General features: G+C 42.4%; 59 protein-coding genes (2 of these 59 only partly in view). 10 read left to right on the top strand and 49 right to left on the bottom strand.

The features are described 5' to 3' along the window. A protein-coding gene (locus NSQ26_RS13365; RefSeq protein ID WP_499718521.1) for a GAF domain-containing sensor histidine kinase crosses the window boundary here: on the top strand, positions 1-59 show its 3' portion. The gene continues 1,081 nt to the left of window position 1, outside the view; only the last 59 of its 1,140 coding nucleotides appear in the window; the start codon falls outside the window, past its left edge; its stop codon occupies positions 57-59. Further along, positions 40-687 (top strand): response regulator, encoded by a 648-nt coding sequence (locus NSQ26_RS13360; RefSeq protein WP_499718520.1) that lies wholly within the window; start codon positions 40-42, stop codon positions 685-687. Before NSQ26_RS13365 ends, NSQ26_RS13360 begins: the two co-directional genes overlap by 20 nt. Here the strand turns inward: NSQ26_RS13360 and NSQ26_RS13355 are convergent. Genes NSQ26_RS13355 through NSQ26_RS13345 form a run of 3 tightly spaced genes read right to left on the bottom strand, consistent with a single transcriptional unit; the run spans position 684 to position 2,764 of the window. After that, on the bottom strand, positions 684-1,037 hold the full coding sequence (locus NSQ26_RS13355) for a hypothetical protein (protein WP_499718519.1): 354 nt from the start codon (positions 1,035-1,037) through the stop codon (positions 684-686). The two genes, NSQ26_RS13360 and NSQ26_RS13355, sit on opposite strands and share 4 nt — an antisense overlap. A gap of 3 nt (positions 1,038-1,040) precedes the next feature. Next, the gene (locus NSQ26_RS13350) at positions 1,041-2,036 is read right to left on the bottom strand and encodes an S-adenosylmethionine:tRNA ribosyltransferase-isomerase (RefSeq protein ID WP_499718518.1); all 996 of its coding nucleotides are present in this window, start codon (positions 2,034-2,036) and stop codon (positions 1,041-1,043) included. Continuing rightward, the gene (locus NSQ26_RS13345) at positions 2,033-2,764 is read right to left on the bottom strand and encodes an SDR family NAD(P)-dependent oxidoreductase (protein ID WP_499718517.1); all 732 of its coding nucleotides are present in this window, start codon (positions 2,762-2,764) and stop codon (positions 2,033-2,035) included. Before NSQ26_RS13345 ends, NSQ26_RS13350 begins: the two co-directional genes overlap by 4 nt. Before the next feature lie 283 nt (positions 2,765-3,047). Between NSQ26_RS13345 and NSQ26_RS13340 the strand changes: the two genes are divergently transcribed. The 4 genes from NSQ26_RS13340 (at position 3,048) to NSQ26_RS13325 (ending at position 7,637) form a co-directional block, all read left to right on the top strand. Next, a complete protein-coding gene (locus NSQ26_RS13340) occupies positions 3,048-4,313 on the top strand; it encodes a sugar ABC transporter substrate-binding protein (RefSeq protein ID WP_499718516.1) in 1,266 nt (421 codons plus the stop codon). Positions 4,314-4,407: 94 nt separating this feature from the next. Beyond that, positions 4,408-5,703 carry a carbohydrate ABC transporter permease gene (locus tag NSQ26_RS13335; protein WP_090774761.1) on the top strand — a complete coding sequence of 432 codons (1,296 nt, stop codon included), beginning with the start codon at positions 4,408-4,410 and terminating at the stop codon, positions 5,701-5,703. Beyond that, the gene (locus NSQ26_RS13330) at positions 5,703-6,545 is read left to right on the top strand and encodes a sugar ABC transporter permease (RefSeq protein WP_499718515.1); all 843 of its coding nucleotides are present in this window, start codon (positions 5,703-5,705) and stop codon (positions 6,543-6,545) included. The genes NSQ26_RS13335 and NSQ26_RS13330 overlap by 1 nt, the downstream gene beginning before the upstream one ends. Positions 6,546-6,593: 48 nt before the next feature. Beyond that, positions 6,594-7,637 carry a LacI family DNA-binding transcriptional regulator gene (locus NSQ26_RS13325; protein ID WP_499718514.1) on the top strand — a complete coding sequence of 348 codons (1,044 nt, stop codon included), beginning with the start codon at positions 6,594-6,596 and terminating at the stop codon, positions 7,635-7,637. Positions 7,638-7,679: 42 nt separating this feature from the next. On the opposite strand, the gene NSQ26_RS13320 is transcribed toward NSQ26_RS13325, so the two are convergent. After that, on the bottom strand, positions 7,680-8,168 hold the full coding sequence (locus tag NSQ26_RS13320) for a GNAT family N-acetyltransferase (protein WP_499718513.1): 489 nt from the start codon (positions 8,166-8,168) through the stop codon (positions 7,680-7,682). Between the two features lie 116 nt (positions 8,169-8,284). On the opposite strand from NSQ26_RS13320, the gene NSQ26_RS13315 reads away from it, so the two are divergent. Next, positions 8,285-8,614, top strand: coding sequence for an SCP2 sterol-binding domain-containing protein (locus tag NSQ26_RS13315; RefSeq protein ID WP_499718512.1), 330 nt, complete (start codon positions 8,285-8,287; stop codon positions 8,612-8,614). Positions 8,615-9,173: 559 nt separating this feature from the next. On the opposite strand, the gene NSQ26_RS13310 is transcribed toward NSQ26_RS13315, so the two are convergent. From NSQ26_RS13310 to NSQ26_RS13295, 4 genes are all read right to left on the bottom strand, one after another. Continuing rightward, entirely contained in the window at positions 9,174-9,686 is a 513-nt protein-coding gene (locus NSQ26_RS13310; RefSeq protein ID WP_090774755.1) for a hypothetical protein, read from the bottom strand. Between the two features lie 96 nt (positions 9,687-9,782). Beyond that, positions 9,783-10,577 carry an alpha-helical endospore appendage domain-containing protein gene (locus NSQ26_RS13305; protein WP_176763763.1) on the bottom strand — a complete coding sequence of 265 codons (795 nt, stop codon included), beginning with the start codon at positions 10,575-10,577 and terminating at the stop codon, positions 9,783-9,785. A gap of 348 nt (positions 10,578-10,925) precedes the next feature. Continuing rightward, positions 10,926-11,744: a DUF8832 domain-containing protein gene (locus NSQ26_RS13300; RefSeq protein ID WP_499718511.1), complete on the bottom strand. Its 819-nt coding sequence runs from the start codon at positions 11,742-11,744 to the stop codon at positions 10,926-10,928. 20 nt (positions 11,745-11,764) lie between these two features. Next, positions 11,765-14,188 carry a heavy metal translocating P-type ATPase gene (locus tag NSQ26_RS13295; RefSeq protein WP_499718510.1) on the bottom strand — a complete coding sequence of 808 codons (2,424 nt, stop codon included), beginning with the start codon at positions 14,186-14,188 and terminating at the stop codon, positions 11,765-11,767. A 162-nt stretch (positions 14,189-14,350) separates the two neighbouring features. Here NSQ26_RS13295 and NSQ26_RS13290 point away from each other — a divergent pair, with 162 nt between their 5' ends. After that, complete coding sequence (locus tag NSQ26_RS13290) at positions 14,351-15,025, top strand: hypothetical protein (RefSeq protein WP_499718509.1); 675 nt, start codon at positions 14,351-14,353, stop codon at positions 15,023-15,025. A gap of 10 nt (positions 15,026-15,035) precedes the next feature. On the opposite strand, the gene rfbD is transcribed toward NSQ26_RS13290, so the two are convergent. Genes rfbD through rfbA form a run of 4 tightly spaced genes read right to left on the bottom strand, consistent with a single transcriptional unit; the run spans position 15,036 to position 18,303 of the window. After that, positions 15,036-15,878, bottom strand: coding sequence for a dTDP-4-dehydrorhamnose reductase (gene rfbD / locus NSQ26_RS13285; RefSeq protein ID WP_499718508.1), 843 nt, complete (start codon positions 15,876-15,878; stop codon positions 15,036-15,038). Next, positions 15,875-16,870, bottom strand: a complete 996-nt coding sequence (gene rfbB, locus NSQ26_RS13280; RefSeq protein WP_499718507.1) for a dTDP-glucose 4,6-dehydratase — start codon at positions 16,868-16,870, stop codon at positions 15,875-15,877. The genes rfbD and rfbB overlap by 4 nt, the downstream gene beginning before the upstream one ends. Beyond that, positions 16,867-17,427 (bottom strand): dTDP-4-dehydrorhamnose 3,5-epimerase, encoded by a 561-nt coding sequence (gene rfbC, locus NSQ26_RS13275; protein WP_499718506.1) that lies wholly within the window; start codon positions 17,425-17,427, stop codon positions 16,867-16,869. The genes rfbB and rfbC overlap by 4 nt, the downstream gene beginning before the upstream one ends. A gap of 3 nt (positions 17,428-17,430) precedes the next feature. Then, entirely contained in the window at positions 17,431-18,303 is an 873-nt protein-coding gene (rfbA, locus tag NSQ26_RS13270) for a glucose-1-phosphate thymidylyltransferase RfbA (RefSeq protein WP_499718505.1), read from the bottom strand. 349 nt (positions 18,304-18,652) lie between these two features. Here rfbA and NSQ26_RS13265 point away from each other — a divergent pair, with 349 nt between their 5' ends. Beyond that, entirely contained in the window at positions 18,653-19,465 is an 813-nt protein-coding gene (locus NSQ26_RS13265) for an ABC transporter permease (protein ID WP_499718504.1), read from the top strand. A gap of 12 nt (positions 19,466-19,477) precedes the next feature. After that, positions 19,478-20,485 carry a teichoic acids export ABC transporter ATP-binding subunit TagH gene (gene tagH / locus NSQ26_RS13260; RefSeq protein ID WP_499718503.1) on the top strand — a complete coding sequence of 336 codons (1,008 nt, stop codon included), beginning with the start codon at positions 19,478-19,480 and terminating at the stop codon, positions 20,483-20,485. A 118-nt stretch (positions 20,486-20,603) separates the two neighbouring features. Here the strand turns inward: tagH and NSQ26_RS13255 are convergent, their stop codons facing one another. From NSQ26_RS13255 to essC (NSQ26_RS13075), 37 genes are all read right to left on the bottom strand, one after another. Then, entirely contained in the window at positions 20,604-22,112 is a 1,509-nt protein-coding gene (locus tag NSQ26_RS13255) for a DUF6612 family protein (RefSeq protein ID WP_499718502.1), read from the bottom strand. Between the two features lie 369 nt (positions 22,113-22,481). Then, on the bottom strand, positions 22,482-23,117 hold the full coding sequence (locus NSQ26_RS13250; protein WP_499718501.1) for a YIP1 family protein: 636 nt from the start codon (positions 23,115-23,117) through the stop codon (positions 22,482-22,484). Positions 23,118-23,258: 141 nt separating this feature from the next. After that, positions 23,259-24,128: a DUF6612 family protein gene (locus NSQ26_RS13245; RefSeq protein ID WP_499718500.1), complete on the bottom strand. Its 870-nt coding sequence runs from the start codon at positions 24,126-24,128 to the stop codon at positions 23,259-23,261. 108 nt (positions 24,129-24,236) lie between these two features. Further along, complete coding sequence (locus NSQ26_RS13240) at positions 24,237-24,911, bottom strand: hypothetical protein (RefSeq protein ID WP_499718499.1); 675 nt, start codon at positions 24,909-24,911, stop codon at positions 24,237-24,239. Between the two features lie 57 nt (positions 24,912-24,968). Then, positions 24,969-25,823 (bottom strand): hypothetical protein, encoded by an 855-nt coding sequence (locus tag NSQ26_RS13235; RefSeq protein WP_499718498.1) that lies wholly within the window; start codon positions 25,821-25,823, stop codon positions 24,969-24,971. Positions 25,824-25,908: 85 nt separating this feature from the next. Next, positions 25,909-26,544: a YIP1 family protein gene (locus tag NSQ26_RS13230; protein WP_499718497.1), complete on the bottom strand. Its 636-nt coding sequence runs from the start codon at positions 26,542-26,544 to the stop codon at positions 25,909-25,911. A gap of 149 nt (positions 26,545-26,693) precedes the next feature. After that, positions 26,694-27,557, bottom strand: coding sequence for a DUF6612 family protein (locus NSQ26_RS13225; RefSeq protein ID WP_499718496.1), 864 nt, complete (start codon positions 27,555-27,557; stop codon positions 26,694-26,696). A gap of 203 nt (positions 27,558-27,760) precedes the next feature. Further along, positions 27,761-28,093 carry a hypothetical protein gene (locus NSQ26_RS13220; protein ID WP_499718495.1) on the bottom strand — a complete coding sequence of 111 codons (333 nt, stop codon included), beginning with the start codon at positions 28,091-28,093 and terminating at the stop codon, positions 27,761-27,763. Positions 28,094-28,300: 207 nt separating this feature from the next. Beyond that, the gene (locus NSQ26_RS13215) at positions 28,301-28,663 is read right to left on the bottom strand and encodes a hypothetical protein (RefSeq protein ID WP_499718494.1); all 363 of its coding nucleotides are present in this window, start codon (positions 28,661-28,663) and stop codon (positions 28,301-28,303) included. A 415-nt stretch (positions 28,664-29,078) separates the two neighbouring features. After that, positions 29,079-29,705 (bottom strand): YIP1 family protein, encoded by a 627-nt coding sequence (locus NSQ26_RS13210; RefSeq protein WP_499718493.1) that lies wholly within the window; start codon positions 29,703-29,705, stop codon positions 29,079-29,081. A gap of 55 nt (positions 29,706-29,760) precedes the next feature. Beyond that, complete coding sequence (locus tag NSQ26_RS13205) at positions 29,761-30,333, bottom strand: hypothetical protein (protein WP_499718492.1); 573 nt, start codon at positions 30,331-30,333, stop codon at positions 29,761-29,763. Between the two features lie 46 nt (positions 30,334-30,379). Continuing rightward, the gene (locus NSQ26_RS13200; RefSeq protein WP_499718491.1) at positions 30,380-30,799 is read right to left on the bottom strand and encodes a hypothetical protein; all 420 of its coding nucleotides are present in this window, start codon (positions 30,797-30,799) and stop codon (positions 30,380-30,382) included. A gap of 103 nt (positions 30,800-30,902) precedes the next feature. Then, positions 30,903-31,463, bottom strand: a complete 561-nt coding sequence (locus tag NSQ26_RS13195; RefSeq protein WP_499718490.1) for an STM3941 family protein — start codon at positions 31,461-31,463, stop codon at positions 30,903-30,905. A gap of 49 nt (positions 31,464-31,512) precedes the next feature. After that, positions 31,513-33,030, bottom strand: a complete 1,518-nt coding sequence (locus tag NSQ26_RS13190; protein ID WP_499718489.1) for a DUF4064 domain-containing protein — start codon at positions 33,028-33,030, stop codon at positions 31,513-31,515. A 127-nt stretch (positions 33,031-33,157) separates the two neighbouring features. Continuing rightward, complete coding sequence (locus NSQ26_RS13185; protein ID WP_499718488.1) at positions 33,158-34,240, bottom strand: hypothetical protein; 1,083 nt, start codon at positions 34,238-34,240, stop codon at positions 33,158-33,160. 41 nt (positions 34,241-34,281) lie between these two features. Beyond that, positions 34,282-35,076, bottom strand: a complete 795-nt coding sequence (locus tag NSQ26_RS13180; RefSeq protein ID WP_499718487.1) for a YfjC family protein — start codon at positions 35,074-35,076, stop codon at positions 34,282-34,284. Positions 35,077-35,082: 6 nt separating this feature from the next. After that, positions 35,083-36,120: a hypothetical protein gene (locus NSQ26_RS13175; RefSeq protein WP_499718486.1), complete on the bottom strand. Its 1,038-nt coding sequence runs from the start codon at positions 36,118-36,120 to the stop codon at positions 35,083-35,085. A 27-nt stretch (positions 36,121-36,147) separates the two neighbouring features. Continuing rightward, complete coding sequence (locus NSQ26_RS13170) at positions 36,148-37,176, bottom strand: hypothetical protein (RefSeq protein ID WP_499718485.1); 1,029 nt, start codon at positions 37,174-37,176, stop codon at positions 36,148-36,150. Positions 37,177-37,260: 84 nt separating this feature from the next. After that, entirely contained in the window at positions 37,261-39,021 is a 1,761-nt protein-coding gene (locus NSQ26_RS13165; protein WP_499718484.1) for a T7SS effector LXG polymorphic toxin, read from the bottom strand. Positions 39,022-39,035: 14 nt separating this feature from the next. Further along, positions 39,036-39,485: a DUF5344 family protein gene (locus NSQ26_RS13160; RefSeq protein ID WP_499718483.1), complete on the bottom strand. Its 450-nt coding sequence runs from the start codon at positions 39,483-39,485 to the stop codon at positions 39,036-39,038. Positions 39,486-39,503: 18 nt separating this feature from the next. Then, positions 39,504-39,911 carry a YwqH-like family protein gene (locus tag NSQ26_RS13155; protein ID WP_499718482.1) on the bottom strand — a complete coding sequence of 136 codons (408 nt, stop codon included), beginning with the start codon at positions 39,909-39,911 and terminating at the stop codon, positions 39,504-39,506. Positions 39,912-40,079: 168 nt separating this feature from the next. After that, the gene (gene essC, locus NSQ26_RS13150; protein ID WP_499718481.1) at positions 40,080-43,307 is read right to left on the bottom strand and encodes a type VII secretion protein EssC; all 3,228 of its coding nucleotides are present in this window, start codon (positions 43,305-43,307) and stop codon (positions 40,080-40,082) included. A 120-nt stretch (positions 43,308-43,427) separates the two neighbouring features. Next, complete coding sequence (locus NSQ26_RS13145; RefSeq protein WP_499718480.1) at positions 43,428-44,234, bottom strand: hypothetical protein; 807 nt, start codon at positions 44,232-44,234, stop codon at positions 43,428-43,430. 36 nt (positions 44,235-44,270) lie between these two features. Continuing rightward, positions 44,271-45,059, bottom strand: coding sequence for a hypothetical protein (locus tag NSQ26_RS13140; protein WP_499718479.1), 789 nt, complete (start codon positions 45,057-45,059; stop codon positions 44,271-44,273). A 71-nt stretch (positions 45,060-45,130) separates the two neighbouring features. Continuing rightward, positions 45,131-45,682, bottom strand: a complete 552-nt coding sequence (locus NSQ26_RS13135; RefSeq protein ID WP_499718478.1) for an STM3941 family protein — start codon at positions 45,680-45,682, stop codon at positions 45,131-45,133. A 55-nt stretch (positions 45,683-45,737) separates the two neighbouring features. Then, the gene (locus NSQ26_RS13130) at positions 45,738-46,841 is read right to left on the bottom strand and encodes a hypothetical protein (RefSeq protein WP_499718477.1); all 1,104 of its coding nucleotides are present in this window, start codon (positions 46,839-46,841) and stop codon (positions 45,738-45,740) included. Positions 46,842-46,877: 36 nt separating this feature from the next. Further along, entirely contained in the window at positions 46,878-47,969 is a 1,092-nt protein-coding gene (locus NSQ26_RS13125) for a hypothetical protein (protein ID WP_499718476.1), read from the bottom strand. Positions 47,970-48,033: 64 nt separating this feature from the next. Further along, positions 48,034-49,776 carry a T7SS effector LXG polymorphic toxin gene (locus NSQ26_RS13120; protein ID WP_499718475.1) on the bottom strand — a complete coding sequence of 581 codons (1,743 nt, stop codon included), beginning with the start codon at positions 49,774-49,776 and terminating at the stop codon, positions 48,034-48,036. Between the two features lie 33 nt (positions 49,777-49,809). Beyond that, complete coding sequence (locus NSQ26_RS13115) at positions 49,810-49,998, bottom strand: hypothetical protein (RefSeq protein ID WP_499718474.1); 189 nt, start codon at positions 49,996-49,998, stop codon at positions 49,810-49,812. A 179-nt stretch (positions 49,999-50,177) separates the two neighbouring features. Beyond that, positions 50,178-50,945, bottom strand: coding sequence for a DUF6612 family protein (locus NSQ26_RS13110; protein WP_499718473.1), 768 nt, complete (start codon positions 50,943-50,945; stop codon positions 50,178-50,180). Between the two features lie 211 nt (positions 50,946-51,156). Continuing rightward, positions 51,157-51,963: a hypothetical protein gene (locus NSQ26_RS13105; protein ID WP_499718472.1), complete on the bottom strand. Its 807-nt coding sequence runs from the start codon at positions 51,961-51,963 to the stop codon at positions 51,157-51,159. Positions 51,964-52,094: 131 nt separating this feature from the next. Continuing rightward, positions 52,095-52,727, bottom strand: a complete 633-nt coding sequence (locus NSQ26_RS13100) for a YIP1 family protein (RefSeq protein ID WP_499718471.1) — start codon at positions 52,725-52,727, stop codon at positions 52,095-52,097. Between the two features lie 56 nt (positions 52,728-52,783). Then, the gene (locus NSQ26_RS13095) at positions 52,784-53,824 is read right to left on the bottom strand and encodes a hypothetical protein (protein ID WP_499718470.1); all 1,041 of its coding nucleotides are present in this window, start codon (positions 53,822-53,824) and stop codon (positions 52,784-52,786) included. 96 nt (positions 53,825-53,920) lie between these two features. Next, positions 53,921-55,492, bottom strand: a complete 1,572-nt coding sequence (locus NSQ26_RS13090) for a T7SS effector LXG polymorphic toxin (protein ID WP_499718469.1) — start codon at positions 55,490-55,492, stop codon at positions 53,921-53,923. A 45-nt stretch (positions 55,493-55,537) separates the two neighbouring features. Further along, complete coding sequence (locus NSQ26_RS13085) at positions 55,538-55,843, bottom strand: DUF5344 family protein (RefSeq protein WP_499718468.1); 306 nt, start codon at positions 55,841-55,843, stop codon at positions 55,538-55,540. Between the two features lie 6 nt (positions 55,844-55,849). Next, the gene (locus NSQ26_RS13080; RefSeq protein ID WP_499718467.1) at positions 55,850-56,266 is read right to left on the bottom strand and encodes a YwqH-like family protein; all 417 of its coding nucleotides are present in this window, start codon (positions 56,264-56,266) and stop codon (positions 55,850-55,852) included. A 168-nt stretch (positions 56,267-56,434) separates the two neighbouring features. After that, a protein-coding gene (gene essC / locus NSQ26_RS13075) for a type VII secretion protein EssC (RefSeq protein WP_499718466.1) crosses the window boundary here: on the bottom strand, positions 56,435-57,671 show its 3' end. The gene runs 3,233 nt beyond the window's last position; the window shows 1,237 of its 4,470 coding nt (coding positions 3,234-4,470); its start codon lies off the right edge, out of view; it ends in the stop codon at positions 56,435-56,437.

The following is a 57,671-nucleotide window of genomic DNA, read 5'->3' as shown; positions in this document are numbered from 1 at the left end:
GTATTTCTTTTCCAAAAGTACAGAGTGAGGTGAAAAATCATGAAGCTCATCTTAGCTGATGACCACCGTGTCGTCCGCCAAGGACTGATCTATTTTTTAGAAGCCCATCCACATATTGAAGTCATCGCTGAAGCAAGTAACGGGCAAGAAGCTGTTGACGCATATATTACACATCGACCTGACATGATCATTATGGACATTGATATGCCCATCCTCGATGGTGTCGCGGCAACAGAAGCGATCCTTGCACACGACCCAAAGGCGCACGTCTTTATTTTAACGAGCTTTTCCGCTAAAGACTTCGTCATCAACGCTTTACGCGCAGGCGCTTGCGGCTACCAATTGAAAGATGTCGAGCCCGATATCTTAGTAGAAACATTAGAGGCAGCGCTACGCGGGGAAGCCCCCCTTCATCCCCGTGTGTTAAAACATGTGCGTGCGCACGTTGCGACACCAGAAAGTGACCACGAGCAAAAGTTAACGCAATTGACACGCCGCGAGCGCGAAGTCTTACAAGAAATTTGTGCCGGCAAAAGCAATAAAGAAATTGCCGCCACGCTCGTTATTTCAGAGCCGACTGTGAAAACGCACGTATCCAATATTTTTGGCAAGCTTGATGTCCAAGACCGGACGCAAGCGGCTTTATTTGCCATTCAAGCAGGACTGGTGGAACCAAACCTTTTTTAACATGTCCCTATAACCACCAACTCCACCTCTAATTCCTCCCCTGAAATAAAATAATACGCTTGCTCCCCTGAGGGCAACATCATCTCATCCGTTTGGACAAAACCCGCATGTTTTAATGCCGCGCTTGTCTCAGTTACTTGCGTCTTGATTCCTACAAACGCTAGATGAAAAGATGCGCCTTGTTCCATTGTTTCCACCAATTCAAGGCGCACCTCCCCTTTTTTCAAACACACACACCTTTCTACTGCTGTTCCAAAAAGCCACTCTAACGTGAATCCCCATGTACACATCCAATCTATTAATACGTCCTCCAAATCATCTACACGAACACCAATATGATGTATATGCATCCTTTAGCGATCCTTCAATAATAAATTCATATCGCCAAATTCATGCCAATGATAATTGTGTGCGATTGCCTCATCATAAACCGCTCGTACGCCTCTATCGCCAATGAATGCCTCTAACAATTGCATATGGCTCGCTTCTCGCTCATGAAATCCTGTCAATAAACCATCTATAACAGTAAACTGTTCTGGACGCTGTACATGTAACGTCGTTTCTCCAGCCCCTGCGCACACACGCCCACGATGCGCAACTGTCTCTAACGTACGCACCACCGTTGTCCCAACAGCAATGATTCGTCCTCCCGCTTCCTTTGCTTTGTTCATGATCGCTGCATTCTTTTTCGTTACCGTATATGACTCTGGATGTAAAGATGGCTGTGGCCACTTGTCATCTTCGTAATAACTTAAACCCGCATGCAGTGTAATTGTCGCAAATGAAACACCGTGCGCGCGCAAAGACGCTAGTAAGCGCCATGTAAAAGCCCGTCCCGCTGACGCCATTTCCACTGAACCTGGCATCGTACCATATACTGTTTGATAATCAGCAAGCGGCCACGGTTCTTTCACATATTCATAACGAATGACTTCACCATATTTATACAGATAATCGACCACCTCAAGCGCCGATGCATGGAATTTTAGCTGCTTGAGCGGTCGCTCACTCCCTTCACCTAGAAGCGTTGCTGTCAGGCTTCCTACAAATGTGAGCATCTTCCCTACCGCAGCACTTTCATCTTCCATAATTAATACATCCCACACCTGCTCGCTTACGTGACGGGAAAGGCGGACTTCTCCGCCTCCTTGCAACCGTAACCGTGCCGGGATCGTGCGACTATTATTGAACACGAGTACATCATCAGGGCGTAGAAATTGCGGCAGTGAGGTAAACGAATCGTGCCACATGTTATTTGTGTTCGCTCCATACACGAGCATGCGCACGGCATCGCGCGTCTTTCCGAGACGTTCTACGGGTGTCGTCGCTGCAATAACTGTTGCTGTCATAAACCTACACCCCACTCATGCAAGCCGTCTCGAAACGCCGCTGCTTCAAATCTTGTACCTGTAGGCGCTTCTCCCGTTGCTAAATAGTGAAAAATCGGCAGGCGTTCCTCTGGCTCAGCCAGTGGATAATCGCAATCTGGCACCGCAACCGCATGCATATCCGTATTCATTTCCCCAGGATCAACTAAATACATTTGTATACCTGTGCCATCCAGTTCATCGGCCCACGTCTCGATCATCCCTTCAACCGCAAACTTTGAAATGCCATACGCACCCCACTCCGCAAATCCCGTTTTCCCGGCTTCTGATGTTAACGTGATCACAACACCACGCTTGTTCTCTAGCATCGCGGGCAACACTTTTTTCGTGACTAAGAAAGGTAGCATCGTGTTCATGTGCATGACACGTGTCATCTCTTCTTGTGCGTAATCAAGCAACAGCGTTGGTCCTGGTCCAAAAATCGACGCATTATTAATAAGTACATCAATTCTCCCAAACTGAGCAAGTGCGAGTGACACAAACCGTTCAACATCTTCTTCCTTAGACAAATCACCGGGCATAACCAAAGTGGTTGCCCCCTCCTTTTTCAGTTCTCTTTCCAACTGATACAATTGATCTGCGCCCCGTGCAGCCAGTACAAGCGCATACCCTTTCTTCGCAAAATCCAACGCTAATGCTCTCCCTAATCCTTTTGACGCACCACTAATCATGACAACTTTTTGACTCATTTTCTCTCCCCCTCATTAGATTAAAGCTACTACTAGCATAAGCAAGAACATGAGAAGGGGCATCGCTCAAAAGGTTGTTCTTCGTTTCACCTCTTTGGATGACGCCATGCTCATTCAAAAGTTGTAGTCCATAAATAGCGCAAACGATTTCACTAACCGATATTTTCCTCTTGCCAAATAACGACAAGCATAATATACTAATAGAGAAATAGACAAGTGATATGTTTGCGCATATTAGTGCAAACGTTTGCTTTTACACATAGTGACTAGGAGGAATCATCCCATGAAAAAACATACCTTTCTTTTATGCACCTCGGTGGCAGCGCTTTCACTTGTGTTAAGTGCATGTGGACCAGATCGCGATGAAGCAACCACAAGCAAAGAAACGAATAAAGGCGACGCCACAAAACCAGACAGCTTAACGATTTGGGTCGACGACGAAGAATCTCAACTGAAAGCATACAAAGAAATTACGGAACGGTTCACTGACGAAACAGGCATTGACATCAAGATCACGCCATTTGAAATGCTTGAACAAGTCGATGCGCTCTCGCTTGATGCGCCTGCTGGAAATGGTCCCGACTTATTCTTCTTACCTAACGACCGTACAGGCGATGTCTCTTTACAAGGGCTTGCAAAAGAACTTACATTGACAGATGAACAACAGAAAGCACTTGAAGATTATCATGAGGGTGCTGTCACTGCGCTGAACTACGAAGGCACACAACTCGGGATTCCAGTCGCTTCAGAGACATACGCGCTCTACTATAATAAAGCGATGATTGCTGATGCACCTAAAACACTTGAAGACTTAAATACAGTGATCGAAAAACATACAGATACGGCAGCTGACACGTACGGCTTCTTAATGGAAGCGACAAACTTTTATTATCTTTACCCATTGTTGGCCGCTGATGGCGGTTACGTCTTTAACCAAGACGATACGGGATTATATGATACAGATGACATTGGCTTAAACAATGAGGGTGCGGTGAAAGGGGCAACCATTGTATATGATTGGTTTAATGATGGCGCCATTCCGCGCAGCATTAACGAAGATGTCATGAAAGGACTCTTTAACGATGGCAAAGTTTCCAGCATCATTTCTGGTCCGTGGAACCTCGGAGAATTTTCTGATGCACTTGGTGACGATCTTGGTGTCGCACCATTACCGACCATTGATGGCAATCCGCTCTCTTCCTTCTCTAGTGTCAAAGGCTGGTTTGTCAGCGAGTACAGCGAGCACGCTGATTGGGCAACGGAATTAGCATTCTTCTTAACGAATGAAGAAAATGCCAATCACTTCTTTGACGTCACAAAGCAATCACCTGCTCGCCCAGATGTTGACGTCAATGACGCCCATCAAGCAAGCTTTGCGGAGCAAGCAGCCCATGCCGTACCAATGCCTAACATTCCAGAAATGAGCCGCGTATGGGAACCAATGGAGAACGCTTTTAAGTTTATCGCCGAAGGAACAGAACCAAAAGAAGCGCTTGATGATGCTGTTGGGCAAATCAAAAAAGAAATCGAATTAAGTCGCGGACAATAAAAATAACCTTGAGATCATCGGCTAGAAACAAGTCTCGTTTCTAGTCGATGACATGCTATCTGTATGTTGGAAATTAGAAAGGAGTGAACCGCTCATGGGTACTGCCCAAGATCAGGCTCACACACAAAAACACCGTCCACGACTCGCTTGTGCGCTGTCGCTCATTCCCGGGCTAGGACAACTATACAATCGTCATTGGCTGAAGGGGAGCCTTTTTCTCTTGTTTGCCGCTGCCTTTGTCGTTGTTTTTTATGACTTTTTAAACATTGGTTTCTGGGGGCTTTTTACACTCGGAACGATGCCACGGATTGATGACTCCCGTGTGTTGCTTGGACAAGGCATGATGGCTGTCCTCCTACTCACATTCGCTCTTGCTTTTTACTGGGTCAACTTACGTGATGCATACAAAAGTGCCGAAGCCATTCGCGCTGGTGCATCACGTCTTACATTACGAGAAGGCTTTTGGCATGCGTGGGATAAAGGGTTCCCATATATCCTCGTCGGACCTGGGTTTTTCCTACTTGTATTTACGGTTGTGTTCCCACTTCTTTTTATGGTGGGGCTGTCATTTACAAATTATAGTTTACACAATGCACCACCACGCGCACTTCTTGACTGGATTGGATTCGAAAACCTGAAAAACTTATTCACCGTGCCAATTTGGCGCGAAACGTTTGTTTCGGTCTTTTCATGGACCCTTATTTGGACCTTAGTAGCAACGACATTACAAATTGCACTCGCATTGCTTCTTGCGCTACTTGTCAATGATAAACGGATTAAATTTAAGCGCACCATTCGCACGATCTTAATTTTGCCTTGGGCCGTGCCGGCTTTTGTAACGATCCTGATTTTCGTGGCGTTATTCAACAACGAATTCGGAGCAATCAATCGCGATATCATCTATCCACTGTTTGGCACAAACATCCCGTGGCTAAGTGATGTCCTCTGGTCTCGTTTTGCTTTGGTCATCATTCAAGTATGGCTTGGCTTTCCATTCGTATTCGCATTGTTCACCGGTGTGTTGCAAAGCATTTCGTCTGACTGGTACGAAGCAGCCGATATTGATGGCGCCAGCCGGTTTCAAAAATTGCGTTTCATTACATTGCCTCATATTTTATTTGCGACTGCACCACTACTCATTATGCAGTACGCCGCAAACTTTAATAACTTCAATATTATTTACTTATTTAACCAAGGAGGGCCTCCTGTCCAAGGACAAAACGCCGGTGGCACCGACATTTTAATCTCATGGGTATATAAACTCGCGTTTGAAAATCAGCAGTACAGTATGGCCGCAACGATTTCGATCATTATCGGACTCATTGTTGCAAGTATCGCGATTTTCCAATTCCGACGCAGTCGCTCGTTTAAAGAGGAGGGGCAAATCTAATGAAACGAAAACATAAATCAGCCCTGGAAGTAACATTCATTTATTTGTTTCTCATCTTTATGGTCGTGATCATTGCTTATCCATTACTATGGACGTTTGGCCTTTCATTAAACCCAGGTACAAGCTTATATGGAGCGGGCATAATTCCTGAAAATGCGTCATTTGTTCATTATATTTGGTTGTTCACCGATCCAAGTAGCCAATATTTAACGTGGTATAAAAACACGTTGATCGTTGCTTTCTCTACGTCGATTTTGGCTACCTTCTTTATTGCATTAACTGCTTATGCATTTTCGCGTTACCGTTTTGTCGGACGAAAATATAGCTTGTATTTGTTTTTAGTACTACAAATGTTCCCGGCTTTAATGGCGATGGTTGCCCTCTACATTTTGCTTAATACAATCGGGTTATTAGACTCTTTACTCGGTTTAATTCTCATTTATGTCGGAACGGCCATCCCAATGAATGCCTTTTTAGTGAAAGGATACTTCGATACAATTCCAATTGAACTAGACGAATCAGCCAAACTAGACGGGGCAGGTCATTTCCGTATTTTCTTTACGATTATGCTCCCACTCGCAAAACCAATTTTAGCTGTCGTCGCGTTATTTAACTTTATGATGCCGTTTATGGACTTCATTTTGCCACGGATTATTTTACGTAGTCCAGAGAATTACACGCTTGCACTCGGTTTGTTCAACTTTGTCAATGATCAATTTGCCAACAACTTTACACGATTTGCAGCCGGGTCGATTCTCATTGCTATTCCAATTGCAACCGTCTTCTTATTTTTACAGCGCTACTTGATTTCCGGTTTGACGTCTGGCGCGACGAAAGGCTAAGATAAATATTATTCTAAGGAAAACACGAGCAAGAGTGGAGGAATCTACATGAAGGTGACGATTAGAGAGGTCGCAAAACAAGCAGGCGTCGCGCCCTCAACTGTCTCGCGCGTCATCGCGAACAGTTCTCGTATTAGTAGTAAGACAAAAGCGCGCGTCCGCGAAACAATGGAAGCGCTAGGCTATCACCCTAACTTTAATGCCCGCAACCTTGTTAATAACCGCACGAATATGCTTGGCGTGATCATCCCTGGCGCATCTGAAGTCGCCTTCCAAAATCCATTTTTTCCAGAAGTATTACGCGGGATTACAACAAAAGCGTATACTGCAGGCTACGGTCTCGCTTTATCGACTGGACAAACGGACGAAGACATATTTAACGAAGTGAAACAAATGGTGCAAAGTTGTCGCGTTGACGGCATCATCTTGCTTTCTTCAAAAATTGACGATCAAATTATTCCTTATTTACTAGAACAACAATTTCCTTTCGTGCTCGTTGGCCGTCCAGATAATATTGCAACAAAAAACATTACGTATGTAAACAATGACAATGTCAAAGCAGCAAAGCTCGTGACTGAGTACCTGCTATTACTTGGTCATGAGGCGATTGGTTTCATTGGTGGGCAACAAGAAGCCATTGTGACTGTCGATCATGCGACAGGCTACGAACAAGCCCTTCACAATGCTGCGATTCCAATGAATCGCGATTACAGCGTTTATTACCAAGAAGTACTCGAGGGCGGGCAACAAGCAGTCATTGAGCTTATGTCATTAGAAAAACCACCGACTGCACTCATTGTTGCTGACGACCTAATGGCGCTTGGTGTTTTGCGCATGCTTGACGAGATGCAAGTCTCCGTGCCAGAAGACATCTCCGTCATTAGCTTTAACAATGTCATGCTATCTGAGCTTTCCTCACCACCACTAACGACAGTTGACATTCATATTTATGAGCTAGGTCAAAAAGCGACAGATGCATTAGTTGAGAAAATCCAAACACCAGACACCGTCGCTAAGAGGATCATTGTGCCACACCGCCTTATTAAGCGGCAAAGCTGTAAAAAGCTTGATCATTTGGCGCCTTCTAAGTAAAGAAGCTGACCTTATGTCCCTAATCGGACACAAGGTCAGCTTTTATATATCCTTCAAACAACACACCCACTTTTCTTCCTTCACCCACTGTTGAGAAAGAAATGATCGCTTCGTCTCCATCATTTTAAAGTTGTAAGCATCATACAGCGCTCTCGCTGCTACTAATTGCGCGTTTGTCCACAACATCAACGACACATATCGGGCTGCCTTGGCATGATCACACGCTATGTCCATGAGTGCACGTCCTAACCCTTTTCCTCGTCCACTTGGACGGACGAGAAAAAAACGCAGCTGCGCATTTTGTTCATCCACACGATACACCGCAATCGAACCTAGGAAATCCTCATGCTCATCCGTTGCAAGCCAAATATAATCGTCCTCATTTGCTTCATGTAAGCTACGTTCCACAAATGAAACAAACGTTTGATCAAAGCCATACTCATCTTGATAAATGGCCTCATGTGCAGCAACAATCGTTGGATAATCCGCTTTTTTCGCTAGACGAATCACTACTGTTTGGTCTTCCACCATATGTACCGCTCCTCTCTAGTTTATTATACCGTCCACTACTTTAAAAATTCTACTTCCAACTAGCGTCTAAGTGCGTTACAATAAATGAATAATGATTCATTTTAGGGGGATTTATGATGACAACAATGGATAAATTACAGGCACTTGCAGAGAAAATGACGGCTAATCCAGAAAAAATTGCGTCATTCACACGCAACTATCAATTTGACTTATCCGATGCTGGTACTTACGGTGTGACATTTTCAGAGGGACATGTCACTGTCGAGGCAGCGCCAGCACCAAATGAAGACGCTTGTACACTGAAAATGAGTGAAGCAAACCTACATAAGCTACTGGAAGGCAATTGGAACCCAACAATGGCTTACATGACAGGCAAGTTAAAAATTGATGGTGAGGTTCGACACGCTTTAAAACTACATGAAATTGTAAAACATTATACGGCATAAAACAATGATCCCCTACGATGAAGTCTTGTAGGGGGTCATTTCATTTACTACAATCCATCACCAACTTTTTAACAACACTTACATGTGGACTGCCCACACTTCTTTGGAACGTTTGCAAAGAAATCATTTTCCTTCCATTTGTCTGAACAAACATGGCACTTCAAACATTGGCAACGTTTCGGTGGACAACAACTTTTTTTGCAGCACGGTTTCGGGCAGCATGGTTTTGGACAACACTTTTTCGGGGGGCAAATAGACGATGTACTTTTACAACAACATGTATAACGTTCGATTGTCTTTGTCTTTACAACACAGCATTGTTTGACACATGTACACGCCGATCGACATTGATGACTCATTATACAACCCTCCCTATACCCATATCATACCTAGTCAGGCTACACTATCTTATGACAACATGTACGCCCTTGTGTGGGCAACCCCCTATGAGCAGCAATAAACAGGCGATTCACCATTATAAAGCTTGTCTAACATGAAGGCTTTTTCCACAACAAAAAGGGCATATAAACACATTTCTCTTCTTACCAAGAACTGTGTCTCACCCTTTTGCCTCATGATATGAATACGGATTTAACATGCCACGATTTAACCACGCTGTCTTTACATGGTTATATGTGTTCATACGTTTTGTATACTCTCGCCTTTCTACGTATAACACTTCTTGACACAATATATAGTGAATACAAAGCTGGACCTTTTTTAAGATGCGATTAGACCCTCTATGACCGACACATTGCTTAATTTCTGTCAAGATGCGGACAATGTTTTGTTTCATGCGAATGGTTTCTTCACCCTCAACATTGCACGTAGTATTTTGGATCATCTCTTCACTCAATTTCAGTTGTTCTAAATGATACAAAATCCATTGAAATAAAAATAGGGACTCATAGATGTCTTTCTCTACGTCTAATTGTGTTGATCGAGATTTCTGCGCCTTTGCGGATGTAGATCGGCTTAATATCTCATACAATGTGCAGCAATGTTGTTCAATATAATACAAATACTGATCAAAAAGGGACTGCGTAAAAACCTTTGTATGAACTGTCTCCATTACCCATCCCCCCATGAACCGACCAATAACTCGTTGGAGCGGCTGGCTCTCATCTCGATTCTTTCTCATCTCCTCTCGATCTCGTCCTTCACATGGCTAACGTCCTCTTTGGTGCACACCACCACATGTTGGACAATGGTCATCCTCACGACATACTTCTGATTGAGCAGCATGTTCCTCACCATTCACACGTCTCCCGCCACATTGCTGACAAATTACTTCCTCATCACATGGGTCCTTGTCTACGCGGCGCCCACCACACTTGTCGCAAATCGACACCTCTTCATGCTTATATTGCTCCACGACTTTTTTGTAACCGCCACATTGGTCACAAATGTGTGTTTCCTCGTGCTCGCTATCCTCACTGTACGCTTGTTGTTCGTGGTCTTCGTTATTTGTCGGGTCACCTTTACATTCATGACAATGGTCATTTTCATGGCATTTTCCATGATCACACTCTCCATGGTCACAATCTCTTTCTGGATATACGTCTTCTTGCTTACACTCTTGGCACCCAGCACGCCCTTGACAACAGGCACAATCACAACCATCATGTTGCCCTTGATCTGAACAATCATGAAAACAATCTGGCTCACATTTCGGTCTAGATAAGGAATCCAAGTAAATGGTTTCTTCCAGCTTCGATTGCAATAATATTTGGGATTTAATAATCGTTTTCAAGGTGCTATTTACACTTTTATTTATCTCCATAAAGTCTTTTAATTTTAGACAATCCATTTCCAAAAAGCGCTGTAACTTTTCCCCCTCAGCGTTCAAAATATGTGATAAACCCATTTCCTCCATTGCAATGGAGGATAGGAGCAAATCGATGGTTTCTTCTCGAGTCAAGGAAATACAAGGAGTGATGTTAGGAATACTAGGAAGAGACATGCCGCGCCCCCTTTCCTTCAGAAGTGTCATTTCAAATATTTTTAGTCTTACGGAATGCACTTATATACGTGTGGTAAAATTTTTTAACGATTTAATACCTCGTCACAGTAGACGGATTTATCCCATGTGTATGAATAACCGACCACATTTATTCCCATCTATCTTGTTTGCGCTTCCCCACATCCTTCACGACACACACCAGTTTTTAATATCTTTTAATCATATGACAAATGCGCAAAAAGATGACCACCCATTTCACCAAATCGTACACTATGCCAAACAATATTGCTTTAAAAAAATGAAAGCATATACCGACGCGACGGCACACGCTTTCATCATATTTTTCCCTCACTTTACTTCGATGACATAAGGAAATGCAACAACACCGACATCTTCAAACTGAAACTCCGCCCATAATTTATATAACCCTGGTTGTGAAAAATGTGTCTCAAACACGGGTGTTTGATCAGACGTTGGATGAACATGAATCAACGTTTCTGCTGCTTCATCCAGCATGACGACATGCCCGAGTGCACCTAAATAAGGCACAACTGTCTCTCCGTGTAAGTTAAAATCAAGTGAAGTGGTTGTTCCAACGTTAGCGTGCGCAACCTCTAACGTGACACGTTTTCCTTTCATCTCTTGCTCAAAGTGTTCTGTTGCCACTAGCTGTGCCTCTTTGGAGATATGATTGCTGCCAACATGTAAATCATTCGCTGTTGGTTTATACATTTTCCCTTTTGGCTTGATATCGACAAAAGCCCGGTAAAAACCGTCATCTAGTGCCAAGGAAACGTTGTAACCACCTGCACTATCTTTTTCAGGATGAACGTGATGAAATTGCTGTAAATCACGACTTACCACAATTACGTGCATCTTTTTTTCATGTGTTTCTAACAGCTCAGGTTGCTTGCCATCATGATCGGCCAATGAAATGTGAAGAACATCATCCTCATACGATACAGTTTCAAATACTTCTTTCTCGTCATTTGACGCATGTTCATCATGTTTCTTCCCTTCCTCAGATTGGTGCTGATCATGATCCTTCTCTTTATGGTCTTCTTCATGCATACCACCAGCAAATGGATGGGTACCTGTTATGATCCCATACAAGATGACGACCAATGCGACATACGTAAGACCTATCAACACACGCCTCTTTATCATCTTTTCTCCTCCTCTTAACTTTATTTGGCTGCCTTCACACGTTGTAAACGCAAAGCATTTAACACGACAGATACAGAACTGAAGGCCATTGCTGCTCCCGCCATCCATGGTGCCAGTAATCCCAGCGCTGCGATCGGTAATGCCAACGTGTTATAAAAGAACGCAAAGAATAAATTTTGTTTGATGTTACGCATCGTTTTCTCACTCATCGAAAACGCATCAAGTACACTCAGCAAATCTCCGCGCATAAAGGTGATGTCAGCTGCCTCAATCGCGATATCTGTACCAGTACCCATCGCCATACCGACGTCTGCTTGCGCGAGCGCAGGTGCGTCATTAATGCCATCTCCAACCATCGCCACTTTTTTTCCGGCTTGCTGGAGCTTCACAACTTCATCACTCTTTTGCGCCGGTAAAACTTCTGCAATGACATGAGTAATGCCTACTTCTGCTGCAATCGCCTGTGCGGTTCGCTCATTATCACCCGTTAACATGACAACATGAAGACCACGTGCCTGCATCGCTGCAACAGCTGCCGCAGACGTTTCTTTTACTGTATCTGCCACCGCAATCATCCCGGCCATTTCTCCGTCTACACCTATGAGCATCGCTGTCTTCCCTTGCTCCTCGAGTGAAGACATTTTTGCTGCAAATATTTCTACATCTATCCCGTGTTGTTCCATCAACTTTCTCGTACCAACGTACACCATCTGACCGTTCACATGCGCTTCTATCCCGTAACCTGGTATGGCTTGAAAACCCGTCACCGGCTGTAATGAAATCTCCTGCTCGTGTGCTTTCGCGACAATTGCCTGTGCCAGTGGATGCTCAGATGCTTGTTCTGCAGAAGCGACCAATTGTAGCAGCGCTGGCGCTTCGAGCGATCTAAGTGGAATGACATCAGTAACGCTTGGCTCCCCTTTTGTGACCGTGCCTGTTTTATCTAAAACAACTGTATCAACAAGGCGCGTCTGTTCTAAAAACTCTCCACCTTTGAAAAGGACCCCAAACTCTGCTGCGCGACCTGATCCAGCCATAATCGATGTCGGTGTCGCTAACCCTAACGCACACGGACACGCAATGACAAGCATCGTAATAAGCGGCACAAGCGCCGAGCGCACATCTCCCGGTTCAATCAACATATACCAAACGAGAAATGTGATACACGCAAGCGCCACAACAACAGGGACAAACACACCAGATACCCGGTCTGCAATACGTTGAATATTAGCTTTAGACCCTTGTGCTTCTTCAACGACCTTGACAATTTGCGCCAGTGCTGTTTCTTCACCAATCTTCGTCGCTTTCATCGTGAGTTGCCCGTTCTTATTGACGGTCGCACCGATGAGTGCATCACCAGTTTCTTTTTGTATCGGGAGTGACTCACCCGTAATCATTGATTCATCGACAGCAGAATAGCCGGCAATGACTTCACCATCAACAGGAATCTTCTCGCCCGGACGAATGACAACCTCATCCCCTACAACCACTTCATCAATAGGGACTTCAAGTTCCTGATCATCACGGCGCACCCGTGCTGTTTTCGCTTGCAAATTTAACAACGCTTCAATTGCTTTACCTGTACGACCTTTCGCCCGCGCTTCAAACCATTTTCCAAGTACAATGAGTGTAATAATGACTGCCGCAGCTTCAAAGTACAATGCTGGCATCCCGATTTGCCCCGCTTGATACCATTCCCAACCAAGGAAGATGCTATAGACATAGGCAACTGTTGTCCCAAGCGAAATAAGGACATCCATGTTGGCTCCTTTATGGCGCAATGCCTTATAAGCACCACGGTAAAATTGCGCGCCTACGATAAATTGAACAGGTGTTGCCAATGCAAGTTGCACCCATGGATTCATAAACATATCCGGGATATACAACGTACGTGTCCACGTAAAATGGGTGACCATCGTCCATAAAAGCGGCAACGTTAAAATCGCCGAGAACAAAAACATTGAAAACTGCTCTGCGCTCTCTTCATCCCTGTCTTGTTGACGCAAAGAACGGTCTTGTGATAGCACCGCTTTATAACCAAGTTGTTCAACAGCGTCGATAAACGCATCCACGGAAACTTGACTTCCTTCATAAGATACAGTTGCTTGGGCGACTGAAAAATTTACATTTGCTGTTGCTACCCCTGGCACTTTTTTTAAGCGCTTCTCGATTCTAGTCGCACATGCCGAACAAGTCATCCCCTCAATCGCAAAGGTGACCGTTTCTTTTCGTACACCGTAACCAAGCTTTCCTACTTTTCCTTGAATGTCATGAGATGTCACTTCGCCCTCATCATAAACAACTGTTGCTTTTTCCGTCGCAAGATTGACTGTCGCTTGCTTGACACCATCCATTTTATTTAATCCTTTTTCAATTCGCGTTGCACAAGCAGCACAAGTCATCCCTGTAATCGAAAAAGTAGCTTCTTTCTCCGGCACAGACATATTTTCCACCTCCAGCTTCTCACTTCTTAATCTACCATCACTATATCATACCCCCATAAGGTATATCAAGTATTGCATTTTTATTCGTCATCTTCCACTTCTAACTTCTATCCTTACGTCATATGTATCATTAAACATTGCTTACGAAAGGTAGGAATGGACATGCCACAAAAAAAATGGCTCGACCATATTTTGCACATACGTCCTTTTGTTCAAACAGTCGAAGAATGTACCGAAACAAGGATGAAAACCACAAACACCGCAGCGCAAAAACAAGCGGGTCCACTACGACGCTTGTACCAAATAAAACATATGAATGGGCTTTTTGCCCTTGTCATCATTCCATACCTCTTTTTATTCCATGGCTTGCTCGGGAAACAGCTCATTGCTTTATTCCAAATGCTTTCTCGTAATATTTTTCCATACAACCTCATCATGTTGTTGCTCATTTTTGTCATGTTACCGTTGGCACTTTATTTTCTCGTCCTCCACTTTGCGAACCATTTCTGGTGTAAACATCAACACTATCAAGAAAAAATTGCTGCAGCTCTAAGTGCACAAATGCAAGCAGAACAGGATGAAGCGCAAACTCGAGCGGCACTACTTGCAAATACAACCCTTCCCACGTGCTACTTGCATTCCTATGCACTGCAAAAATTCGAACAATATTTTCGCTCACATCGCGCGGAAACGTTGAGGGACGCCATCCATTTATTTGAAATCGAAAAGAATCATGCGCTACAACAATATACGCTTTATCGAATGAATGGGGAAAAGCGTATCCCGACATCATTCACACGTGCATACCAATTTGAACAGCAACAACAACCATCATAGCGGAGGGGCACTACATTTCCTCCGCTAAAAAATGTTGCAATGCTGCTTGCCAACTTCTCATCTTCGGAAATCCACGTTTTCGCAATGCCTCATGGGCAAGAGCCGTATAAGCTGGCCGAACTGTAACAATCGGCCATTGTGTTTTTGTGCACGCACGAATCACTACGTTTCCCCTTATGTTTTTAAACATCTCCTCACAAAACGCATATTTGGTACATGCGCCGTGGTTTGAAAGATGATAAACACCGTAATACTCCGTCTTTACAAGCCGTAACACCATTTCCGCCACATCTAGCGTGTAGCTAGGCGAACCAATTTGATCCGTTACTACATGTAACGTCTGTTCCGTTCTCATCGTACGCAACATCGTTTTTACAAAGTTACTCCCAAAACGCCCAAACAACCATGATGTCCGCACAATAAAAAAGCGAGAGTGACACGCGTGTACCATGACCTCTCCAGCTAGTTTTGATTGTCCATATACGTTTTGTGGATCTGGTTTGTCTTCCTCAACCAACGGTCTTGTCAACTTCCCATTGAACACAAAGTCCGTACTCATATAAACGAGCTTTGCCTGTAATGCTTCCGCTGCTTTTGCTATGTGGCGCGTTCCCGTCTCATTTACAAGAAAAGCGCGCGCCGCATTTTTTTCGGCATCATCCACATGCGTATAAGCCGCACAATGAATAATGACATTCGGACGTTCACGAAAAAACACAGTGCGAACTTGTTGTTCATCGGTAATATCAAGCACTTCCCGCGGATAGCCACACACCTCTATCTCCGCTGCACGAAATATCGCAATCATTTCTAGTCCGAGTTGTCCACCCGCACCCGTTATAACGACCTTCATTGCCAATCACATGACGGTCCGACTTCCTCCACATGTAATCGCTCCCACCAATCACGGTGTGTTTGATACCATGTCATTGTCTGTGCCAACCCTTCTTCAAATGTGTATTTCGGTCGCCACCCGAGTGTACTTTTTAACTTTGTCGCATCGACTGCATAACGCCGGTCATGTCCCGGTCTATCACCCACATATCGAATGAGCGAAGGAGATACACGTAGTGCATTAACAATTTGCTTGACAATGTCATTGTTCGTCCGTTCTTCATGTCCGCCAATGTTATACACTTCACCTTTTTTCCCCTCATGTAACACGAGGTCAATTGCCGCGCAATGGTCTTCTACATGAATCCAATCACGCACATACGCCCCATCACCATAAATGGGGAGCGATCGTCCCGTCAATGCATGCACAATCATGAGTGGGATCAATTTCTCTGGGAACTGATACGGTCCATAATTATTGCCACATCGTGTGATGCTCGCATTGAGCCCATAAGTTTCATAGTACGCCCGTACAAGTAAGTCAGCGCTAGCTTTACTCGCCGCATACGGACTGTTCGGTGCGAGTGGGGTATCCTCTGTAAATATCCCTGTCTCCCCAAGTGTCCCATATACTTCATCCGTTGATACTTGTACATACCGTTGTACTCCATATGCCTTAGCCACATCTAACAATACTTGCGTCCCTTCAATGTTTGTCTTCACAAAAATATTTGGTGTCATAATACTCCGATCGACATGTGTCTCTGCTGCAAAATGTACAATGGCTTCAATCTGATGTGACACCACGAGCGCTTCGATCGTCTCTCGATCACACACATCGGCATTGACAAACGTATAGTTTGGATTGTCAACACCGACAAACGGATCGCCACTCCCCGCATACGTCAACTTGTCAACATTGACAATGCTTTTTTCAGGATAACGCGCCATCATATAATGAATAAAATTGCGTCCAATAAATCCTGCTCCACCTGTCACTAATAATTTCACTCATGTTCACCCCCAAATTCTTTTGCCGCCTCTATAAATGAAGGAAGCGCACGATCTTTTTCTGATAAAGTTGGCGTATGATCAGGCCAGTCTATTGCAAGTGACGTATCATTCCAACGAATCCCTCGCTCATACGCTGGCGCATACGGCTGGTCGACTTTGTAAGCCACAATCGCACCATCTGTCAGCGTACAAAATCCATGCGCACACCCTTTTGGCACAACGATTTGTTGTCCAACTTTGGCACAAAGATTTACGCCAACCCAATTTCCATATGTTGGAGAGGATGGTCGAATGTCAACAACAACATCATACACTCTCCCATACACACAACGAACCACTTTTGTTTGACTATATGGTGGCAATTGATAATGGAGTCCGCGCAACGTCCCTGCAATTTTTGAACAGGATTGGTTATCTTGAATGAAATGCGCTGTCACTCCTAACGAAACAAATTGTTCTCGATGATAGGTTTCTACAAATGCGCCACGCTCATCCCGATGCACTTTTGGTGTCAATAAAAGTACATCACAAAGCGGCAACGTTGTTTTTTTCAACGTCTATGCCTCCTCGGTCGCTACACGCAACAAATACTGGCCATATACACGATCTTTGAGGGGTTCAGCTAACTTTAGTAATTCAGCTTTTGAAATATATCCCATCCGAAATGCAACTTCCTCAATACAGCCCACTTTCACACATTGACGCTGCTCAATCATCTCCATAAAAACTGCCGCTGAAAGCATCGATTGTGGTGTGCCTGTATCAAACCAAGCACTGCCTCGCCCAATCTTTACGACACGCAAGCGACCATCTCGCAAATAAGCATTGTTAATATCCGTTATTTCAAGCTCCCCCCGAGCTGAAGGTGTCAATGTCTTTGCAATTTGTACAACGTCTGCATCATATATATACAGCCCCGTTACCGCCCAGTTTGAGTTTGGGTGTGCTGGTTTTTCATCAATCGCCTGTACCGATCCATCATTAGAAAAAGTAAGCACGCCAAAGCGCGCCGGGTCATTTACCTCATAACAAAACAAAGTTGCCCCTTGATGATCATTAATGGCTTGCTTGATCATCCTTGGTAATCCTTGACCGTAAAAAATATTGTCACCTAGAATGAGCGCCACACCTTCTGAACCAATAAATGATTCGGCAAGCAAAAAGGCTTGCGCAATTCCCTCTGGTTTTTCTTGCTTCATATAATGCAATTTAATTCCTAACTTCTTGCCATCTCCTAACACTTGCTCATACTGATGCATATGCGCCGGCGTAGAAATAATGAGAATATCTGTAATCCCAGCAAGCATTAACACCGATAATGGGTAATAAATGAGCGGTTTGTCGTACACGGGGAGCAAGTGCTTTGACGTCACTTCCGTTAGCGGATAAAGCCGTGTACCATACCCGCCCGCTAAAATGATCCCGCGCATGACGATCCACACCTTTCTAAGATAGACTTTATTACGTATTTTTCTGTTTCACTACGAAGTGTATGCCCACATAATAAGATCTTTTCCTATTTTACACATCACAAACCGCGACAAGTGCCTCGTGATCACAAGGCACTTCCTTTTATAAGTCATAAAAAATCTTGCTATTAAGCCACTCCATGCTTGCGATATGCAACAAGTGAGGCGAGCATGCAGACGACTAAAATACGCTTAAACAAAGTAAGGATAAACCACACTGTTTCATCCGTAAAAAATCTCTCCATGCACAGCGCGAAAAAAAATGCTATAATGACATCTGAACGATTTTTTTGTGAGGAGCCTTAATCAGATGCGAGCAATATTACAACTACTGAAAGAACAATACACATACAGACACTTGATTTTCCGACTTGCTGTGTTTGAGCAACGGAGTAAATTCCAAATGCACTATTTAGGTGGCTTGTGGCAATTTTTTAATCCAGTCATGCAAGCAAGCGTGTTTTTCATTATTTTTGGTCTAGGTATTCGTGGTGGTCAACCGGTTGATGGTACGCCGTACTTTATTTGGTTCTTATGCGGATTCATTCCGTGGTTTTTTCTTAGACCAACGATCTTACAAGGAGCAAACAGCATCCATCGGAAAATATGGATGGTTTCTAAAATGAAATTCCCTGTCAGTGTATTACCATCCATTGTCATTGTCGGTAATTCTCTTAGCTTTTTTATCATGCTAGCCATACTCGCTATTTTCCTTGGCGTCTATTCGGTCTTTTCTGGCTGGTATTTATTACAACTACCTTATTATTTACTCTGTCTCTATGCTTTCTTATACGTCTTTTCACTTCTGAGCGCAACACTCTCGACGGTTGTTCGTGATTATTATCAGTTGTTAGAGGCAGGGATGCGGATGCTGTTTTTTTTAACACCGATCATTTGGGTGCCAACTACGATGGCTGAGAAGGCTGACTGGTTATTACCATTCTTACATTTAAACCCTTTCTTCTATCTTCTAGAGGGGTTTCGTGATACTTTTATTGGCCGTGCTTGGTTTTTTTCTGACCTCTCATATATGGCCTTCTTTTGGACAGGCATCCTTGTGCTCGCTTTTATCGGCACCCATGTTCATTTGAAATTCAAAAATAGTTTTGTGGACTATTTATAAGGAAGTGTCTTCATGAAAACAAAGGTTCAACTCAGAAACGTTTCTAAAAAATATACGCTGTACCGGACGAACGCAGAAAAGCTTAAGACGATGTTTACACCTAAAAAACTTAAAGATCAAAGAGACTTTTATGCTTTAAAAAACGTTTCTCTCGACATTTTTGAGGGAGAAACTATTGGTGTTGTGGGCATTAATGGCTCGGGAAAATCGACCATATCAAATATTTTAGCAAGTGTGATTCCACCCACCACCGGTGAAATGAATATTCACGGGGAAACATCGCTTATCGCTATTAATGTTGGCTTAAACAACAATTTAAGTGGTTATGACAACATTGAGTTAAAATGCTTAATGCACGGTTTTAGTAAAAAAGGCATTACCGAACTCATCCCAAAAATTGCTGCTTTTGCTGACATCGGTGATTTCATCGACCAACCTGTCAAAAGCTATTCTTCTGGGATGAAGTCTCGCCTTGGTTTTGCTATTTCTGCGCACACGAATCCAGATATTTTGATCGTTGATGAAGCACTGTCTGTCGGTGATAGAACCTTCTATCAAAAATGCCGTGACAAAATAGACGAATTTAAAGCACAGAATAAGACAATTATCTTTATTAGCCACTCTATCGGTGAAATTAAAAACATCTCTGACCGTGTGCTGTGGCTTCATAATGGAGAAGTCCGATCTTTTGGGGAAAAAACTGCTGTCGTAAAAGAATATGAAGACTACATTAAATGGTTTAATCAGCTGTCAAAAGAGGAAAAGGATACCCATAAACAACAGCTACGTGAGGAACGAGCAATTTTTGAAGACGCCCCTGCGGTCGCACAACATAAGAAAAATAAATCTTCTCTTGTTTTCTGGGGACAACTTGGAGTGTGTTTGACCGCTTTTTTAGTCGCCAGTTACTTTTTGGTTGTTCCTTCGCTTATGGCGGCTTTAGATGAGAACAATGATGCTGATACAAAACAAAACAAAGACGTTGAAACGAGTCAATTGGAGAACGGTTCGCGACGTTAAGCAAATAATCGTGAGCAACGTTTAAGAGGCTTGAGTCTATTTCTATAGAACTCAAGCCTCTTAAGCTTACATCATGACATCAATCGCATAAGGCTTGCGTCTTTCTTAAATGTTCCTTCTACAAATCTGCGCCTTCCGCCTCTAACAATTCTTGTGGGATGTCTACTTTCACGGCTTCAGGAAGAGCAGAGATATAACTACTAGCGGACATCTGAGCAACATAATCAAGCCCTTCCTCTCTACCTGACCAGTCAACGGAAATACGCACTGATTCTGGAAGGAATGTCTCACTATTCACAGATACAGACAGCCTAGAAGCCTCCACCGTTGCGCCGGGATCAATGACTTTTTGAAAAGCTTCTCCCATTTCTGCTGAAAGTTCGTGTGGATTGTAGAGGCTCAAACCATAGTTACTCCGACCATGATCGTCATACTCCACATCATCTGCCATTTGTAACAATAATTCCAATACAAATTCCTCGTCCAGATAGACAACGTCACGATTAGCCATCTGACCTTCATTTCCCTCACCCATTTGGGCTAATAATAACCATTCGTTCGATTCCTCGTCCAGCATATACACATTACCACTTTCAGTAACATATTGATCCCCAGCAAACGATTCGCCCGCTAATTCAACTTCTACTTCTCGCTGCATAGCCTTCGAATAAGGCGCTCGTTCCTCGGTTGCTCTCCCGCTACTGTTGAACCCCATATTCATCCCTGATGTCTCTTTCGCGCCGTCAATATCGGTTTGGATTGAGAAGTCTGTGTCAATACTGAGCCCTTCTACACTCGCCATCGCCTCTTTTGATAACGAGAGGATTGTATCAGCCATACCGTCTTTTGCATTTTGCACTTCTTCAGGAATAGCAATGACTACATCATCAACCGACTTTAAATTTGCTTTTAATGTCGCTGAAATCGGTTGGTCATAGTTTTCTATTGTCTCAAAGTCTAACTGAATCGTAACCTCTTCAAGTAACGATGTCTTGCCATTGATCTTCGCAACCACATCATATTCTTCAATTCTGTCTACAGTACCCATTGCAATAAAAGGTAGCTCTTCTTCATAGTTTTTAGGATCGATGTCAAATTTCTTATGAACAGCATCTAATGTCAACACATGCATACCATCTTCATACGCATAACCGACTTCATCTTCTTTGAGTTCGTCAAGCGCTTCTTGAAAAAGCGTGACGACATGATCACCATTCACATAGCTCCCAGTAAGAGAGAAAATCGGATCATCATCTTTAATATTCCAGCTTCCGACCATCCAATTATCATGGACAAGCGCATACATTTCTCCTTCCTCATCCACATATTGCTCGCCAGGCTGGACTTCCTCACCATCTTCATACAACGTTAGCTCGCGGTGCATTATGAGTGGGTCATGAGAGCGTTTTTCCGTCGATTTAGCTTCATATGTTGCATCCTCTGTTTCCTCGTAACCGTCCGCTTCAATTTTTATCTTTAATTCCGTTTCAACCTCACTGCCTTTCACTTCAGACATCGCTTTCTTTGCTTCCCTCACAACTTCTTCCGGATCCTTCTCACCACACGCCGTAAGCGCTATTAAAGACACCAATGCAAGTGATGGGGTCATCATCTTTCTTAATTTCATCATTTCACTCTCCCTTTCGTCATTTTATGTACACACTTCTACATTATTTTACATGATTCTCATTGAAATTAGAAGGGACGAGAAAAACATTTTCTGAGAAAACGAGATTTAATCAGCGGTGGGACAGTCTACTTTCCCACTCGCTTCACTGTCATCACCTGTTTTTTCAATGCAGGCGTTAAATTCCTGTAATGAACCCCTGATTTCCTTGTCGCTAATAGCATCCTATTGTCATCTACATAAAAGGCAAGATAATCGTCTTTCTCCTTATTCATGCCGAAAACAAATGAACCCTGTCTAAACTTTAAAATGAGACATTACTGTACTTCAGGAATTGATTAGAAACATCCTTTTTACTTATTTGATCATCTAATATATCCTAATATTAAATTGATTGATATCCGATAATAAAAGGATTGGCACCAAAATAATGATCCCTATAACAGCGATAATGACCATCATCAACAAAGATTTCCAAGCTGAAAATTTGTGCGCCTCTCCAAGCGCATGTAAAAAAATAATCACAACCCATATAGATCCCACTACCGAAATAACTAGTAACATCACTGCCATCAAAACATTCCTTGGTGTAGAAATCATCACCCATGAACCAGATGAAACATCATTTACAAAACTATTTTCTCCTAAAGTAACACTTAATAATAAGTATAAAGCAGCTATAGCTAAAGTTGGTTTATAATAACCTTTGATCAATGCCACTCGTAAATCTAATACACTGCCTTTTCCACCAATCCATGAGCCCACCCATTTATAGATCCACGGCGCCACAAAAATCGCCAAAAGAGCGCCGATCAGACCTATTACGAATGCTCTCTGAAAAGCACCATCATGAAATACTCCCCCATAATCTATTAACACCATTAATGCAACACTTATAAAAACAATGAAGAAAAGTTGCCACCTACGCTCTTCCGTCCGTGCGTTCTCCAACTCTTGCTTCATTACTTGGCGCGGGCGTACCCATATGTTTAACCATGTGTTCACTAAAAACACCCTTTCATCTTCTTATTTCTGTTGTAGAAATTACTGCACTACACATGTCAGAAGAATAGCGAGCTCCTTTTTCAAGAAGCTCGCTAGAAACTTCATTTACTAATATCTTACCTGAAATAACAATCTACCTTTTTAAGGAGCAACCGCTTCATCTAATGCTTCTTGTGGCACTTGAATATCTGCAGCAGCATCTGATTCTGAAAAATGCCCTTCCAGCTTAATTGTTTCTTTGTTTACCGTATTGCCTTGCGTCATGGACCCTTCTACATCAATAATTACTTTTTCAACAAAGGAAGTTTTTTGATTCACAACGACTTCAACATCGTAAACATTGATATCCGTCGTTACATCTGACCCTAAATCATATTTGAATAACTCATCCGTGTCGGCTACTTTTTCATGCATTGACGCCAAAGTTAACACGTATGTATCACCATCTTCTTTATAATCAACATAATTAGACGATGACGCTATAAGCATCAACATTTGAGTTAAAACCCCTTCAGCACTAATATACGCGACTTGCGTATCAAATAAGCCAATCTCTTGCTGATAAATCGTTTCCTCTAACAGTAGCCACTGACCGTCAAGATTTGTATATATAATGCCTTCTTCTGTAATATACTGCTCCTCACTGGGGGAGCCATCAGGTGTTTCATAATTTAACACGCGATGCATTTTCATATCTTGACTGCGCTCTTCTTGTACATCAGCTTTTATGGTCCTAGATTGTGGTTCTTTCCCATCTTCTTTCGCCGTAATATCCCAAATTAATGAAGTTTCTACTTCCATCCCTTTCACATCTTTCAATGCTTGCTGCGCCTCTTTCAGCACATCTTTTGCATTTACATCTTTCGTTTCTTTCTTCTCCTCTTTTTTCACTTCCTGCTTCTCTTTCGTTGTTTCCTGTGCCTCTGTCGACACATCTTTTTCATTCCCACACGCCGCCAGCGCAACTGCTGCCGCTAAAGTTAGTGGCACTAAACCATAAATCTTTTTCATTTTCTTCTCTCCCTAGTCCCAATTTTATACATGATACGCCACTATTTTACATGAAATCTCATTGAAAAGATACCTTTTAGGCCCTCATCATCAAAAACATATGAAAACCTATTCCATCCTAAACCTAAACTTTATATCTTTCACTGGCTCTTCAGCAATTAATCTAAAATAATACGTCCCCTCAATTGCCGGAATCTCTATCGTACCTCGGACGTTATGGTCAATTTCTTTTGTCCACACTACATCGCCGTTTTTCTTACTGTATAACTCAACAAGAAAAGAACCTTCTCCCACGAACGCTTCATATTGCGATTGTACAACCGCGTTCGGATCTTGGTTAGGGTGAACACCCATATAGAAATCGGTTTCATACTCCCCTCGCAACATTCCTACAGACAATTCATAGGCGCTGCCAATTTGGCTTTGCTTCAAGTTCATCACAAAATAGCCATTAGGCGCGTAATATGACGCGTATAAAATAAACGGCACAAAGACGACCATATTAAGAAACGCCGCCCCCAACACGCCCCCAATTGTTTTTGCATTAAAACGGCTCTTCGGTGCATTCACCCAACCACGATAAACCATCTTTGCAAACGCATGCTCGATTCGAATAAAAATGGGAAATCCAAGCACCCATATTAAGATGAAATGCCATGGGAAATCTCCTGCCACAAACAGCGCTCCTATTCCAACGTATATCAATGAAAGCATTGTATATAAAAATATATAGATTTTATGATCAACTACCGGCTTTCCGAATAAAAACTTGAAAATCATCACGGTTATCACTCCTTGAATGATGCGCCAACATACACATATGCTGGCGCTAATTTACAATCAGTTGCCTACCTCATCCAACACTTCCTGCGGTACCGCAACATTGACATCATCGACAATAGCAACCTTACTATTAATCGCTAATTTTTGCTCATAAACGTTACTCCCTTGCGTAATTTTCTCTTTAGCAGTGATCATTATTTCTTCGACATAAGATGTCTCTGCATTGATACGTACTTCAATATCGTAAACTAAAACCTCTGTAGACGTCCCTAATTCTAAATCCTGACTAAACAGTTGCTTAGGATCATCAACTTTCTCATGTATTGACTGTAATATCACTACATACTTCCCATCTTCTTCTTTCGTCTCCACACCGCCTAGTAAATCCAACCATGGATGGGTCATTTCTAACATTTGATCTAAAATCACGTCAACATTTATATATGCCATGTCTATGTGGTACAAATAATCTCTGTTTTGATAAATTGTATGCTCAATTAGTTCCCAGCCCTCACCATAGTCATAGTACGTAGATCCATCCGCCATCACATACTGCTCATGATCGGCCTCGCTCCTGCCTCTAGATAGATCAAATCGAAGTACACGATACATCTCTTGTGTCTTTAAATCTCTCTCCTCTTGCACATGGATCTTCTTTTCAAAATCATGATTGAAGAAATTGAAGTTTGTATTGTAGAGGTTTTGATTGTGGAGGTTTTGATTGTAACCGTTCATTTGAGGCAAACTCTCTTTTTCCTTAACCTCTTGCGTCAGGAATGTCTCCATTTCTATCCCTTTCGCCTCTTCCAGCGCTTCTTTTGCTTCTGTCAACACGCTTTTCGATGTCCCGCATGCTGAAAGAACTACTGCCGTACCAAAAATAAAAGGTATTAAATAATATATTTTCTTCATTATTCCTCCCCTTCTTCATCCGAAATGAACCCTCTCTAGTCTTTAGCGGCCGCTTTACAGTTTAGAGATCGATTGCTCTGACCTCCTAATATAACCTAATATTAATTTGATTGATATCCGAAAATAAAAGGATTGGTACAACAATAATGATAACGATAACAGCAATAATCACCATCATCAACAAAGATTTCCAAGCTGAAAACTTATGCGCTTCTCCAACTGCATGTAAAAAGATAACCGCAACCCATACAGACCCCACTACAGAAATAGCTAGAAGTATCACTACCATCCAAACGTTTCTGGGCGTAGAAATCATCATCAATGAACCAGATGAAACATCATTTACAAAACTATTTTCTCCTAAAATGACCGTTATTGCTAAATATAAAGCAGCTATAGCCAAAGTCGGCCTGTAATAACCATTGATTAATGCCACTCGTAAATCTAGCACACTGCCTTTTCCACCAATCCAGGAGCCAATCCATTTGTATATCCACGGCGCAATAAATACCGCGAGAAGAGCTGAAATCACACCTATTACAAATGCCCGTTGAAAAACGTAATCATGAAATACACCTCCATACTCCACAAGCACCATTAATACAACACTAATAAAAGCAATAAAGAAAAACTTCCACCGATTCTCTCCTTGACTTGCTTTATCTAGCTCTTGCTTCATCACCTGGCGTGGACGCGTCCATATATTTAACCATGCGTTCATTGCAAAACACCCTTTCTTTTATTTTTACGTGTGGTAAGGAGTTTCCAAGCTATTCCTGTCAGAAAAATGACAAGCCCCCTTCATGTAAGAAGCTTGCCAATTAAAAAATCCATCTCTCACACTTGTATCTATCTGAAGTTGCTAACTTATTAAGGCGCAACAGCCTCATCTAATGCTTCTTGTGGCACCTGAATATTTGCAGCGGCATCTGATTCTGAAAAATGCCCTTCCAGCTTAATTGTTTCTTTGTTTACCGTATTGCCTTGCGTCATGGACCCTTCTACATCAATAATTACTTTTTCAACAAAGGAAGTTTTTTGATTCACAACGACTTCAACATCGTAAACATTGATATCCGTCGTTACATCTGACCCTAAATCATATTTGAATAACTCATCCGTGTCGGCTACTTTTTCATGCATTGACGCCAAAGTTAACACGTATGTATCACCATCTTCTTTATAATCAACATAATTAGACGATGACGCTATAAGCATCAACATTTGAGTTAAAACCCCTTCAGCACTAATATACGCGACTTGCGTATCAAATAAGCCAATCTCTTGCTGATAAATTGTCTCCTCTAAAAGAAACCACTGATCGTCAATGTTTGTATATATAATGCCTTCTTCTGTGATATACTGCTCTTCTCTAGGAGACCCGTCAGATGTTTCATAATTTAACACGCGATGCATTTTTGAATCTTGCCCACGCTCTTCCTGCACATCAGCCTTTATCTTCTTTGATTCTAGTTCTTCCCCATCCTCTTTCGTCGTAATGTCCCAAGTCAATGATGTTTCGACTGCCACACCCTGCACATCTTTCAAGGCTTGCTGCGCCTCTGTCAAGACGTCCTTCACGTTTACATCTGTTTCTTTCTTCTCTTTTTTCGCTGCTTGCTCCTCTTTCGTTGCCTCTTGCGTCTCTGTCGACACATCTTTTTCATTTCCACATGCTGCAATAGCAACCGCTGCCAATAAAGTTAGTGATACTAAACTATAAGTCTTTTTCATTTCCCTCTCTCCCTGCTCCAATTTTATACATGATACGCCACTATTTTACATGAAATTTCATCAGAAATATATCTTTTGGACACTGATTATAAGAAACACATGAAAAACTATTCCACCCTAACCATAAACTTCACATCTTTCATCGCCGACTGACCTCATCACATCATCCAATAACTATTGACGATTGACCTTGGCATACTAGTTTATTCGCGCCTACGGATAACAGACTCATCGATATCACTATCATTTGTTAGCGTCACAAAATGTGGCACTTCCAAACGATATTGAATCGCTCTCTTTAAATACTCGCGCTTATTAATTTCAAATCCATGCCATTCCTTTTCTGGATGCCGTAACTGTAACAAAACTCGGATAGGTTCTTGTCCTGATGTTTGACAATACCACTCCCCATTCTCTTGATACATCGTCATTTCTTTTTCTGGACTCAGATTCATCCGGCAAAAATAACGGACACCTCTTTCTACGTATAAAAACGCGACCTCTTCAAAAGTTTTTTCACCGTATGGAAGGTACAATGTTCTTCCTCCCTCTGCCGGGTAGCATAATATACCATATTCCCTGCCGCTCCTATTTGAAACGACCTCTTCTGTCTTCTCTTTCTTTTCTTCTTTCTTTTCTCCTATGTTTTCTTCTTTGTTTTCCTGCCCCTCTACAGAATGAGTATCGAAGGTTATCATCATAAACAGCGACAAAAATCCCGAGAGAAAAAGCGCTATACCAGGTCACATAAGATAAGGAAATGCCTGCTCGACAACACAATTAAAAAGCCAATATATCAAGCCACCCCCTAAAATGAGAAACACTAAAAACACACAAACCGTACGGATACGCGACGACAACCATTTTATTGAACAAAACAAAACGCCACATAGTTGAACCAAAACAAACGTAATATAGATATTTTGATAGTAAGAGTAATTTTCTAATTGTTGAATTCCATATAGGTGGATCGCCGCTAGGGACCATAAACCTGCAGTGAAAATAACCAAATAACTTTGCACAACCCCGTTATCTGGGAAAGAACGGAACGCATATGTAACGATAATATTTGCGATAAAATAGCTCGCCCATACAACAATAGACATCAATCGCCACGTATCATCGATATAAACAAAAAAGATATTCGCGATGCTGTATATATGAACAAAGAACCCAAAAAAACACAAGTAAAAAATGTATTGAAAAAGATAGCTACTCTCTACCTCGTTTTTATTGGTAGTTAAATGAGAATTGGGCTTTTCCACAGTTACACCTCCATTCGTTCAAGCTCATTCCAGCGGGTTCGTTCACCAGCTAGGCATTTTCATAGGAGTATAGTCAACGACCGCTATTTATGACGTTGGATATCTTCTCTACAATATAATTTCCCTTTCACTACAGGACTTTTGTTTACTAACGTAGTAAACGATCTCAGCTATGTTTATTGATCACATCATAAGCAACATTTACACGCTGACTTTATACACCTCAACAGTAACTCCCCATTCAATCTCTTCATTATCAAACCAATTCTGCAAGGTTACGCACAAGCGACATACCAACATATGCCATAGCAAGCATGATGATCACGGTCACTAAAAGCGCTTTCCATGCTGAAAATTGATGCGCTTCACCAACCGCATGCAATTGCACCACAAGACCCCAGACTGTGCCCGTCACCATGATTAAGCCGAAGAAAAGTGACGATACAATCTGCAGCGGTGTGTAATATTGTACAGCCACATCAAATGCCTCACCTTTTAAGAAAAAAGATTCACCTGTTATCAAAATATATGGGATACAGAGCGCATTAACGATAATTTGCGGTTTAAAGATGCCATTCAGCATTGCCACCCGCAAATCTGAGATACTTCCTTTTCCACCAAACCAAGAACCGACCGTTTTATAAAGCCATGGAAACACGTATAAGGACAGCACAGCCATAATCACCGAAATGATCACTCCCGTGAGAAATATCTCTTGGAACGTTGCAACATACTCCCGTTCATATTGGATAATAAACATCAAGAAAGCACATAGCAATGCAAATCCAAAAAATATCCCGTCATCTTTCTCAATTGGCTCCTTACCTAACTCTTGTTTCATCACCTGGCGCGGACGCACCCATACATTTAACCATGTATTCATTTTTATAGCCCCTTTTTAACATCATCATTTTTCATGCCTTGCCATATCTATTTGTCTATTCCTCTACAATCTCTTCAAATTCGTATGGGCGCCACTTCCCTTTCTTCCCACCATACAACACTTTCACATATTCAGGTGCATGACCACTCCCTACTACTTCACAAAGAAAAATACCCGCTTCTGCCTCGTTTCCTTTGTAAACTACAAGCTCTTCATCCGTGCCGTGAATTACTTTTCTTTTAAAATAGCGCACCCCTCCTTCTTCACGCAGAAAAGTTACTGGATCTGGGAAATCTTTACTTCCTTTTGCGAGATAACCCCATTTTCTTTTCTGTTTTGAAGCCATAACTCCGGCATGATACAGTAAATAACCAGGAACCGGGGTATTTGTACTCGTATCAACTGCTTTCCATTTTTGCGATAGCTTGAGGATCGCCCATGTTAAAATACCGATTACTATGGTTAAAAATAAAACTGCCCCTTGAGGAGCCCCTAAAGCATATGCCATTTCTTTTCCAAACATTGTTTCATTCCAACTTATATAGTCTCGATCTTTCCAGTGCTTTCCTTGCATAACACTATTCACCATAGCAGGAATGAACGAATAAGCTAGAAGTAACGAACCCATTACAGCATAACCTTTAAAAAAATTACTTGCCACAACCGGCTCAGAATTATGTTTTAAGACCACCATAAATAGACATAACAATTGAACCGCGATGATACCGAGATAAATCATTTGGATGAAAAAATGACCCGAAGCTCCTTGTAGCGCACACAAAGACGCTGCCAACACTGTCCATAAAACTATAAATAAATTTAACCACATACACAGTCATCCTCGTTAGGGAAGGCCATCCCATGTGAATAATTAGTGCGCCTCCAATGAAGTAGCCTAACAATATGAGTAAACCTAATAACCTCAGACTATCATTTAAATACACATAGAAAATATTCGCAATGCTAAACCCAAAAACAAACATCCCAAAACGCAACAAGATGATATATAAATGACGAACCGATTCTGGTCCACAATGCACATATCCTTCACCAGATGTGTACCATGTATGCAGTCGACTCAGTTTTTCTTTCATATTGCCTCTCTCCTATCATTACGGCTGTCTATTTTCATCCCTCCGCTCGTTTCTTACGTTCAAAAATACACACGGGGCACACATACATGTGCCCTGATCATGCCTAACCAATTTTCTCTTTGTCAATAAACTGCTCGACAAACTCTAAAACTGACTCTAATGGGACATCACTTGCACCTTGGGGAATACTGATCGGAATCTCTTTTTTCTTGTTCATGCTTAAAAGCGCGCGCTTCAAACCACTTTGTCGTTGAAGAACTGCCTCGAGATTTCGCGGAACAATACCCAATGTTTTTTGCCCTACCAATGAATACATCCCGATTCGCTCAATCTCATCCCAACGAATGAGACCTACACTAGCGAGTGAAGCATCTTCATAAATCCCCTCTTTATCAATACGAAAGGACGGTTTCGGTTTCACAAGACGATACAAAATATACCCGGTACAAATGACAGATAACGGGATACCTATCGCTGTAATTACAGGTATCAGTGGTGCAGTGGCTATTGTAATTCCCATCGCGCCTTCTTCAATAGATGCTCGATTCAAAGCTGCCCACACGAGACCAGCTAGAAAAGCAACTGAAAGGATTGAAAGGATCAACATCCTTCCTTTCCCGGGATACACGACCATGCAATCTTTACTTACTTGCGTTTTATTCATATGAATCCTCTGTCTCTCTTTCTATTTATTTCTACCAAAAAATTCCCTGCTAGTATCTAGAAACCCGGGACTCATCTATATCATCTGGCAGTTTTACAAAACACGGGATTTCTAAGCGATACTGAATCGCTTTCTCCAAATACTGACGCTTATTCACTTCAAATTGGCGCCACTCGTCTTCTGTTTCTATGACCCAATCCGGCAATAGCACCGGTTCTGGCTCTTCTCCAGATGTTTGACAATACCACTCGTCATTCTCTTGATACAAAATCATTTCTTTGTCTGATTCACCAACTGTTCGACTAAAATAACGGACACCATTTTCTGCGTACAAAACTTCCACATATTCAAACGTCTTGGACCCCTTGGCGCGATATTCATTGAGTCCTTCACTAACGAGATACTCAAGTTCCCCGTACTCTAAGTAACGTCCACTTGACAACATTTCGTCTGATACTTTCCGTCGTCGCGCCTCTGCTCGCGCAACCTCTTCTGCAATCGCGCGCTCGCGTTCTTCTTCCATACGTGCTCGCTCTTCTGGCGTAATGTCTAATTCAATTCCTATATTCATGATGATACATGTCAACATGATTGAAAAGAACAGCGAGAAACCTGGCCAAATAGGCGTTTGTGTTGCGTGACCAAACAAAAATGCATAAAGGCCACCTGTACCTTCTGATGAACTGAGACTACCAATTGAATGGAATAACAAGAACACCACGAGCGTCACAACTACCACAGTTAAAATGGATTTACGAGTTGAAACCGTGATCCATTTCATCCATGCAATGATGAGGAGACACAGCTGCCCCCAAAGAGAATATATGTATACTTCTTGGAAAAATGGCTGGGCGACGAGCGCTTGAATACCATATAAATTAACCGCCACAAATGACCACAGTATGATTACAAATTTGCTATAATGTTTTTTTGCAGCGCGATATTCAATATATGAAGCGCCTGCTATTACGACAAAGTAGCTTAAACAAAGGAAAATCGCAAATAAACGTAACGTGTCATTCATATATACGTAAAAGATATTTGGGATGCTGTAAAGGTATAGAAGAGACCCTAAGAACAAATTATACCCTAGTATAGACCCGTAACTTTCCTGTTCTGCATATTCATCTGTAGGTGCTTGTTCACATGTCGGACATTGCTGGTCTTTCTTCGCGAATTTCGTACCGCATTCCATACACGTGATCATATCCTCTGAAAAAGACGCCGTCACCACATGCTGCTCAATTACACCCTTACGAACTAGCGCCATCATACCAGCAATCGTATACAACACGGGTGGGATAAGTGTGAGCACAAGCAACAGGTAGATGTTCACCATAACCCCATACATCACAGCACTACTTAACATCAATATGCCTGCAACCTTGGGCTGACCATGCAACTTTTTAACCGCAATCATTCCTGCGATTGTAGCGATAAAAGAACCTACAGTAGGCATGAAGTACTCCGCTGAATCCACAAAACTAGCAAGTCCAAAAAACAACAAACCTAAAACAGAAAATGATATTCCTATCTTGCCAAGCACTCTTTCACCTGTTCGTTTCATTTCTGTATACCTCACTACACTGTTTATTCACGTATTCAATACGCTCATCATATTTATTTAAATATCACCTGAATGTCAAACAAATTCTCCACTAAATACAGGCTCAAAAAAGTGCTAAATCACTCTATCAAAATATTTCATTCACATAACCAAAGAAAACCAATCCCATAATAAATTGTGCTAAAGAAAGGAAAAACACAACCACTTTTGGAAAACGGGAGTAAATAATATGTGTTTCTGCGGTTAACGACGCAATAAATGTGAGACCGTAGCGCCCAAATGTATCACCACTTGTATACCATTTAAGTGGCCATATACTTCTCACTGTCGCAACAGACGCTTCTCCTATGACTTCGGCAATTTGCTTGTTTTTTTCCTCATTTCCCCCATATACACCTACCATATAGGCCGCAATAAGCGTTTTTGGGAAAAAAAGAGCGAGGAAATTCGTCAATACGTTGACTAGTAAATAAAAGTAAAACAACACCATCACCAGCGGAGGCCAATTGATCGAATCATCACTCGAAAGTCGCCAATAAACAATGGCACACATGACTGCAAATCCTATTACAGCTGTAAGTAAACCTCCCCATGTATATGGGTTTTTACGTTTGAAATGCAACTGCCGTTTTGTTTGAAAAATAGCTAGGAAAGCTAAGAAAAGAGAGAAACACTCTAGCCAAATAAGCATGTTTACCCACCGTGACAAAGAGTCAGGATGTTCCCAGTATTGGTAGTGGGCGAGCACGAGCAATAAAATGACGGCATTCCACAACTGGGACTTGAGAAAGACGCGTAAACCTTCTTTCCATGAAAGATGCATCCGAGACACTTTCATTTCTTCAGGAGACACCTTACTGCTTTCTAATACATCTGATACACCTGATACATCTGATTGACGAACAATCGCCATGATGCCAACAATGATATACAGTATAACCGCAATCGACGGGACAACAAGGAGCAGGGCTCTATGAAATAGCACGATAGATATCACCGCGCTAATTCCCAAAATAACCCCTGCCGGTCGGGGATGTCTACGCAACATTACAACAGCGACAACCCCTGCCACTGTTGCAATGAGAGCGCCGATGGTTGGACGGACCAATGCATCCGGTTCAACGAAGCTCCCCAGCCCAAAAAACAAGAAGTTAACAAAAAACAACGATATCCCTATAATCCCAAGTACCTTTTCCGCTTTACGATTCATTGACTAATATCCTTTCTATCACATCGTACCTTCACCAGTCTCTACTTAAACCACTTATTCATCCCATCCGCAACCATTCCTAAGTACTCGCGGCGCTCCACAGGGTACACCGTGATTTCTCTATTTTTTTCCATGTCTTGGTAGTGGATGTACCATACGAAGTCCTCTGACTCTACAACAAACTGCATTTCCAACACTTCACTCTTATTCTTTACCGCATACTCTGTACGAAGAAACGAAATATTGTCCAGTACCAAATTGTTCGTCCGGAAATCCTTTAAAAACTGTAAAATTGGATCTGGATACGTCTCTTGTTCAATCATCACATTTAGCTGTTCAGTGGTAATGGTATGAAGCATCTCAAAGAATGCTACTTCCATCACGAAAGCTTCCTGCTCCGGCTTCTCTTTTGTTTCTTGTGCTTCGTAAAAAGTGTGCAATGCTTCTAAGCACTTATCCACTTCGTCTACAAGCTCAAAAGTGTGATCCATTCCTTTACATGTTTGAATGATTACTTGATTTCCTTCCACATAATGAAGCATCAACACCGTACTCCCACGCACACAACGGACGCGTTTTCCGACTTTCATCAGTAGGTGAATAAAGCTTTCAAACCCTTGCACAAGATGGGTCTCGCGACGATTATCCCAGTAGCCTCGGTGTTTGAGCAATGTTTCCGTATGATCGGCGAAGCGCTTTTGTTCCTCTTCGCTTTCAAATGGACGCTCGGAATTAATAATGTCGGTCGCGACCTCTCCATAATTACATAGAAATAACGCTGCGATCATTTCATCTCGTGACAAGGCAAATCTTCGGGCTTCTTTTACTTTCGTCATTGATGTTCACTCCTTGTTTTTTGTTTCGGATTCGATTTGTTCAAATTCGTAGGGGCGCCATTTGCCTAAACTTTCTTCTCGTAGTACCATCACTTGTCTAGGTTCACAGGCTTTACCTATGACTTTGCATGAAAAGACACCTTCTTCCATGCCTTCTTCTTTGGAAATAATAAGTTCTTCTTCTAGTCTAGATGTTGTTCCCTCTTTCTTAAAATAACGCCTTCCATTCTCTTCACGTATAAACGCTACAAAATCGGGAAGGTCGCGGCTTCCTATTTTACGGTAACCCCAGCCACCTTTGTAACCCCATAAATCTCGCAGATAAAATAAATACCCAGAGACAGGTGTATGAGGAAAGACATTTTCAAAATAATATCTATCTCTCACATAAAAGAATATCCACATCACTACACCGGTCGTTAACCCTACTACTAACACAGCAGTCAGAGGTCCCATTAACATATCCGCAATTTCTTCACCAAAAGTCTTTTTGTACCACCCCACATGTCCGGGTTTATTTCGACTCCAACGACCATCACCGTTAAGCATAGGGGGAATTGTCGTTACGGCAAAATACAACACAGTAAATCCTGCATATAAATAAAAAATCATTCTTTTCTTCGTTAAAGTTAAAGATGGAATCACATTGGTCACCACCAGCACTAGACAAAGTAACTGGATGAGTGTAACCGCAGTATATATTACCTGCACGAGCCAATACCCAACAGACATCTGTAACGCAAATAAAGAGGTCGTAGCGGTAGTGAATACAACCACAAGTCCAGTAATTAACCTTAGCATCATCATCCTACTAAAAAAACGAGCACAAACATGGATTGTAATCACACCCAAAACAAGATATCCCCATAGTAATAGAGATCCTAGAAGTTTCAGCTGATCATTTAGATAAATGTAACCGATATTGGCAATACTGAATCCACCAATAAACATACCACAACCTATCACCAACACATACCCTGAAGTACGTAATCCATGAGCCTTTAAAACACCATGACCGTTTTTCTCCAACATTTTATCAAGCATAACAAACACCTACCACTCCATACAGCTCTATTCTTCTCCTTCCTTCTTAAGTTCTTCAAACTCATACGGAAGCCATTTTCCTAGACGCCATTTCCCTACTCCTTCTTCATAAAAAACTTTTACCTGTTTCGCTTCACCGCCTAACACACGATAAGTAAACACACCTTTCTCTGCGCTGGGCTTCTTCGAAATAGAAAAATCTTCTATAGGTGCTCTCAAAACCTTCCTTTTGAAATATCGCGTACCATTTTTTTCTTCGATAAAAGCCACTGGATCAGGAAAATCGCTACTTCCAATTGGGAGATAACCCCACTTTCCTTTGGTATAGCCAAATTTCGGGGGAATATAGATCAAGTATCCATCAGTGGTTTCATCAGGCGGAATTGAGCTGAAAAAATTCCACTTACGTCTTATATGAACGATACCTCCAATTAACATAGCAATAGCTATAGCAGACACATAAGCTATAAAATAAGCCCCTCCTACTTTACTTGCTAAATCCTCCCCTAACATTTGATGGAAAATGCCTTCACTACCTATGCCACCGCGTCGCCGATAACCTGCTATCAAGAGAACGGCGATAGTACCAAACATGATAACCAATACTGTCAAAGTATACGTAATAAAAACTTTGTACTGACGTGACAAAGAGAGGCGATCACGGGCAACAACAAATACGCATAATAATTGCGTCGCGACAATCACACTAAAAATGAATTGTGCAATAGGATGACCTTCTAATAATTGTAAAAAACTTAAAACTGCAGATCCCACTGTCCACATGACAATCATCCATATTAAAGACAAGAACATAGCTTTTCTATTGAATAAACGCCATCCAAGATGAATGATAAGAGCACCTACAATAAAATAGCCTACTAATAGACTTTGAGATACTACGCGAAGAAAGTCATTTACATAGACATAGTTAATATTGGCGATACTAAAACCATAGAACACTATACCGCAAACAACTAGAATCACATATGCCGCCGCTATTGATTCAGGTCCAAGACGCCCACCAGGTGGCTCACGATCAAAATGTTTGCTTGACATATTATCTCTCCTAATTTCAGACTTAAAAAACAGCCATCTACCCCACTGATAGATGGCGCTTCATCACACATTGTCCAAATAAATTTAACGAGCATTACCTGCCATAAAATCTCCTATCCCAGAGAAAAGTCCTGTGACAGCGTCAGCCGCTTTACCAACCGTTTCAACTGCTTTCTTACCGGTTTCAATTGCATTTCCAACTGTATCGACAACTGCCTTTCCTGTGTCCAAAACCTTCTTACCCGCATCAACGACTGTATCAACAGCTGTGTCAAAAGTTTCTCCTACTTTCCTCATTGCTGTTTCACCTAAGTCACGAGCCTTATTGGTAAGTGATCCTTCTGTGAATAAATTCCATGCGGCTATTCCCGCACTAATTGCCAAACCGGCAGTTCCACCGATCAGTGCTCCTGCGGGTCCAAACATCGCTCCTGCTGTTAAACCTATAACCGCCGGTCCAAAATCAAGCGCCATTCCACCAGCAGCCCGACCAGCTTTCTCCCAGCCTGTCTTACCGCTATTCTCTTCTCTCCAAAACTCTGCCATATTGTCAGCAATAGATATCCCCATACCTAAAGGTCCCATCGCCTTACCAACAGTCTTCAATCCCTTACCTGCTACAGCTACATATTTATTGCTGGCAACATTATTCAAGGTGGTCATTACACTCTGACCTGCTGAAGTATTTATAAGCGCAGTTGCCTTACCATTTATACCAGCTCGCACACTCGCCTTTTTCCCTTGATAAAACTGGTTCACGTTTGACAACGTGGTCATGCTGGCGTTACCAAAACTTCTCATTCCATTCATCATCTGATTGACGCGATAGTTCCCATACACCACTCTCGGGTCAGCCATGATGTTGTTAAGATACGGATTCATTTTCGTCATAATAGCGTTCTTAGACTTCAGCACGCCCGTTTGGAGATAATACTGACCTCTCATGCTCGCATTCAAAATACCGTTCGAGACTGGACTACCGAATCTCTTATCAAGTCTCATTCCTGCTTGATAGACATAGTTCGTCGCTTTCATCGCAGCATCTGCAACAGTGTACACATTATCTAATGTTGACACCTGATTAAAGAAATTCGCCGCATGCTGCGCCAAAGAAGGGTTGTCCACTAATCCCGGTTCAACCGCACCCGTACTCACCTTACTCGTATCCACAGCTGACGCCCCTTTGTGCAACGTCGCGCTGTTCGCGAAATACCCGCCTACTTCCATGATGCTCACACCAGTCATCTGCACCCCGCCAGTTAGGGTCCAGTTAATGACTTGGTTGACCGTTGCTTCCAGCTCTTCCATCTTTGTTCTCACTGCCGCCATCAGCTCAACGCCCGCTTGATCTAGCTCAAATAGGCCCTCCAAGACTGTATCCGCATGGTCACGCGCATTTTGAACATTCGTTTTTACGTCTTCTGTTTGCAGCTTGTTTATGCATAAAATATCGCTGATAGAATCAAGGATCTTATTGACATTCTTTTCACTTTGCTCTATCGATTCTTCGTAGTTGTTATAGCTATTTGGCAGAGACGTCTTCCAAAATTCCTCTGCCACGGAACCGTTTGCTTCTGGTTCATAGTCAGAAATAAGGGCTTTGACCTTTTCCAACGTGTCTTTGAATGAGTCAATCCCTACTCGCAGGGAGCGAATCGCCGGTAGGATCATGTGCTGATGATAGTTCATAATCCCGTGTGCGCCTTCGCCTTTGAACACATCCTCTCTATTGACGACGAGGGTGATTCTTGCTTCTGTGGCTTCGAGAACATCTTCGTATGATTGCAGTGCTTTAATGTTTTCGTCTAACTCGCCCGTGTGCTTTTGAACGTCCAAGAACTTCATTGTGAGAATCCTCCTTATGAATTGTTTTGTCCACTTAAGACATCATCCAGTGATGGAGGCTTAGTGAAATCTTGTTGTGTCTGTGCCGGTTGTTCGGCAAATGGCGACCCTCCTGGTGATCCTGATTGTGCAGGCTGCTCTGCAAATGGTGCTCCTCCAGACGATGCAGATGAACCGAATGAACCGGCATAAGTATTTGCCTGCGTCTCGATTTGCGTGCGTAGATCTTTATCCGTTGTTTCATATCCTTGGATTAAAGCCTGTAATTCCGCTTCTGCCAAATATAAAGCACTCATAAACGCTTCCAACGTTGTATCTAGCTTACTTTTTATCTCACCTACTTCACTCATCGTATCTAAATCATCCGCAGAGTTTTCCACCGCAACTGCTTGAAAGCTCATTGCCAATTCGCCTACGCTTTGGAGCAGTTGATTCGCTTCTTCTACATTGACTTGAATCTCCATAATGACAGGTCACCCTCTCTAATTGTTGTTTGCTTGCCGTTGTTTGTCTCGCAAAAAGCTAATTCTACTTTTCTTTGCGTTGATGCTACTCTTTTTACTCTCAACGGTTTCCTTTATGCTATCTCTTTGACTGTCAATCGCATCCATCATTTCTTGCACTTGCGCAGGTAGATTGGCGTGACTATTTCTAATCAGTTGTCGTTCAGAGTCTTCGTGATTGTTAGCGTGTGTACCTGTCGATCCAGATTCTCCCGTTTCAGGACTGTCAAGCAGCTCCTTGTTTGTCTCCAACGTTTCTTTCTCTGTTTTTAATTGGTTACGCGCACCCTGTAGCTCTACGCGCCGTGTTTCAGCTAAAAGTATATCATTATTTAGCCCGCCAATCTGACCTTGAAGTGTAGAAATCTCGTATGCATACTTGCTCATCGTTCATGCCCCCTTCTCTTTACACCATATATTCCATTTTGTTTATCCTTTTCTCATTTTATAAAACCACTTTCTTTCAGTCAACAATCTCTCATTTCCCACTATATTCGACATGTCACCAAGCGTCACCCAACGATGACGCCGATGACCAGTCTGCTCCATTCTCGCTTACGAATGAACCAATTCTTCTTCCTTGACCACTTCTGGGATTTTAATTTTGACATCTCTACCATTTACAACGTGATAACCGAATCCGTCTTCTAACTTCTCTGCCTTCTGCAGTCCAAAGGTAACGACAGATTGGACTGATTTTCTCACTAGAAGTACATGTTGACGGGCTGCTTTCAGTTCTTTTGTGACGCCACCATAGCTCGCACTAATATCTTTATGGTCCGCCGCAGCGATCACTTGTAGTTGTACATGACCGAATCGCTGCATCATGTCAATAAATGCTGGTTCTTTAGAAACGCCGAGCAGTCGCTTAAATTCATTATAGCTATCAATCACAAACAAGTACGGTCGGAATTGAGGTATTCCGGCGCCTTCATTGAGTGCCTCATCATATTGTTGCATCCGTACTTCCATCACTTGTCTCATTTCTTCAATCGCATGCTGCAATTCCTCTGAAGTTGTTGGGTAACATGCTTTTTCTCGTTTACCAAATTCGAACAACGGGCGATCGACGCCATCACATAGCACGACTTTCTCCACATCTGTTTCAAAGTAGAACGAGAGCATCACTTTCAACATATTTGACTTCCCACGTTGTGGTTCCCCAGCAATGACCGTATACGCACCTGCATTTTCATCCAGATAAACCGGCTGCACCGTCTCCTCGTTCAAGCCAATTGGAATACCTGATCTCGGGTTTTCTTGCAAGTACTCGCGGAATTGTACGAGCGAGAGCGTCTTCGGCAACATCGCCATCGACCTTGGCACTGCTGATTCTTCGTATCTGTCGTTCAGTGTTTGAATGCGTGCTTTCACGTTTTCAATGACTTCACGGTCGGTTTCCCCTGCCGCTGGCAAGTACGTTTGCGCGAGCCAGTTTTTGTCTTTTGTGACGAGCATGCGACCTGGGATCGTTTCAATGACGAATGGGATTCTACCCATTAATGACGTCACATCCGTTTTATCAATCATATAGTGACAGATCTTCATGTTCATGCTGTTTAACAGCGCCGGCTTGGCGGCGTTTCGGACGTTGACTGTCATCATGACGTAAATACCGCGTGATTGGCCGTCGCGCGCGAATCGGGTAAACGCTGCTGCTTGGTCAGAAAACTCTTCTGCTAACACGTCATAGTTATCAATGACAAGGAAGATCGACGGCAGTGGCTTGTCACTCACCTCGTTATAAACAGAGATGCTGCTCACTTCTTTTTCCATAAATAGCTCACTGCGTCGTTCCATTTCTTGGCCAATGTAGTCAATGAGCTTCTCTAGCTTACGTCCTTCGTCTACTTTGATGTAATCACCCGTATGACGGAGTTGGCGTAATGGCAAGAGAGCGCCGTTGCCAAAGTCGAGTACATAATAGTTCGCTTGCTCGGGTGAGCGTTTCTCGGCAAAGGCGAGTAGGAGCGTCAGGAGCGTCATCGACTTGCCATAGCCGCTCGCGCCAAAGATCATTAAGTTGCCGCTTTTACCCCAGTCGTAACAAATCGGGAATTGTCGTTGGTTCTCTGGATCATCAGCAACGGCGAATGGGAAGGCGTCCATTTCTTCGTCTGCGCTTGTCCAATCATAAACAATCCGCTCTTCTAGTGGGTCGAGCCACGGACTTTTCGCTGGGGTGATCGCCAGTTGTTCGGTCGTTGTCGCGATTTCTTCGACAACGGCTTCAATTTCACTCTTATTTTCTTGGTCGTGTTCTTCCTCTACCCCTATGCGCGAGGCAAGTTGGAGGCCAAGGTCTGTCACATAAGCGACCTCTTCTTCGCCGTCATGGGCAGAACGTAAGTATTGGGCACCGCTCCATGCGCTTTGGAACAAGTCGTATTGTTCGTTACTACCAATTTGTAAGTAACCGCGACCGGTTTCTTTAATTGACGCAGCGTCGTCGTTTTTCAAGATTTCTCTTGAATCACCTGGTGTTTGGACTTTCAAGGCGATCTTGAAACGGGAGTTACTCCAAATTTGTCCGTCAACGACGCCACTTGGTTTTTGTGTCGCAAGCAAGAGGTGCACGCCAAGGGAACGACCGATTCGTGCTGCCGAGACGAGTTCTTTAATGAATTCTGGTTCCTCATTTTTTAGCTCGGCAAATTCATCGGAAATGATAAAGAGGTGTGGCATTGGCTCTTCTGCCGTGCCGTCTTTATACAGTTTCGTATAGGCGTTAATGTGATTGACGGTATATTCGTCAAACAACCGTTGGCGCTTTTTCAATTCTGACCGAATCGACGCAAGGGCACGCAAGCTGAAGTTTTCGCTTTCAGCAATGTTTGTAATGACGCCGAGTAAGTGCGGCATGCCTTTAAATGGTTGCGCCATTCCGCCGCCTTTATAGTCGATCAGGAGGAAGGCAACTTCATGCGGGTGATAGTTGACCGCTAAAGATAAAATATACGTTTGTAAAAACTCCGATTTACCTGACCCTGTCGTCCCGGCGAGCAATCCGTGTGGCCCGTGCATTTTTTCGTGGGCATTCAGTTCGATTAGCTCATCTTTTGCTTTGAAACCGATTGGTGCCGCAAGCGTCTTTGTGCTGTCATTCGTTTGCCAACGATGTTGAATGTTTAAATCTTTTGCCTGCACGACTCCAGGGAACATTTCCATGAAGGAAACCACGTCAGGGGTCGAGCGCGTCATGCCTTGTTGGTGATGCAAAGAGGCAAGCATGCGGGCGTAGTTTTCATTTGACGTCGGATCGTATGCATCAAAACGGAAGCGTTTGTGAATCGAGATGTTCCGTAGGAGGACGATCTCACCTTCGTTACGGTTAACAGCTTTCACAATCGTATGCACATGTTCACTTAAGTTTTGCGCGACATCCGTCAGGAAAATGATGGTGCAACCAAGCTGCTTATCTTTTCCTTCCAAATACTCCATAATGCCGTGTTCGGCGATCAATGAACGGTTGGCGACAAAGAACACAAGATGCGGAAGAAACCTTTTCCCATCTCGTTTCCGTTCGCGTGCTTCTTTTTGTTCTAAATCTCGTTCGCGTAGCACGTGGTACAGCGGATTTAAGATGTGGTCACACGCCTTCTCGTCGTAAATGAAGCCTTTTGCTTCTGAACCAGGCAATTGGAAGTGCGGCAACCACCGCATCCACGCCCATTTCTCTCGTTGGTCTTCATTCAATATCGCCACAAAGCGTAAGTCGTGATAGCTATGGGCGAAAGCGAGCTGGCCAATGAGTTGTGAGACTTCACGCTCGACAATGGACAAACCTTCCTCAAATGAAACGTAAATAACCATTCACAATAATATAAATTTCAATATGTATAAATGACGATGACGAGCTCCTCTACAAAGCCCGCCACCAAGAAAATTCACTTCCAAAGTATATTAACCCCGCTCAAGCCAATCCGGCAACTCTTCCTCTGTAAGCAGCTTCATATATTCCTTCATATCCGCAGGGTATACATCAATCTCATCTTTTTCGTCCACAAAGCTATAATCAAACACCCATACACACGCCTTTCCTTTTAAAAAGAGGTAGACCGGCTCATCACGCTGTTCTTCTTCCCCTTCTTGTCCGAACATGAATGTGATAGAATCAATGATCGCATGCCGCTCTTGGAAATCTTTCAAAAAGGTGCGGAAAAATATTGGATGATCCTCATCCGCACAAATCGCGTCCATTTCTTCATCTGTATACGTGCCCATGGCATCAAACAGCTCTCTTTCGAGTGTAAAAGGTGCAATTCCTTCGGTTGGCTCTTCTTTTGGTAAACCATAAAAGTCAGCCAGGTGCTCCACATAGTTAAAGTTGCTCTTAACTAGTGTGAAAACATGATCCATCCCTTCAAAACGTTGAACAATCATACCATTATTTTCTAAGTGGTGAAATACCAATGCATACTGTCCATATACGCAGCGAATCTTTTTTGGCGCTTTCATCACGGCATGAATAAGGTTTTCTACTTCTGAAACTAGTTGTGTTTCACGGCTTTCATCTAAGTAACCACGGTGCTTTAACAGTCTCTCGGTATGGTAAGAGAAAGCCTTCATTTGTTCCTCTGTCATATCTCGCTTAAGCAATGAAGCCTCATGTGCCACTTCTTCATAACCACACAATGCAAGTGCGCCAATAAATTCATCTGTAGATAAGGCGATCTGCTTTTCTTGTAACAAATTCACGATTTTATTCATCATACACCCCTCCAATAACCATAGCCGCTTATTCTTTTAATTCCCAAACCACATGCTCATCCGCGTCATGATCATTTCAATCAATCCGGCTGAGTTTGTAGGATAGAAATATACCTTACCTTGTGTATCTACTTCCGTATAGTCGATATACCAAATAAATGATTTTGATGGTAAAAATAAATGAATCTCTGGCATCTGGTTCTCATCTGTAATGACATCAGACTTGATCAATGACATGTTATCTAAGAAACACCCACTAGCCACAAAATCTTTCATAAATGCGTGCATCGCTGGAGGCTGTTCTCCTTCGGCAAGGAGATCGTTAATTTGTTCTGCAGTCTTTGCGACTGAAAAATCCTGAAACATCTCACTCGACATCATAAACGGTTCCATCTCTATCGGTTCTTCCGATGGAAATTGGTAAAAATCTTGCACTTTTTTCTCACCCTGTTTATTGCTTGTCAAATCAATATGGTCAAAGTGATGCATGCCATCTTCGCATTTTTGCATGAGTGCTTTTCGAGCACCCATGTCATGTAAAATCATCACCTTTTTATCATGTAAACAACGCACTTTTTTCTCGGATCTCATCAACAAGTGAACCAAACTTTCGAGTCCGTGAACGAGTTCACCTTGCTCATTTTGATAGCCGCGACGCCGTAATGACAATTCTGCCTCTCCAACAATGTCTTGTAGCTGCTCGTCACTGTCCCATTCGCGCGTGTTCTTCAACGCATCCGCTGCCGCCTGCTCATAGCCACATAACATCATCGACACACTTAGTTCTTCTGTCGATAACGAGAATACTTGTTTCTCTTCAATCATCGCCCATCCCTCCACTCATTTCTTACGTTCAAAAATATATACGGGCACACATACATGTGCCCTAACCATATTTAACCAATCTTTTCTTTGTCAATAAACTGTTCGGCAAACGCCAAAACAGACTCTAATGGGACATCACTTGCACCTTGGGGAATGCTGATCGGAAACTCTTTTTTCTTATTCATACTTGAGAAAGCACGTTTTACACCATTTTGTCGTTGAAGAAATGTATCAAAATCCTTCGGCACAATGCCGATCATTTTTTGTCCTACTAGCGTATACATACCGATTCGCTCAATCTCATCCCACCGGATCATACCGACACCGGCAAGAGAAGCATTCTCGTAAATCCCCTCTTTATCAATACGAAGAGACGGTTTTGGTTTGATAAGGCGATACACTAAATATCCGGTAGGAATGCTGAAGAAAGGGATGCCTAGCGCTGCAATTACAGGTATCAGTGGTGCAGTGGCTGTTGTAACCCCCATTGCGCCTTCTTCAATAGACTCTCGATTTAAAACTGCCCACACCAATGCAGCTAGAAATCCTATTGATAAAATCAAAAATAACAGCGTTCGTCCTTTTCCTGGGTAAATAATCATGCTGTCTTTTATATTACTCATCTGTGACCTCTCCTCTTTCTAACTAGATTTTTCCTGCAAAAATATCTTCATCCTATTATCGAAGAACCTGAGATTCATCAATATCACTTGGAATCTCCACAAAAAACGGAACTGGACAACCATTTTTAATCGCTCGCTTCAAATATTCACGTTTATCAATCTCAAATTGATGCCATTCTTCTTCTGCATACCAATCCGGTAACAATACCGGTTCAGGTTCATGGCCAGCAGTTTGACAATACCACTGTCCATTCTCTTTATACAATATCATTTCTTCCTCATCATCCTGAAAATAATCTTCTTCCTCAGAATAGATCCTCGTAAAGTAGCGGACACCAGCTTCTACATATAGAAAGTACACTTCCTCAAACTTCTTTGAACCCTTTTCCCGATAATCAATTACCCCATCTTCATGTGGGTAATCTAGTTCACCATAATACAAGTAACGCTCACTTGACAACATTTCCTCTGATATTTGTCTTCCTTCTGCCTCCTCACGCACTTTCTTTTCCGCTATTGCATGTGCACGTTCTCCCGGGGTGATATCTAAGTCAATACCCGTGCCCATAATGAAACGCGTCCACAAACCTGAAAAGAAAAGTGCAAAACCTGGCCACACGAGAGATTGGGCAGCATCTTTAAATAAAAAAGCATAAAGACCAGCATCTCTCCATAAACCCGTGATACCTGGCACGTGAAACAAGAAAAATGCGCCAAGAACAACAGTTACTCCCCTGGCGACGAGCTTACGTGTGCGAACAGGGATCCATTTTACCCACGAAAACAAAATTAAAAGCAGTTGTCCCCATAACAGATTAGTGTAGACCCCTTGATAAAATGGCTGATCAACTAGCGCTTGGATCCCATATAAGTTAATGGCTACCATTGACCATAAACCCGTAGTAAAAACAACCAAATAAGTTCCTAACCGTAGATTATTTGCATCACGGTAGTGCACATACGCCATAATAGGGCTCACAATGAAATAACTTATCCACAATAAAACTGCAAATAATCGCCACGTATCATCGGTATATACAGAAAAGATATTCGGGATGCTGTAAAGATGAACCAGCAACCCCAACATAAACTGATAAAAGAAATACAACCCTAGATAACTTTCCTTACTTTTATCAGAAGACGGAATTACATTTCCCACAATCGCACCTCAATTCACGAAGTGCTTTTGCACCTCCTATCCATACCTATCAACCTTAGATTCATCAATATCACTAGGCAACTCTACAAATCGAGGAACTAAACGGCTACCATTGATCGCTCGTTCCAGATATGTATGTTTATCAACTTCAAACTCATGACAATCTTCTTCTAAACGCTCGTCTGCCAAGAATACCAGTTCTGACTCTTGACCCTCTGTTCGACAATACCATTGCTTGTTCTCTTTATACAAGACCATTTCTTTTGGGGAACTCAAATCCATTCGACTAAAATAACGAACACCATCTTCCATATATAAAAATTCAACATCTTCAAATGTCTTCGTTCCCTTTTCCCGATACTTACTTATATCTTCAGCAACAAAATAATCCAACTCTCCATACTCCAAGTACCGCCCATTTGATAACATTTCCTCTGATATTTTGCGCTTCTTATCCTCTTCGCGCTCTTTTACTCGTGCTACCTCTCTAGCCCGCTCTTCTGGAGTGATATCTAAATCTACACCTACACCCATGATAACACGTGTCCATAAACCCGAGAAGAAAAGCGCAATACCCGGCCATATAAGAGAAACTGCAGCATCTTTGCCAAACAAAAAGACATAAATACCCATGCCTTTTGTTGAAGCAAAAACCCCTAAGAGATGAAATACAAAGAACGCTCCAAGAATAATAGTCACTGTGCGCCCTAACAATTTGCGCACATGAACAGAAATCAAATTTATCCATGAGAGTAAAATTAGCAACAATTGGATCCAGAGAAGGTTGATATAAACTTCTTGGTAAAGCGGCTGCTCAACCAAGGCCTGGACTCCGTATAAATTAGTCGTCATCATTGACCATAAGCCTAAAGTGAAAACAAATGAATACGATCCAAAACGGTCATGACTGGGGAAGCGATAATCAACAAACGATCCAATAGCAACCGCAACAAAATAGCTCAACCACAGTAAAATTGCAACTAGCCGCCACATGTCATCAATATATACAAAAAATATATTAGGAATGCTGTAAAGATGAACCAACAATCCAATCAAAAAACAGTTCCCAAAATAAATAGAGAGATAACTTTCTTTTTCTTCACCTCTTGAAGAATTGATGTTTCTCACAATCGCACCTCAATTCAACGATTTCATCAACTAAATTATACAGTGGGGGAACCCCCCACCGACATCAACCAAATAAACTCCCCAGCGCTTTGGCGCCCCCTGTTAGTAAATTCTTTGCCCCTTCTTTCACATCATCAATCTTTTTCTTCGCCTCATTCAAGGCTGCTTTACCAACAGCTTTTCCTGCATTCACAGCCTTTTTCCCTGCGTCTACTGTAGCATTCCAACCCTTTTCAGCGGCAGCACCAATTTTCTCTCCAACTTGTCTCACTGGCTCTCCTAAAAATGTGTTTGCTGCAATACCACCAATTGCTGCGCCAACAAATCCACCGACAACAGTACCAACACCAGGGAAAATCATCGTACCAATCGCGGCGCCTACGGTGGCACCAGCATAGCCAGCACCAATATCTAGTGCAGTTCCAGTAAGAGCACGTCCCGTTCTTTGGGCAGTACTTTTATCTTTATGTTGGTCTGAGAATGCTTCCATAAAGTTGAGCCCTGCTGACAATATATTTCCTCCACGAGCAAGGTTTTTTTGCCATCCCCCACCGCCTGGCTTCATATTTTTAAGAGAGTTTTTCACATCAATACTCTTTATTGTTGATAAAACATTATTCCTTACATTTTTCACTAATAAATTCTTCGCATTTGCTTTAAAGCCCGCATCACGCTGATAGTAATTTACAAGCCGCTGTCCATTTTTATAGGTCAGCATTGGTCCTGCAGATCGTTCCAATAGTCCTTTCATTCCTACATTAGGCAGATTTTTCAATCCTATTGTGTCTTTAAGAAGACTACTAGGCATGTACCCATAACGCCGTCCAAAATACTCTCCTTTTGGATGCTTCATTAACTCTTGTAATTTGGAAGCCGTTTTTGAATCATATTTTACCTGTCCTTTTTGCTTCGTCCATGTCGAATCGGCAACCAATTTAACAGTACCATTTCCGTTGTCTACAAATTGCAACATCCCAGTTGTAAACATGACTGTCGCAGCTGCACCACGCGCGACATCAGCACCAACGAGCCCCCAATCATGTATAGTTTTCCCCTCTTTTCCAATGAAATCCACTACACCCTGCATCAACGACGGCTCATCCCCGCTATCCCGGTTCAAACGCCCCATATCCACATCCGGTGCTTCCTTATGTAACGTCGCTTCTTCAAAGTGCGACTTTACATCTTGAAGGTTCACTCCTTTTAACAGTGGTCCACCTGAATTCGTCCATTCAATCGCTTTTTCCAAGATCCCGTTCATTTCTGCACTACTCGCTTGCACTTCAGCCATTAAATCCACACCGTCACTATCGAGCGTATGCAAACCGTCCACAATTTCACCTGCAACTTTTCGTGAGCTATCAACACGGTTCAATACTTGGCTTATATCTAACTTACCGAGATTGATAATATGGCTAACGGAAGCTGTATAATCATCGACATTTTGTTTCGACTGCTCAGTTGATTCCTCTACCTTGTCCAGTCCCCGGTTCATTTGCGTATCCCAATAGTCTTCGGTCACAACACCATTTTCAGTTGGCTCGAAGTCAAGGATATATCCCTTCATTTTCTCGTTCTTCTCAATCGCTGTATTAATGTGGGCACGAAATGCTCGGATCGTTGGAAGCTGTAACTCCGTATGGTTGGCAATAATCGCTTTTCCACCTTCTCCAGTGAACGCACCGTCCATATTCGTTACATCTGAGATTGCTAAATCCATTAAATCGAGAAAATCAAGACAGTATTGCAGTGTGGCTATGTCTTTGTCGAGCTTTGCGATCGCTCGGCTCACATCTAAGATTTTCATCCTCGTAGCCTTCTAATTGTATGTTTTTCGGCCCTACGCCATTTTTCCTGCTAGCTCGTGGTCCATCTGTTCATATTCTTGTACCAACGTCTGGAATTCTTGTTCCATCTGGCTTAATGCTTGAAAGTACCTGCTTAACTTGTCTAGTATGTCTTCCATTTCTCCGGTTTCCGCCGCCGAACCAAAAATGAAGTCTGTTGCGGAATTCCAGGAATCTGTCACCGAATCCCATGCTTTTCCGGCTGTATCACTTGCTTTAACTCAAGCAGATTCAAACAGCATTGCACAAAAAAGGATTAGCTCAACATTGCTACACTAACCCTTTTCTCTCCATATATACTTATATCGTGGTAGTCAATATACTATATAAAATTCTCTACAACAAAATTCATGTCCATATATCAATATGATCTTGCAGCATCTAACACCTCTTGTGGTACTTTAACATCAACGTCCTCAGCCACAGATATCTTGCTGTCTAAAATAAGCTTTTCATCTATAACTTCACCGGATTCTTCATATGAAAGTTCACATGTGATAGTTAATCTCTCTATAATAGCAGTTTCTTTATTAATGACTGCTTCCAAATCATAAACGCTTATATCAACAGGCACCTGGAATAGCGTCTCAGGATTCTTCAATTTCTCGTGCATCGAGCCTAACGTTAATACATGCACACCATCATCCTCTTTATAATCAACATGACTCGATGAAGCCTCCGCAGCAGCTGCCATCCGAGACAAGACCTGTTCGATATTAACATACACTGAAGACCTGTCAAACAAGATATCTTCTATTTGATAAGTAGTCTCACTAAAAAATATCCATTCATTATCGGCCCCCGAATACATAGAACCATCATCCACTATATATTGCTCTTCACTATATGGTGGCTCATCGTCTACAGTCATTTCAACTTCACGGTACATCTTCATAGAACCTTGAACCCGTTCCTCTTGTGATCGCCCCTTAACAATAGACTTACCATCACTAGAATCATTCGTTTCTAATTCCAGCGTCGTTGCCACTTCAACTCCTTCCACACCTTTCATGACTTCTTGCGTCTCTGTTAACAAGTCTTCTACTGACACATCTTCTGACTTCCCACACCCTGATAGCGTCATACCAGACACTAGCGCAAGTGATACTATGTAATAGATTTTTTTCATCTTCTTCTCTCCGCTCATTTTATTATTCTCTACGAAATCCCTCGCTATTTTGCACAACTACAATCCGTCATCACAAAAAACACAACCGAAGCATGTAGCTCTGCGTGACTAAGAAGTAACAGATTTGCCACTTTCTCCGGTAATCGCGTGTCTTCTTTACTCCTTAAACAACTCACTCATACGTGCGATCATATCTAAATACTAACGACAATCAATCGGATGTACCCGCAAACCATTCATTTATGTCACTCGTGACCCTACCTAAATACTCGTTCTTTTCAACGGGATATACATGTACTTCTTTTTTCTCCCCAATATTCTGGTAGTCAATATACCATACAAAAACGTCTGACTCTAATAAAAACTGTACTTCCAGTAAATCACTCTTACTTTTCACCGCATAATCGGTACGCATGAACGCAATATTATCAAATACCAACTCATTAGTACGGAAGTCTTTTAAGAATTGACGAATTTGATCGTCGTGCACTCCTTGTTCGATCATCATATTTAACTGTTCTATGGTAATCCCGCGCAACCTTTCAAAAAAATCAACTGTCACCGTAAAGTCCTTCGTCTGCAATACTTCGTCTACTTCTTTCATTTCATAAAAACTACGTAATGCTTCTGAACACTGATCTACATCTTGAACAAGTTCGAATACATGTCCCCTTCCTTGACCCGTCTGAATAATCACTCCTTGTCCATCTATATTGTGCAACATGAACATCGCATTTCCACGGACGCAACGTACGCGCTTTTGCGCTTTCATAAGCAGATGGACAAAGCTTTCAAATCCCTCCACAAGGTGCTTGTCCCTATCGTCATCCCAGTACCCACGCTTTTTCAATGACATTTCTGCATTGTACGAGAAATGATCGCGCTCCTCTTCATTTTTGAATCTCTGTTGTGTATTAAACATTTCTGTAGCCACTGCTCCATATCCACATAGAAAAAGCGCTGCGGCTATTTCATCTGTCGATAGAACTAGCACCTCTCTTTGTTTTGCCTCCGTCATATTTAACCACTCCTTATCCATCGTCTATTCATTCTATAACTCCTTCAAATTCGCCCGGATCACCTTTTTTTCCACACACAACGCTCTCATATACTCACGATCACGGCGACTCTTCCATATCATTCTCCTATCTATGTAAGCCAATAAACCAATAACGGAAAAATGATAAACACATAGACTAAAACAATAGCAACCACTATGATTACCGAAACCAACAGAGATTTCCATGCTGAAAATTGATGTGCCTCACCAATCGTATGCATCTGTACAACAAACGTCCAAACTGATCCTGTAAACATGATCAACGCCGCAAAGAGCGTAGAAAATGTCTGTAACGGTGTGTAAGATTGCACAGCTAAATCAAATGCCTCTCCCTTTAAGAAGTGAGGTTCACCTACCAACAAAATAAACGGGATACAGAGGGCGCCAGCAATGATTTGTGGCTTAAACACACCATTCACCATTGCAACACGTAAAGCTAAAACACTTCCTTTCCCACCAAACCAAGAACCGACCCATTTATAAAGCCATGCAAACAAGTATAACCAAAGCGGTGCAATAATTACTGCGCAAATAAAAGCAGTGATCAACACCTCTGCGTATGTTGAAACATACTCTCTTTTATATTGAACGATAAACATTAAAAAAGCACATAGCGCTGCAAGACCCAAGAATGTCCATGTATCTTTCCTCGTTCGTTCCTTGCTTAACTCTTGCTTCATCACTTGGCGCGGACGCACCCATACATTTAACCATGTATTCATTTTTCGTATCCCCTTTGTAACATCATCATTTTTCATGCCTTGCCATATCTATTTGTCTATTCCTCTACAATCTCTTCAAATTCATATGGGCGCCATTTTCCTTTCTTCCCACCATACAACACTTTCACGTATTCAGGTGCACGACCACTCCCGACTACTTTACATAGAAAAATCCCCGCTTCTGCCTCGTTTCCTTTGTAAACTACAAGCTCTTCATCCGTGCCGTGAATTACTTTTCTTTTAAAATAGCGCACCCCTCCTTCTTCACGCAGAAAAGTTACTGGATCTGGGAAATCTTTACTTCCTTTTGCGAGATAACCCCATTTTCTTTTCTGTTTTGAAGCCATAACTCCGGCATGATACAGTAAATAACCAGGAACCGGGGTATTTGTGCTTTCATCAACTGCTTTCCACTTTTGCGATAGCTTGATGATCGCCCATGTTAAAATACCGATTACTATGGTAGAGCATAAAATGGCTATCTGAGGACCTGCTATAATATCAGCCATTTCTTTTCCAAACATTGTTTCATTCCAATTTATATAATCTCGATCTTTCCAGTGCTTTCCTTGCTTAATACTATTTACAATATCAGGAATGAACACATAAGCCAGAAGCAACGAACCCATTACAGCATAACCTTTGAAAATTTTATTTACTACAATTGGTTCCGAATTACTTTTTAAGAGCACTAAAAATAAACAAGTCAGTTGAATGGTAATAACAACGATATACACCACTTGTAACATCAGATGACCCGCTGCTAATTGAAACGCAAATAGAGACGCAGCTAACACTGTCCATAGAACGACAAATGCGTTTACCACAATATATGCAGTCAATCTATTTAAAAAGCGCCAGCCTATATGAATAATCAATGAGCCCACCATAAAATAACCTAAAAATGCCAGTATCCCTAAAAACCTAAAGTCTTCGTTCAAATTATCGTAAAAGATATTCATGGCACTTAAAATATACACAAACATCCCAAAACGCAACAATATAATATACAAATGACGAATCGATTCTGGTCCACAATGCACATATCCTTCACCAGATGTGTACCATATATGAAGTCGGTTCAGTTTTTCTTTCATCCTATCCCTCTCCTACCACTACAGCCTTTAGGATTCAATTATCTATTACTGGTTCTTCGAAGGGAGGTTAATCCCCCCTTCGATATCCTCATTAAACTAGCGTACCCAACCAAACAGAAAGTCCCCACTTGATTTTATTCCTTTTGTAAGATCATCAATTATAGCTGTTCCTACATCTTTCGCTCCTTCTCCTACCGATTTAGTTAGCTCCCAGCTTGACTTTGCGCCTTGTGTAAGATCATCAACTATAGCTGTTCCTACATCTTTCGCTCCTTCCCCGACCGTCTTAGTTAACTCCCAGCTTGACTTTGCGCCTTGTGTAAGATCATCAATCACAGCGGTACCTATGTCCCAGCCTGCTTTTGCACCATTTTCAATCCCACCAAATATCGCTTCACCAACATCACGCGCAGAATCCGTCAACCAATTGTCTGTACCTAAATTGATCGTTGCTATTGCAGCAGGAGCCCATAAAGGGCCTCCAACAGGAGTTAGAGCCCAAGGTACAACAACTTCTAACGCAGTCCCTCCTACAAAACGCCCGGTTTTTTGCATCACTGTTTTCCCATTATTTTCTTCCCTGACAAACTCAGCCGCATTGTCGCCAAGAGTTATTGCTGTCCCAGCAATTGGTATCGCTTTTGCTCCCATTTTCCCTACTAATGAAGCACCACTCTTAAAAAGAGTAGAACTCTTTGGGGGAGTAGCCCCTCGATTTTTCCTTAACTTATCCTCCAACGCTTTTCGACCTTCTGCCATTTGCTTATCAAAACGTTGTTTTCTTTGGTGACGGCTGATTTCATTTGATATAGGTGAAGTATAGCGCCCGGCAGATTTCTGCGCAAAGTTATACATTGTGTAGTAATTCATTCCTGATGAAGCCGTTTCGAAAAAGTCAGCCGTCTGTTGCCATAATGAAGAATCATCCATCAACGCCGGATTATCCATCAATGCCGCTGCATCGGCACCTGTGGTTACCTTACTCGTATCCACTTCTGGTGCTTTCTCATGCAACGTCGCGTTGTTTGAAAAATATCCGCCTACTTCCATGATGCTTACGCCGGACATCTTCACGCCTCCGGTTAAGGTCCATTGCAGTACTTGTGCGATTGTCGCTTTTAACTCCGCCATTTCAGTGCGCACTTCTGCCATCAACTCAACACCTGTTTGGTCAAGATCATATAAACCTTCGAGCACTGTTTCAGTGTGTTTGCGGGCACTGTCGAGACTGTTGTACACGCCTTCTGTTTGGAGCTTGCCGAGGTTCAAAATGTGGCTAACCTCTGCCACCGCATTGTTTACATTCTTTTCTCTTCCCTCTAGCGTTTCTTCGTAGCTATCATATGCATTCGGAAGTTGGGTTTTCCAAAAATCCTCGGAAACAGAGCCGTTTGATTCAGGTTCAAAGCTGTTAATCTGCTCTTTTATTTTTTCTAGCTTCTCAATGAAAACAGCAATTCCTGCTCGGATCGAGCGGATCGTTGGTAGATGGACATATTGATGATTGTTAATAATTCCTTGCGACCCCTCTCCTTTAAAGGCGCCATCGGTATTGACAACAAGGGTAATTCTTGCCTCCGTTGCCTCAAAAACGTCTAAATACGACTTTAACGCCGCGATATGTTCATCAAGTTCACCAAGATGCTTATTGACGTCTAAGAATTTCATGCTAAAACCTCCTTGAGAATGATTTGAATGAGCGCAGACACTTTCCTACGCGAAGTTTGAACCCGGCATGTTGACATTGTCTCCTGTCCTCATATTAATTTCGCGTCCTATCTCTTGATCTGTTTCTTCATATCCTTGGATAAGAAGCTGTAATTCCGTTTCTATTTCTACTAAGGCAGCCATGTATCCTTTCAAGCACTCATCTAGACTTGTTTTCTCATCGTTTACTTCACTCATCATGTCCAAATCATCAGAGGAAGTGCTAACAGGAACGGTTTGAAAGCTAGACGCTATTTCTAACACACCTTGAAGCAACAGGTTGACTTCTTCCACATTCACTTTTATTTCCATAGACACTTATCCTCCTTGCTTCGCTCTCTCTGCTTTTTGTTTTTCTTTCAAACTGCTCATCGTGTCTTTTTTTGAGTTGATCGTACTTCTACTATCACTAATTGTTTGGAGCAAGCTGTCTCTCTCACTGTCAATTGCGTCAATCTTTTCTTGGACTTGGTCAGGTAAATCTTGATGGCCTTTCAATACCATGTCTCGCTCTGCATCTTCATGATTTGTCGCGTGTGATCCCGTTGACCCAGATTCGCCTGTTTCTGGACTTTTGATCAATTCTTCATCTGAATCCAAGTTGTCTCTCTCGCTGACCAATTTGCGACGTGCCTCTGCCAATTCTGCCCGGCGTGCCCTAGCCGCGGCAATAGAATCATTCAAATCTTGAATCTCAATACTAAGTGCGTTAATTCTACTTGAATAATCACTCATACCGAACCTACCTTTCTCCTCTAGAGGATGTATCAAAGAGTCACATATTGTTTACTTCTTCCCATTCTATAAAAACAATTTTTTTCAGTCAAGAATCTCGTATACAAGTATTTCTGATTGAACCTGTCATGCGATGCCACCCCGAGGTGGCATCGATGACAAATGATCTTACGAATGAACCAACGCTTCTTCCTTGGTCACTTCTGGAATCTTAATTTTTGTATCTCGTCCATTTACTACATGATATCCAAATCCATCTTCTAACTTCTCTCCGCGGTTATGCGTAAAAGTAACTAAAGCCTGCGCTGATTTCTTGACTAAAAGAATTTGTTGCCGCGCTGATTTTAATTCTGCTAGCACGCCAGTACGACCCAAACTCACCTCTTTATGGTCCGCAGCGACAATCACTTTGAATTGTAAGTGACCATATGTTTGCATCATTTCCGCAAATGCTGGTTCCTTAGAAATACCCACCATCCTTTTGAATTCGTTAAAGCTATCAATTACAAAAAGATACGGTCGGAATTGAGGTATGCCGGCACCTTCATTCAGGGCCTCGTCATATTGTTCCTTCCGAGCTTCCATCACTTGTTTCATTTCTTCAATCGCTTGCTGCAATTCCTCTGGAGTTGTTGGGTAACATGCTTTTTCTCGTTTACCAAATTCGAACAACGGGCGATCGACGCCATCACATAGAACGACTTTCTCCACATCTGTTTCAAAATAGAACGAGAGCATCACTTTCAACATATTTGACTTCCCACGTTGTGGTTCTCCAGCAATGACCGTGTACGCACCTGCGCTTTCGTCTAGATAAACCGGCTGCACCGTCTCCTCGTTCAAGCCAATCGGAATACCTGATCTCGGGTTTTCTTGCAAGTACTCGCGGAATTGGACGAGCGAGAGCGTCTTCGGCAACATCGCCATCGACCTTGGCACTGCTGATTCTTCGTATCTGTCATTTAGCGTTTGAATGCGTGCTTTCACGTTTTCAATGACTTCACGGTCGGTTTCTCCTGCCGCTGGCAAGTACGTTTGCGCGAGCCAGTTTTTGTCTTTTGTGACGAGCATGCGACCTGGGATGGTTTCGATGACGAATGGGATTCTACCCATTAATGACGTCACATCCGTTTTATCAATCATATAGTGACAGATCTTCATGTTCATGCTGTTTAACAGTGCCGGCTTAGCGGCGTTTCGGACGTTGACTGTCATCATGACGTAAATGCCGCGTGATTGGCCGTCGCGCGCGAATCGGGTAAACGCTGCTGCTTGGTCAGAAAACTCTTCTGCCAACACGTCATAGTTATCAATGACGAGGAAGATCGACGGCAGTGGCTTGTCGCACACCTCATTGTAAACAGAGATGCTGCTCACTTCTTTTTCCATAAACAGCTCGCTGCGG

This window comes from Bacillus sp. FSL W7-1360 (assembly GCF_038592975.1).
Lineage (GTDB): Bacteria > Bacillota > Bacilli > Bacillales > Bacillaceae_D > Shouchella > Shouchella lonarensis.
This window is presented reverse-complemented; position numbering and strand designations above follow the sequence as displayed.

Excerpts from the sequence above, each read along its gene's own strand:
- NSQ26_RS13360 (WP_499718520.1), top strand. The coding sequence starts at position 40 with ATGAAGCTCATCTTAGCTGATGACCACCGTGTCGTCCGCCAAGGACTG.
- NSQ26_RS13355 (WP_499718519.1), bottom strand. The coding sequence starts at position 1,037 with ATGCATATACATCATATTGGTGTTCGTGTAGATGATTTGGAGGACGTA.
- NSQ26_RS13350 (WP_499718518.1), bottom strand. The coding sequence starts at position 2,036 with ATGACAGCAACAGTTATTGCAGCGACGACACCCGTAGAACGTCTCGGA.
- NSQ26_RS13345 (WP_499718517.1), bottom strand. The coding sequence starts at position 2,764 with ATGAGTCAAAAAGTTGTCATGATTAGTGGTGCGTCAAAAGGATTAGGG.
- NSQ26_RS13340 (WP_499718516.1), top strand. The coding sequence starts at position 3,048 with ATGAAAAAACATACCTTTCTTTTATGCACCTCGGTGGCAGCGCTTTCA.
- NSQ26_RS13335 (WP_090774761.1), top strand. The coding sequence starts at position 4,408 with ATGGGTACTGCCCAAGATCAGGCTCACACACAAAAACACCGTCCACGA.
- NSQ26_RS13330 (WP_499718515.1), top strand. The coding sequence starts at position 5,703 with ATGAAACGAAAACATAAATCAGCCCTGGAAGTAACATTCATTTATTTG.
- NSQ26_RS13325 (WP_499718514.1), top strand. The coding sequence starts at position 6,594 with ATGAAGGTGACGATTAGAGAGGTCGCAAAACAAGCAGGCGTCGCGCCC.
- NSQ26_RS13320 (WP_499718513.1), bottom strand. The coding sequence starts at position 8,168 with ATGGTGGAAGACCAAACAGTAGTGATTCGTCTAGCGAAAAAAGCGGAT.
- NSQ26_RS13315 (WP_499718512.1), top strand. The coding sequence starts at position 8,285 with ATGACAACAATGGATAAATTACAGGCACTTGCAGAGAAAATGACGGCT.
- NSQ26_RS13310 (WP_090774755.1), bottom strand. The coding sequence starts at position 9,686 with ATGGAGACAGTTCATACAAAGGTTTTTACGCAGTCCCTTTTTGATCAG.
- NSQ26_RS13305 (WP_176763763.1), bottom strand. The coding sequence starts at position 10,577 with ATGTCTCTTCCTAGTATTCCTAACATCACTCCTTGTATTTCCTTGACT.
- NSQ26_RS13300 (WP_499718511.1), bottom strand. The coding sequence starts at position 11,744 with ATGATAAAGAGGCGTGTGTTGATAGGTCTTACGTATGTCGCATTGGTC.
- NSQ26_RS13295 (WP_499718510.1), bottom strand. The coding sequence starts at position 14,188 with ATGTCTGTGCCGGAGAAAGAAGCTACTTTTTCGATTACAGGGATGACT.
- NSQ26_RS13290 (WP_499718509.1), top strand. The coding sequence starts at position 14,351 with ATGCCACAAAAAAAATGGCTCGACCATATTTTGCACATACGTCCTTTT.
- rfbD (WP_499718508.1), bottom strand. The coding sequence starts at position 15,878 with ATGAAGGTCGTTATAACGGGTGCGGGTGGACAACTCGGACTAGAAATG.
- rfbA (WP_499718505.1), bottom strand. The coding sequence starts at position 18,303 with ATGCGCGGGATCATTTTAGCGGGCGGGTATGGTACACGGCTTTATCCG.
- NSQ26_RS13265 (WP_499718504.1), top strand. The coding sequence starts at position 18,653 with ATGCGAGCAATATTACAACTACTGAAAGAACAATACACATACAGACAC.
- tagH (WP_499718503.1), top strand. The coding sequence starts at position 19,478 with ATGAAAACAAAGGTTCAACTCAGAAACGTTTCTAAAAAATATACGCTG.
- NSQ26_RS13255 (WP_499718502.1), bottom strand. The coding sequence starts at position 22,112 with ATGAAATTAAGAAAGATGATGACCCCATCACTTGCATTGGTGTCTTTA.
- NSQ26_RS13245 (WP_499718500.1), bottom strand. The coding sequence starts at position 24,128 with ATGAAAAAGATTTATGGTTTAGTGCCACTAACTTTAGCGGCAGCAGTT.
- NSQ26_RS13235 (WP_499718498.1), bottom strand. The coding sequence starts at position 25,823 with ATGAAGAAAATATATTATTTAATACCTTTTATTTTTGGTACGGCAGTA.
- NSQ26_RS13230 (WP_499718497.1), bottom strand. The coding sequence starts at position 26,544 with ATGAACGCATGGTTAAATATATGGACGCGTCCACGCCAGGTGATGAAG.
- NSQ26_RS13225 (WP_499718496.1), bottom strand. The coding sequence starts at position 27,557 with ATGAAAAAGACTTATAGTTTAGTATCACTAACTTTATTGGCAGCGGTT.
- NSQ26_RS13215 (WP_499718494.1), bottom strand. The coding sequence starts at position 28,663 with ATGTCTATTGTTGTATGGGCGAGCTATTTTATCGCAAATATTATCGTT.
- NSQ26_RS13210 (WP_499718493.1), bottom strand. The coding sequence starts at position 29,705 with ATGAATACATGGTTAAATGTATGGGTGCGTCCGCGCCAGGTGATGAAA.
- NSQ26_RS13205 (WP_499718492.1), bottom strand. The coding sequence starts at position 30,333 with ATGGGTTCGTTACTTCTAGCTTATTCGTTCATTCCTGCTATGGTGAAT.
- NSQ26_RS13200 (WP_499718491.1), bottom strand. The coding sequence starts at position 30,799 with ATGAAAGAAAAACTGAGTCGACTGCATACATGGTACACATCTGGTGAA.
- NSQ26_RS13195 (WP_499718490.1), bottom strand. The coding sequence starts at position 31,463 with ATGAATAAAACGCAAGTAAGTAAAGATTGCATGGTCGTGTATCCCGGG.
- NSQ26_RS13190 (WP_499718489.1), bottom strand. The coding sequence starts at position 33,030 with ATGAAACGAACAGGTGAAAGAGTGCTTGGCAAGATAGGAATATCATTT.
- NSQ26_RS13185 (WP_499718488.1), bottom strand. The coding sequence starts at position 34,240 with ATGAATCGTAAAGCGGAAAAGGTACTTGGGATTATAGGGATATCGTTG.
- NSQ26_RS13180 (WP_499718487.1), bottom strand. The coding sequence starts at position 35,076 with ATGACGAAAGTAAAAGAAGCCCGAAGATTTGCCTTGTCACGAGATGAA.
- NSQ26_RS13175 (WP_499718486.1), bottom strand. The coding sequence starts at position 36,120 with ATGCTTGATAAAATGTTGGAGAAAAACGGTCATGGTGTTTTAAAGGCT.
- NSQ26_RS13170 (WP_499718485.1), bottom strand. The coding sequence starts at position 37,176 with ATGTCAAGCAAACATTTTGATCGTGAGCCACCTGGTGGGCGTCTTGGA.
- NSQ26_RS13165 (WP_499718484.1), bottom strand. The coding sequence starts at position 39,021 with ATGAAGTTCTTGGACGTTCAAAAGCACACGGGCGAGTTAGACGAAAAC.
- NSQ26_RS13160 (WP_499718483.1), bottom strand. The coding sequence starts at position 39,485 with ATGGAGATTCAAGTCAATGTAGAAGAAGCGAATCAACTGCTCCAAAGC.
- NSQ26_RS13155 (WP_499718482.1), bottom strand. The coding sequence starts at position 39,911 with ATGAGCAAGTATGCATACGAGATTTCTACACTTCAAGGTCAGATTGGC.
- NSQ26_RS13145 (WP_499718480.1), bottom strand. The coding sequence starts at position 44,234 with ATGAATAAAATCGTGAATTTGTTACAAGAAAAGCAGATCGCCTTATCT.
- NSQ26_RS13140 (WP_499718479.1), bottom strand. The coding sequence starts at position 45,059 with ATGATTGAAGAGAAACAAGTATTCTCGTTATCGACAGAAGAACTAAGT.
- NSQ26_RS13135 (WP_499718478.1), bottom strand. The coding sequence starts at position 45,682 with ATGAGTAATATAAAAGACAGCATGATTATTTACCCAGGAAAAGGACGA.
- NSQ26_RS13120 (WP_499718475.1), bottom strand. The coding sequence starts at position 49,776 with ATGAAAATCTTAGATGTGAGCCGAGCGATCGCAAAGCTCGACAAAGAC.
- NSQ26_RS13110 (WP_499718473.1), bottom strand. The coding sequence starts at position 50,945 with ATGAAAAAAATCTATTACATAGTATCACTTGCGCTAGTGTCTGGTATG.
- NSQ26_RS13105 (WP_499718472.1), bottom strand. The coding sequence starts at position 51,963 with ATGACGGAGGCAAAACAAAGAGAGGTGCTAGTTCTATCGACAGATGAA.
- NSQ26_RS13100 (WP_499718471.1), bottom strand. The coding sequence starts at position 52,727 with ATGAATACATGGTTAAATGTATGGGTGCGTCCGCGCCAAGTGATGAAG.
- NSQ26_RS13095 (WP_499718470.1), bottom strand. The coding sequence starts at position 53,824 with ATGAAAGAAAAACTGAACCGACTTCATATATGGTACACATCTGGTGAA.
- NSQ26_RS13090 (WP_499718469.1), bottom strand. The coding sequence starts at position 55,492 with ATGAAATTCTTAGACGTCAATAAGCATCTTGGTGAACTTGATGAACAT.
- NSQ26_RS13085 (WP_499718468.1), bottom strand. The coding sequence starts at position 55,843 with ATGGAAATAAAAGTGAATGTGGAAGAAGTCAACCTGTTGCTTCAAGGT.
- NSQ26_RS13080 (WP_499718467.1), bottom strand. The coding sequence starts at position 56,266 with ATGAGTGATTATTCAAGTAGAATTAACGCACTTAGTATTGAGATTCAA.